Genomic DNA, 57671 nt, shown 5'->3' on the forward strand with positions numbered 1-57671 from the left:
GCGGTTTCCTCTCCCCAGCCCATCAGGATGGTATTGGGAATAAGACCCGAGAACCCGTAGGTCTGGGCCGCTCCCAGAATGCCGTCGTAAATATCCGGCGTAACCAGTACGCGCGCCATCACATCGGAAGACAGCTGCCGCACGGCTTCTTTTACCTGTTGTTCGATAAAACGCGCCCGGGCCGATTCAGCGACGATCTCGCCCGACCCCAGTTCTGCCGAATCCCGTCTTTAAAGACCCATCAACAGGTTTCTTCAACCAATATTGACACATAAGCCTGACCTTGCTATAGGTAAATGGCCAAAAAAGCAGTTCCTTTTATTTAACAACAAAACAAGGAGGGGGACGATGAGGAGATCATTCAGGTTGTTGCGGTATTTGTTCATTATGGTTTGCTGTATGGCTGTAGTAGTGCCAGTCGCTTTTGGTGCTTACAAAGACATCCTTTATCCAGGAGCCGAGAATACTTTTGTGATGGGGATTTCACCGAACGATGAATATGTCGTCGGAACCACTGATACTGACATGTATGCGACCGATGCCAAACATTTTTTATATGATAACAAAAGCGATTCCTTTACCCTTTTAGAGCACAGCAGTGGCAATACGGTTCCATATGACATCAATAATTCCGGTGTCATTGTCGGAAGTGTCAATGACCTCGGTTGTTTCAGGTTTGATGGCACGAACTGGACCTTTTTTAGACAGGATATTGTCGCTGGAGGTGTGGAATGGGCCTATGGCATTAATGATGCAGGGATTATTGTTGGCACTAACCGTTCTAATCATCTCAGTCCTGAAACCGCACGCGGTTTTGTGTATGATGGCTCAACCTTTAATCAAATAATTTACGAGAAGAGTGGGGCCTCCGCGGATGTAACATATGCTTATGGTATTGATAATAGAGGAAGAATATGTGGGGCTCACTTCTCTTATTCTGATCCTATTTTTCACGGCTATATCTATTATCCTGATACCCAACAATTTGAAAGTATTGATTACCCCGGTGAAAACATAACGGCAACAATTCTGAGGGGGATCAATAATGAAGGGCAGATTGCGGGGTGGTATTCCAAGAAACCTCATTCAGGCGGTAATAGCATAGGGTTATTTTGGCTGTATGCTGAGGGTGGTTTTACTTATGACATTGAAACCGGTGTCTTTAAGGATGTTCCAATTACGGACCCGACTGTTAATTATCTGATGGCTACTGACATCGATGACCACGGGAAAGTGGTAGGTAATTATGGTTATGCAGACCCTGCAACGGGCACCATTAATACGGTAATCGGGTTTATTACTGATGAGGATGAAACTGATTGCGAAGAGGAGGATAACGGAGCGCTTGACGTGGTGGGTCAGTCGCTCTGTACTGCAGGTGTAACCATAGATGTTCCGATTCGTATTCAAAACGAATACAAACCGACTTCACCACCACCGCCGGCTGAAATCCTCGACAACAGCGTTTCAAATTTTCTTTTTACAATAACCTATGATCCCTCAGTGCTTGAATTTATAGCAGTCGTTCCCAACGCGGAACTGCTTCAGGGTTTTGAGGGTGATTTCAATGAGTACGAACCTGGTAAAATAATTGTCGGGGGATATTCGATAACCAACAAGATTGCGGCGGACGTTTCGGACGTATTATGCCATGTCAGGTTTACTGTCCTGACAGCACTTGAAACAAGAATAGACCTTATAGATCTAGATGATGATTTTCGTGGCTGGTCAACCTCACATGCCTGCCTGAGTGCGCCGGTATTACCTGAGTGGGAGTTGCCCGGGGACTTGGATTTTAGTGGAAAAGTATCACCCCTTGACGCCGGTTGCGCGGCAGAAGAAGGCACAGGTAACTGCCAGACCGTGGAGTGCGGGAGCTGCAATGATTTCGAGTGTGATGTGAACCTAGACTGTGACTGTTCAGCAAGTGATGCTTTGTGCATTTTAAACAGGTCTATTAAAAAACCGTCCTGCATAGACATTGAAATTGCTGGCACCTGGTCAGGAACACTTCCCCCCGACAATAGTGTCGTGTTGAATATAAATACGGATGGTTTTGGTGTTTTTTCTGGGGGAGCACCGATGACCAAGGGGGATTTTGTCAATTACAGCAATCACTATGATCATGCTATTGTACGAATCACCCATGATCCTGATCCAGCCAACATTGGTCTATATCTAAAACTTGAATGGGTGCTGTCTGGCGGATCCCTGACATTAGTCCCTTATGAAACTAACAGCACGGTGAAGGGCGCGATCGAAGAGCAGGCAGCGGGTACTCCCTTTATTTTAACTGCAACGCCATAAGATTATTTAATTCTTCCTTACCTTAACTCTCCCGGATGCTCCGGGAGAGTTAAGGATGGAAAAATATATGTTGCGATTCGTTCTTATTAGAGCCCTTGTTGTTTTCTTTTTGATATGCGCTTATGCTAATGCTGCCGGCCTTTCAATAAGCGATAAAAAAGGTGCCATTGGCGAACTGGTCACATTTAACGTATCGGCAAATGACGCCCCCACACCTGTTAAAGCGTTCACTTTTTTTCTTGCCTATGATCCCAACGTATTAAGATATCAAGGTTATCAACAAAATGAATTGACAGATAATTGTGATATTTTCTTGGTCAATGACAATTCATCTGGGGTGGTAAAAGTGCTGGGTGTTGCCTCGGAGGGTATGATCAAGGAGGGCGATTCCGGTGGGATGCTTCAACTTGATTTTCAGGTGGTAGGTAGCGGAGATATTGAAATCGGGTTTACAGCCGTTAAAGACGATATGAAAACATGGGATACGAAAAACGGCAGGTTCATCGGTGAAGCAGGGCAGGTGCAAGATGGCGAAAACAATGAAAATGACAGTGAGGATCATAGTATAAATGAGAATGTTAATGCTGAAGAGGCAACAAACGTAGAAGCTGAGATTGAAAACATACAAGATGAGTCTGAAGAAGAATTGAATCAAGACCTTTTGGAAGATTCTTATTCTTCATCTACTGAAACATTGTCGAACTCTGTAACAACTTCTGCAGAGACGATTGAAGAAAAAGAAAAAATATTAAAACGGACACAATCGGATTCAAACACATCAAGCTCAACGCTTGGGCGAATAAAAAAAAAGGGGGCTTTTAGCTTACCCAATAAAAAAGATTGTTTGACGATCACCGATAAACCAATAACGGCAAATCAGAAGAAAAATACCATTAAAACAGATGTTCAAGCAGTACAGGCACCGCAAAAGAAAAGATCAGAAAAAAGTGTTAAAGAATTATGTTGCCCCGACAAAACAACTGAAACAATTTACCCCATTCTTCTGGTATTGCTTTTTTGTGTTTTAGGCTTACAAATTATTGTATTGATTAAGCTGAGCGTTTTGGGGAAAAAGCTAAAATAATTATATTGGAAATATTCTCATTCGATTTTGGAGGGCGAGCCTTTGAGAAAAAGAACGGTAATTATCGGCCTGTTTCAGCTAGTTTTATGCCTACCTTTTATTTTAAGTTGCCAGAACGTAGCCAATAAATCAAAAAAAGATAAGGTTTTAAAACCGGAAATAAAAGAATATACGATATCGATTAACTCGGCACCGAATCCTGTCCGGGCTTTCCTTTTTGACGTATTGTTTGATCACAGGGTGTATAAATTCAATAAATTTGTTCGCACAGGGTTTACTGTGGATGGTTTCAAACTTTTTGATATGAATGAATTCGAACCCGGGAGACTGCGAATAGGAGGAGTCTCGACAGGCCCCCCCCCGATTGGGAAGGGCGCCTCCGGAGACATTGTCGTTCTCTACTTTGAAGTTACTGCAAAGGGGCCACCGAAATTCGAGATTACGGAACTGGAAGATCATTTTAAGGGATGGGGAGCGAAGCATTTAACCATCAAAATTAAAAATTGACCCAATTACTTTTAAGCCTCCCAACCGGGCCGTGCCCGGAACCAAACCGATAACTAACAATGACTTACGGTCTTGTCAGTTAGAAGTGCTGAATAAACGTTACAAGGCGCTTGGTGCTGAAGGGAAAAGAACTGTTGGTGGCGCTGATCTCGCAGGCAGTTCATGGATTGGGAGGCTTATTTGACCGGCTTACCGCTGACTTTGACTGGGGTGGCAAATTCCGGATAGGCGTCGCCGCCATGTTTCTTGATATTATGGCCTTTATTTTTTTCTTTTCACTTCTGTTCTGTTTACTTCCGTAATCCCGGTTGGTATTGCCGGATGAAGCCATGTATGCGACAACAGCCTCATCTATCAGCTCTGATCGGGGACTGTCCTCCGGAGGAGTATATATGCCAAGAAAACCGACGGCCAGGCATTATCAAAATCGTCTGAGAGACCCTTAACTTTTATAAATGAAAACTAAAATTTCGATAGCAGGTATTGTTATAGTCATTTGTATAGCAACAATACTGACATATATTGCTACAAGAAATGGTCTTTGCCTTGCAATAGATGGTTATTGGTATTTATATATGGCTCGTTTTATAAAGCGTTTTTGGAGGATTAGCTCTTTAAGTACGTTTGATAAAACGCTATTCAATAATCTGCTCCTGTTTTATGGCGACGCGATAAAAAGCTGGCCACCTTTTTATTCAATATTACTCGCGATTACGGGCTGGACTTCAGATCCCTATAAAGCTGGTCGTTTACTGCACCTCATTTTTCCGGGGAGTATAGGCTTTATGATCTGCCTCCTTTTTCGGCAACATCAAAAATCTTATGCCCGTTCTTTTTTTGCGATATCTTTAATTTTAGTTTCTCCGCCCATAGTTTACTTCAACTGCTTTGTACTTTCCGAGTCCCTTTTCATTTTCTTGCAATTATTGATCATGATAACGATATCTCATTACTTAAATTCTCAGAACAATTTATTTCTTTTTCTGTCTGCTTTTTTTGTTTGCATAGCCTGCATGACTAAATATTTTGGAATAGCTGTTGTTCCGGCATTGGCTATTATGACATGGTATGCTAATCGCAAAAGTTCATTTTTCAGATGTTTTTCCCTATGCATTTTATGCGTACTGGTTAGTGCCCTGCCAGTAATCGTTTTTATGGTTCTCCCTATTGGTGATAATACTTTTGAATTGGTTGGTGGAAGGCCTCTTTTTTTAAAAACTCCAAATTTGCTTCTATTTACTGGGGTTACCCTTCAATCGATTATACAATACCTCTCACCGTTGAAGGGCCCTTTTCTCCTAAAGATTATATTCGCTTCCGGTGTGGCTTCTCTGTCTATTATGTTGGTCATATGGGAATTACGCCACCAGTTACGATATCCACCATCCCAGGGAATTATTCAACTCCAACTTTTTATTGGGTTATGTATTATTGGGTATTTTTTTATGGTTTTATTGCTTTCCTTTCTATACCACGACAACGTTTTTAATGGCCTGAATACTAGATATCTTGCCCCACTGTTTATGTGGGCTGTCATATTGATAGGGGTTATGGGAGCAGATGAAAGTTGTCTAACGCTCAACCGTTCGTTCAAAAGATTCTTCTTCAGTTTTATTTTTTTTATATTAATTGCAGTTTATCTTTATGATGCTAGTTGGATGGCTTGTAAAATTAATAAACAAAACGAATACTCAACAAAATTATGGAAGGGAGACACCGTTTGGCATTATATCCATAATACTTCTAATACAAGCTACATTCTTTCGAATGAACCCAGCAAAGTATCCCATTATGCTGGGATACCTGCTTTTTTAATTCCAAATCGCTATTTTCTTTCAATAAGCCGTTCTTTTAATACTTACGAAGAACACATGTATCATTTAAAACAAATGTTAAAACAAAATAGTGGTGTTGTCCTCTATTTCAATCCATACTTGAATGAACAGCCAGAAATATCCATAATACTGGGTTCTCCTTCTGTTGAAGAATGTATCCAATTGCTTGATCTTGAGATTGTGGCGAGGACAGAGAATTGTTTAATCCTTCGCCCCAAATCGTAATAGTTCGGGGCAGCTGCCGCCTGAAGCAATCTTACCATTAGCCCCGCAGAAAATATGACTGTTGATAATTTCTGCCCAAGCCTGATTGGCTTTTTGATTCGGGTGGGAGTAAGGATCTCCTTCCAACAACAAATCCTGTCTTAATCCGATGTCAGCATCGATGTATTCAATTCTATTAAGCTCTAAAAAATTTTTATAAAAATTTTTTTCGCTGCTATGATCTATGTTTAGAATTATCACCACCAGCCGGCAACCGTGATTGGCGCAGAGGTCTCTCATATCGGTCATCAAAAATTGCCAGGCCGGATCCATTTTTATAAAATATTGAGGGTCCTGAAAGGTTTGTAAATATAGAATTTCAGCCGTCTTAACAATTGCCAAAGATTGACTTAAAGGCCAATGTTTGACTGGAACGGGTGGATAACGGATCAATTTGTTGTTTTCAATATCAACATATGGCAAAATAATTTTTTTCTGGCGAGTCGGGTTCTGCAACGCCCACCAAAGTGGCGTCGCCACGTTTCGGATCAGGTGATGCTCTATAAACCCGTATAGGACAATTTTTGGCGAAGACAACGTCGACAAGACCTGCTCCAACATCAACAAACAATGGTATGTCCCATACCCGGGAGTACCATAATTTAAGACCTTAAGACACGGCAACTTTTGTTGGAGAAGCCAAGGCCAGGTCTCTTCATCCGATAAACCATAGCCATAGGTCATAGAGCAACCTACTACTACCAGTTGATCGCGATGATCCGACTTTGCTAATTTCTCAGCAGATGAAATCCTTCTTCCGTCTGCAGTATGTGTAACAGTGATCGTTTTCCCGTTGGGAGATAGACAGAGGAGTTTATCAGTGTTTTTATTGTTGGTCCAACCTATTACGGGATCCTCTTGGCAGGGTGGATGCACCTTTTGGTTGGCATAATCATAATATGGCAGTTTATAACGGAGATAAAACTCTCCACCTGCTATCATTATGATAAACGTCAGAAGGAAAACAGTGATCAGTAGAGTGGCCTGTTTCATCATATGTTTCTCTATTATACTGACATCCCTATGCTTTTTTATGTTTCGTCGGGAAACAGCGTCGAGGAGTCAAAACGGCTGGAAGCCCTAACCAGCAGTACCGAACCCAGACCGGTCATGAATGAGCCGACGCGGGTAATGTAATCAGCGGAGCCGTCGGGCGGGGGCTGCTGAAGACCCAGAAAAACGATGTCGGTCTGGCCCGAATTTTCGCGGATGACCTCCGCCGTGCTTTTACCGCCGCGTAAAATGATATTCGGGGCCGCGTTCAGACGGGCCGCGGCGATGACTTCTTTCAGACGGGCTGCCACCTTCTCCGCCGTGATATGGTGATCCACGACCACGTTAACTCTTACCCGTGCTCCCTTCCATGCTTCGGAAGCCTGGAGGAGGTGCGCCATCAGCAGCATCAGTTCGGCGTTCCGGTCCCGGCCCCGCCACCAGATGTCTATGGTCCGGCGGGGTCCGAATGACCGGTCATCATCATGCCGCAGCAGCATCAGGTTGCGGTCCAGCGCCAGCAGGCCCCGGATCATGGCGGTGAACCGATCCGGTTGAGCGGTTTCCTCTCCCCAGCCCATCAGGATGGTATTGGGAATAAGACCCGAGAACCCGTAGGTCTGGGCCGCTCCCAGAATGCCGTCGTAAATATCCGGCGTAACCAGTACGCGCGCCATCACATCGGGAGATAGGCGCCGGACCGTGTCCTTGACGTTGCTTTCCAGAAGACGCGCCCGTATGGATTCGTTGACGATATCGCCCGGCAGCAGGCTGAAATAAGTGATCAGTCCCCGGTTGTGGAACATCCAGCCGGCCATATCCAGGAGATGCCGCCGCTCTATCGGGTCGCCGCCGAAAACGATGACGTTGGGGCGCCAGTTCTGCCCGTCAGAGACTTTCCGGTTTAGGTAGAGAAGCCCTCGGTGCACCACGGCCGTCCAGAAGCCCCGCCAGTTGTCGATGGATTTGGTTCTGGAGGCTCGTTTCTGCAGGAAAAGAAAAATGGCGATCATGGCGGCAGTGGCCCCGGCCATGGCCGGGGCATCGAGTTTGAACATGATCCCGAAGCAGATCGCGGCTCCGAAAAAGCTGACCCAGGCGGGGGTGCGGAAGGTGGGGCGAAAGGAAGTAATTCCGGACCAGGACTGGATGCCGCAGGCCAGGCAGGCAAACCCGTAGCTGGTCAGGAAAAACATGGTAATGATGCGGGCGATCAGGTTGAGTTCGCCCAGGAGGATGCCCGCTTCGGCGATCAGGAAGGTGATGACGGTCCCGAGACGGGGTTCGTTCAGGGGTCCCGAACCTCTACCCAGAAAACGGGGCACTACGCCGTCGCGGGCAAGGGCCTGGAGATATCTCGGCGCGCCCAGCACGCTGCCCAGCGCCGAAGAAAGCGTGGCGGCGAATACGCCGGCGATGATCAGCCAGGGTACCCGGGCGACCGTCAACCAGATCATGGGATCGTTGCGCAGGGTGTCCGTGCCGACCTTGAACCCCAGAAACAGGGGAATGGCAAGATAGATAATGAATCCGACCATGATCGCGGACATGGTCCCCAGCGGGATGGCGCGGGCGGGATTTTTCAGGTCTCCGGACATGGCCACTCCGGCGGTGAATCCCGTGACCGCCGGGAAGAACACGGCAAACACGACTTCAAAGGTTTCCGAGCCTTCCGGAAACCACAGCGCCGGCTGCGCCAGGGTCGGGTGGAGGGGACTGCCCGCGAACAGCGATACCAGCGACAGTCCGATGGTCATCAGGACCAGATACTGGATCCGCAGGGCCAGGGAAGTGCTCAGAAAACTGATTCCGGTCAGGATAAAACAGGCCGCTGAACCGGTGACGCGATTGTCCAGCAGGCTGTCCGGCATGCCGCAGTAGTCGAGGACGGATTTGGTAAACCCGGTTTTCGTCAGCACGGTGTGGAGTGACTCGGTGAAGCCGATGACATAGAGGCTGGTGCTGAACGTCAGGGCGAAAAAAAGGGACAGACCGATGGCGCCTCCCATGGGCAGCCCCAGGCTACGGGAAATCATGTAATAGTCGCCCCCGGTCCGGACCTGGCGGTTGGTGGCAATGGAACTGATGCTCATGCCCGTTGTAACAGAAATGACATGGGCCAGCAGGACAATGACCACGGCGCCGGCGATGCCCGCGTTCCCGACCACCCACCCGAATCGCAGGTACATGATCACGCCGAGAATGGTGAGCAGGGAAGGGGTGAAAACGCCCTTGAAGGTTCCAAACTTTCGGGGATGAGCGGTCTTTTCGGTTTCCTCCGGATTGCTCATTTGTATATTTCCGTGGGATATTTCAGGTTGAATTCACCGGTGTAAATCGCCCGGGGCCTGAAGATCCGGTTGTTTTCAATATACTCGACCACCCGGGCGGTCCAGCCCGCCACCCGGCTGGCCGCGAAAAGCGGCGTGAACAGGGCAAAATCGATGCCCAGGCAGCTGTAAACGATGCCGGAATAGAAGTCGACGTTGGGGAAGATCTTCTTCTCCGCAGCCCATTTTGAAAGCAGGGTTTTTTCCAGAGCCGTTGCGGTTTGATACGTCTTTTCCATGCCTGGATTGCCTTTCACCAAAAATTCAGCCAGGGGCCCCAGTATTCTCGCCCGCGGGTCATAGGCTTTGTATACCCGGTGGCCGAAACCGGGTATTTTTTCCTTTTTCGTCAGCTTTTGATGGACCCAGGGCGCGACGTTTTCAACCTTGCCGATTTCGTGCAGCATCCGGATGGCCGCCTCGTTGGCGCCGCCATGGAGCGGCCCGCTTAAGGCGCTGATGCCGGCGCCTACTGAAAAATAGATATCCGAAAGTGTCGAGGCGACCACCATGGCGGCAAAGGTGCTGGCGTTCATGCCGTGATCAGCGTGAAGGATCAGGCAGATATCCATGATCCGTTCTTCGACCGGGGACGGTTTGCGGCCGGAGATCATATACAGCAGGTTGGCCGCGAAACTCAGCTCCGGGTCCGGCTGAAGGGGAAGCCGGCTGTTATGGATTCTGGCGATGGCGGCCGTGATGGTGGATACCCCGGCGATCAGGTGATAACACGCCTCAAGGCCGATGGCTTCGTTGCCGTAGCGGATGCCGTTGGCGTATTCCTTTGCGGATCCTTCCCGACAAGTGTTTTTGTTCATGGAAAATTCATAGGTGGCGCGGTCGGAACCGGATGCCGCCGTCTCCATGGCGATGGAGTCTTCATCGCAGGAAATGGCGTCGTCGATATCCGGCGCGGCTTCTTTTCTGTCAAGACTCGTAAACTCATGGCGCATCAGATTGGTCCCCAGTCGCAAGGCGCCCATGACATGCATTTCCTCGATCGGAAAACCCATGAGCAGCCGCAGGGTCTTGTTCAGATGGCCGTAGGCCAGCAGCTTTTTCCGGTAGAGGTCGCGTTCGTTCCGATCCGGCAGGCGGCCGTGCAGCAGCAGGTAGCTGACCTCTTCAAAGTTTGAAAAGGCGCACAAGTCAAAGATATCGTAACCTCTGTAGACCAGCCATCCCTTGCTGCCGTTTACGTACCCCACTTTGCTTTCGCAGGCGATGGCGCCTTCCAGACCGGGCCCGACCTTGCAGTCGACCGGCCAGGCGGGTGGACTGGTTAACTCCGGTTCCGGCTCGGCGCTGGTTTCTTCTCTGGCCTGCCGGGCCGACTGCATGATGATGTCCTGAATACGAGCAAGTTCCTTGTTCATTTCATACCCCCTTGTTTGCATGGATATTGTCCGCAGATGGTCTAAATGAAACCCGTATGCAAAAGAAGTTTCGCGGGGCTGACTTGTTTATCATGGGAACCGATTGATGTACGCAAAGCAAAAAGTCCCGCCAGGCACAGAAGGATGAGGCTTTATGCTCTTTTTGATTTGATTTTAGGCAGGGCCTGCTTTACATGTCAATCATTTAAATGAGGTATGATCGGTGCCGCGCACCTGCCGGTGAGGCCGTTCTCGCGGGTGTGGTGCCGCGGGTCGGGGAAAGAACGGGAGCAGAGTATAAAAAGGAGAAACAGGGCCTGGAGATTTTCTTCGGGCCCTGTTTCTCACGGGATTAACTCCGCCTGTTTAAAACAACACGGAAACAAAACAGGTATGGCTACCGCCATGGGAGCCGGATCCGGAGGCGGTCGATGAGCCCAATCCCGGCGCCGATCCTTTACCGACGCCGTCGCTGGTCTTGTATGAGAAGTTCATCCACACTTCTCCGGTCTGGAAACCTTCGGCATAAGTCCGGATAGGCATATAGACGGTCGATGTATTGCCGTCGGCCGGCTTGTGTCTCATGTTGAGGAGATACTGGGAGAGGTCCTGATGGAGCCGGGCGCCGGACAGCTCCAGGTCCATCTTTATCTGTTTCCGGTCGGGGGAAAACGCCATCCGGAGCGTGGACGGGTTGGCATTCATGGAGAAAAGAAGGGACTGCCCTTTTTTAACGGACGAATCGAACTGCTCGGAACTGATGATGTAATTTCCGAAGGATACAGCATAAAGCGCGTCCTCGGCCAGGGTGAAGTCCGACGGCGCCTCCAGATCGAGAACCAGCCGGACGGAGTCCGTGGCGGTCTCCGGGTCCGCATCCCTGGTCGTCAGTTCAAAATTCCGAATGGATGTTATCTCCATCAGGTCGGCGTGCTCCATGGAGCCGATATCCGGCTGCTCCTGGCGGAAAATTCCGGCCATATCAAAGGTTTCATTGGCCGCAATCGTTCCCGCGTTCACGCAGGGGCTGTCCGCCAGGATGCCGGTCAGTTCACCGTCTTCGATCACATACCCGGAACTCGTGTTCAGCAGGCAATCTCTCTGGTCGCCGATGACGACCGATTCCGGAAGCATCTCCACCAGGCAGTTCAGCAGCCGGGATATCCGGGAGTCCGGGGCGATGTAGCCGAAGACGATGTTGGTCGCCGCCGTCAGCGCCGTTGCACCGGAGGAGAAGTCGGCTTCACCGTTCTGCAGCAGGACGCAATGTTCAAGGATGAGCGTGCCGGCCTCGTTATGAAGGCCTCTTCCCCCATTACCCGTCAGGGCGCAGTTGACCAGAGTCGCCTGGCCCGCGTCAATCCTGAGTCCGTCGTCGCCGACGCCCGACAGGCGCGATTTTTCCATGGAAAGCGTTCCGTTGTTCTGCACAATTCCGTCCCCGCTTTCATCCCCCAGGATCCGGCAGTTTTTGATGGAAAGATCGCCGCTGCTGGTAATAACGGGGGCGATGCTCCCCGCCTGAACAATGAGGTTTTCAAGGTGAAGCGAGGCCCCTTCCTGGACGGTTATCCCCAGGCCGGTGACGGTGACGGTCGGGTTTCCTTTGCCGTCGAGCGTGCCGGGCGCGCCCTTGATCATAACCGACTTCCCCGCGCCCAGGACGATTCCTTCGGTTTCGGTGATGGAATTGTTGACCTGGATTTCCGTATTCATGCCCGGGGCGGCCTGAAGCGCCGCCGCCACCGTCTGGTGCGGCTGTGAATCACCGACCTCGACCGTGTACATGCCCATGTTCTTATAGGTCAGCACATCCCAGGTGAGACACCAGGGATAATGCTGGCGGGACTGGGTTTTGGCACCCTCCGGTATCCAGAAGGCGTTCTGGGTTTTGGCGTTGAGCAGGTACATGTTCATGTTCATGTATGTCAGATAACGGTCATAGTCGTCCGGAGGCGGTTCCTGCTCCTCGAAACCGGGCACACCGTAATGGACGGTGATGTTCTGGCCCAGGCTGGTCTTGTTCGATGAAGAGATGCTCAGCGACCCTTCCATTTCGGTTTCAAAGCCGAACATGCCGCCGCTGAAGCCGACTGTGTTGGTGTCCTTCTGTTCGTTCTCCACGCTCATGGTCTGGCTGAATTCAAAGTCCGAGGAACAGTTGTTGCAAAGGATCTGCTTGGACAGCAGGGTGGTGTAATCCGCGGTCCCGGTGCTGACGATGGCCGGGCCGTTGTCCTGCCATACCTCGTAATCCAGGCTGTTGGGCAGGACCGGGAACCCGTGGAAGAAGGGATCGTTGACGGGGTTGTCCGGGTTGGTCATGTCAAAGATCTGGGACACGATGGTGGAGTTGTCCCCGATGTAGGTATAGTAAAGGGTCAGGCCGAAATTGGTCGATCTGTCGGGGGCGTAAAGCTGATAACGGTCGCTGGTGATGTACGGGGCCAGGAAAATACCCCAGGCCTGGGCCCCTTTTTCTATTCCCGGCGTGATGAACGAGGGATCGAACTCCAGGGTCTGTTTGGCCGTGGTTGTCTTGGTATTGCTGGTGGTGTCCTCCACCGCGTAGGAATAGCTGAAGCCCATGGATGCTTTGCCCTTGAACAGTTCCTTTTCGTAACCCATGCTGACCGATTTCTCGCTGGTCACCGAGGTGCTGACCTCTACCTCGAATTCGTTCCCGTAGGACACCTTATAGTAATCGCCCAGCCACTCCTGTTCGATGGCGTTGGGGTAATAGGGCGGAAGACCCGTGAGGATCCCCAGCAGAACCCAGCCGTCGTTGACATAATTGACCTTGGGGTCCGGTCCTTCTCCCGTGGTCTGGTCCCCGTCGGGGCCGATATTCTTCATGTAGTCGGCCTTGTACTTGTAGGAATGGCCGTAAGCGTTGGCCGAGGACGTCCCCCCCCACCACCAGACCCAGTCGTAGGACTGAAGGGAGACCTGGCCGCCGTCGGCGACCTGCTCGGGGGCGCTGCACGCCGCGATGTAGCTTCGAAACTCGTTGTCCACATGATCGGAGCAGTCGTGGCCCGTATCCACATAGCCGCTGGCGTTGAACGATCCCGTTTTTCCGTCCGCGTTGAAAGTGAACTGCATGTGATAGAGATCGTCGTGGTCCCACCGGAACCCCCATATCTGGAGGGCGTGCAGGCTGTACGGGGTGCTGTTGTAAACGTTCCCCTGGACCACGGCCAGGTCTTTCCATTTGTCGGGAAAAGTCGCCACATAGGTGACGCTCCGGTCGGCCGGATCAAACACATACAGCTTGGCCACACCGGTGGCCTTGCTGCCTCCCAGGGCGTCGTCCTTGGTGACAAAGGCCATCATCGGCTGAAGGTCGGTGCCCCTCATGATCACGTCGCCGTTGAGGAGACAGTCGTTCCCGGTCAGGGTGGCGATCTTCTGGGGAGAGCTGAAATTGACGCCGTCGGAAGAGGTGATCAGGTATAAATCGTGGGTGTTTTTGGCCTGGATGAAAAGATACAGTACGTCGTTCATGACTTTGGCCACCAGCCCCTGGATGGTGATGGGATGGTCGTCATCATTGGGGCGGTTTTCCCACAGGTTTTTGCCGTCATCGGGCCAGACGGCCCCGTCACTGGAGAATTTTCCCCAGAGGATATAGCCGGTATTGCCGTCGTAGGTCTTGGCATAAAACAGATAAAGCCTGTCCTTGAAGACCGCAAACCGCACGGCCGAATGCCGTCTGTCCGTAGTGGCGTATGTCTGGGTGCCTTCCGGCACCGAGATGTGGTCCGGGCAGCCCTCGGCCTCGCTGGTGACCGGCCGGCGGTAGATCCTCAGGGCGATGGTCTGGTTGGGATCTTCATGGTTGTAGGGCTTGTAAAATACGTTGTAGATGTTTTCCCGAAAATAGATCGTCTCCAGGCCGCGCCAGGCGTCCTGGGGATTGCCGATGCTGAACCCCTTGCTGCAGTCGTTGTCGTCATCATAGGAAGCGGAGCTGACGCTGGTATCTCCGGCCAACAGGACCGAAGGCATGATAAATAGAAGCGCGAATAAAACGGCGCCCATTGCCACCGACTTTTTGGGAAGAAGCCTTGCTGACATGGTGTGTTTCCTTATTGATAAGAGTTAATGGAATCAGTTTTGTTCTGTATAGCAGGACTGTTTGAGTGTCAACGGTTATGTATAAAGGGGTCGGCGCATATGGCCCCCTTCTTTCCCGCCTGAAAGACCGGGGGCAAACCCCATCCTGGTCGCCGATTTTCCATGGTGTAAAAATTTTCAGCGCCGCTTCCGCCGATTCTTCGTGCCGCATCGTCTGGAAACTGGGTTCAAGAAAATTTTCGCTAAAATTATTAAATTAAAACAAATTGTTATAATCTTAAAACCGATTTATGCCCTGACGGCTGAAGTGGCATTATATTTGCACAATCAACGATATGATACCACGTGGGGCGGGGGAATTGTCCTGGTTTCAGTCACGTTAAATACTGTGTCCGTAAACGGTTTGTTGAAGGTCACGTCTTTTTAAAATAAGGAGGTCGTTATGAAAAGAACCGGTTTACTGATTCTGGCGGGTCTTTTGCTGGTATCGACACCGGCCCTGGCGACGATGCTGGAAGTAGGCGTCGGGGCCTGGGACCAGAATGTCAAGGGGGATCTTTACTACAATCTATATTCGAAGCCCGACCGGGCGGACATGGAGGATGATCTGGATCTTGAAGACGATACCCGTGGGATCGGTTACTTGAAATTAGATCTGCCGTTGTTGCCGAGCCTGTATCTGGGCATGACACCTATGGCGTTCGATGGCACCGGGATGATGGATGATCCTTATGTCTTTGGCGACAAGACCTTTCTGGCCGATCAACCCCTGTATACCGATATCGTTTTGAACCATTTTGATGTCGGCCTCTATTACAGTCTCACCATTCCGGACTTCGGCCTGATCAAGAAAGTCAAGATGGATCTGGGGGTGAATTTCCGGAATGCCGATCTTGACGTGAAGGTTGCCGGCACAATCGCCACCGACGAAGGGGAGGTGCGGGCAAGGGAGTCGGAAAACTACACCCTGGTGCTTCCCATGCTGTACGGCGCGATTCAGATCACGCCCGTGGAGAAAATTTCCCTGGAATTCGAGGCCCGGGGCGTTACGCTGTCGAGCGATTCTCTGGTCAGTCTGATGGGCAGGGCCAAATACCGCGTTCATGGACCGCTTTTTGTTACCGCCGGATACCGCTATGACTATATCCGGCTGGATGAAGACGACCTGAACGTGGACTGCACCGTCAGCGGTGTTTTCTGCGAAACCGGTGTGGAGTTTTAGGCCGGAAAAAGAGAAAAACAAGGCTTCCCGGATGATCGAGTTTCAGTCATCCGGCCAGTGTTGATGGCCGCCCCGGCTCCGTCTCTTGCGTTCCCGCTTCCAGTCCGTTTCCTTTCTTGCCTTTCCGCTGCGGATGTTTTCACGGCCGGTGTCGGCCGGGGGGCTGATCAGGAAAGTGCCGGCCCGGTTGCGGGTGCCTTCCGCCGGTTTGGCATCCGGTTCGGCCGGCCGGGGTTTAGCCGGTTTCTTTTCCTTTTCCCGAAGGACCGGGCCGCTGAAACATCCGGCCGGGATATAATCCGCCAGAACCATGCCTTCCCCGGAGGGGTGAAACACGACTCCCTGTTCTTCCGCCATTTCCGTGTGGACGGTCAGCGTGATTGGATCGGGCCCTTTCCGGCCGCCGATTCGTTCCGCCAGTTCCCGGTCACCGCACAATATCACCCGGTCATGGGCGGTCGGCGAAATCCCCTTCCTGATAACATGGGGATAGGCTCTTTCCCTGACGCAGGTATAAAGGCATCGCGGCAGTGGCGGGGATTCGGCGGCGGGTGCCGGCGCGTTCCTCTCCCGGGAACGGATGCGGTTGTCGTCCATTTCAAAGGCCACATCGGGCAGGGTCATGACCAGTTCTTTCAGGGTCGCCGGCCGGACATGTCCCCAGCCTTCTTCCTCGTGCAATGCCTTCAGCAGTTCCTTGATTTTTACATATCCTTCATTATCCGGCACCAGTCCGAACTCCTCCGGAGCGGTGCCGAGCATGTAGCCGATGACTTTTGAAAGTTTCCGGTTCTGTTTCTGATCCGTCATATCCGCCTGCCATGTAGAAATGATGCCTCATCGGGCTTGACCGTCAGCCCTTTTTTCTGCTATCTGTAAGGCTCATTCATCAATCATGTCAAGTCGTAAAAGGAAAAACAGTCATGAAATCAACGCAATCGGAATTACTTTTTGAAAAAGCGTTACAACGGATACCGGGCGGCGTGAACAGCCCCGTCCGTTCCTGCAAATCGGTCGGCGGACGGCCGTTGTTCATCGACCGGGCCAGGGGGGCCGAAATTATCGACGCCGACGGGAATGTCTACATCGATTATATCGGCTCCTGGGGTCCGATGATCGTCGGCCATAACCACCCGGAGGTGATCGCGGCGGTGGTCAAAACCCTGGAGCGGGGTATGAGCTTCGGCGCGCCCACCGATCTGGAGGTGGAACTGGCGCAAATGATCATCGACGCCGTTCCGTCCATCGAGATGGTGCGCATGGTCAACTCCGGCACCGAGGCGGCCATGAGCGCGGTCCGGCTGGCCCGGGCCGTGACCGGCCGCGACGTGATCGTCAAGTTCGACGGCTGCTATCACGGTCATGCCGATACCCTGCTGGTCAGCGCCGGATCCGGCGTGGCCACCCAGGGCATTCCGGGGAGCCCGGGGATCCCTCAGGATGTCACCCGCAACACGCTGTCGCTTCCCTACAACGATTCCGAAGCCGTGCGCCGGCTTTTTGCCGAACAAGGCCGCAGCATTGCCGCCGTGATCGTGGAGCCCGTGGCCGGCAATATGGGGCTGGTGCTGCCCGCCCCCGGTTTTCTGGAAACCCTGCGCCGGGAGACAACGGTCAGCGGCAGTTTATTGATTTTCGATGAAGTCATGTCCGGGTTCCGGGTGGCTCTGGGCGGGGCCCAGGAAAAATACGGGATCATGCCGGACATCACCTGCCTGGGCAAGATCATCGGCGGCGGCATGCCGGTGGGCGCCTACGGCGGGAGCCGGGAGATCATGCGCCACATCGCGCCGGAAGGAAACGTCTACCAGGCCGGAACCCTGTCGGGTAACCCCGTGGCCATGACGGCCGGAATCGCTACCCTGAACCTGCTGCGGCAAACCGGTGTGTATGAAGGGCTGGGGAAAACGGCGGCGGCCCTGGCCGAAGGTTTGAAAACAGTGGCCCGGGAGGCGGGTATTCCGGTCCAGGCCGATTACTGCGGCGCCATGCTGGGGCTGTTTTTTGCCGATCGGCCGGTGACGGATTTTGAAAGCGCTAAAAAAAGCGACCTGGACCGGTTCGCCGCATACTACCGGGGCATGCGGGATGGCGGGGTCTTCCTCGCGCCCTCCCAGTTCGAGGCATTCTTTATTTCCACGGCCCATACCGCGGCCCAGGTGGAGAAAACCCTCACGGCCGCCCGGCAGGTCATGACCGGGTTGCGGCTATCCTGATTCGAGGGATATCACTCGTAATAACCAAACAAAGGAGATGGGACAATGAATGAAAACACGTTGGAAGTCGGAGACCAGGCGCCGGACTTTACCCTGAAGAATCAGCGCGGGCAGGACGTCACCCTGTCGGCCCTCAAGGGCAAAAAGGTCCTGCTGTCGTTTCACCCCCTGGCCTGGACCCCGGTCTGTGAAATCCAGATGCGGAGCCTGGAGGCCAAGTTCAACGATTTTGCGAAACTCAATACCTTGGCCCTGGGCATCAGCGTGGACAGCGGTGCGTCAAAGAAGAAATGGGCCGAATCCCTCGGGATGGAGAAAACCGACATCCTGGCCGATTTCTGGCCCCACGGCGACATTGCCCGGAAGTACAAACTTTTCATCGGTAAGGCGGGCATCGCCGCCCGTGCCAATATCCTGGTCGATGAGGCGGGCAACATCGAATGGATGCGGATCTACGATATCCCCGAGATCCCGGACATCGAGGAGATCCTGCGGCTTCTCCGCAAACCCAAGCAGGGGAACTAAAAGGGTTTAAGGTTTAAGGGACATGGTCCAAGGGAGGGGGTGGGGATATTTGTCGTTGAGAAACCTCCTGTGGTTGATTCGGATACTGTTTGTTTATCTCCATGTGTTCGTGGCGGCCGGTTTTTGCGGGGATAAGCCGGACGTAAAACCGGGCGCCCTGGACTATCTTGCCGCTGTTCAGGATAAATACCACCGGTTTTTTTATGTCTATTCCGATGCCGAGGCGGCGGGCAATCATTTTACCATTCCCGGGCGAACCGGCAACGTAGTCAGCGGCGCGCCGTTTCCCTCCATGGAGACGGCTTGCCTTGAGCATCCCTTTTCCGGCGTCACTTGCATCAGGGCCGAATCCGGCCTCCGGGGGAGAGACTGGGGCGGCTGGTATTTTTTAAACGGCGTTCTGACCGGCGACGGGACCGGTCCAAAAGAGAACTGGGGGGATCATTCGAAAGCGGGCTTTGATCTGACGGGCGCCACGGCCCTGACCTTCCAGGCCAGGGGCGCCCGCGGCGGTGAACGGGTCGAGTTTTTCGCGTTCGGCGTCGGGCGCAATGACGGCAAGCCCTTTCCCGATTCGTCGCCAACGGTCTCCACCGGATTTATCCGTCTCACCAGCCAGTGGAAGCCATACCGCATCGATCTTGCCGGCAAACCGCTGAATTACGTTATCGGCGGTTTCGGCTGGATTACCAATGCCATTGAAAACCAGGACCGTTCCGTTGTTTTTTTCCTTGATGATATCCGCTACGACAAGTCCCGGAACGGCCAGCCGCGTTTTCTGGTGAGTTACGCGGCCTCGGCGGCCAATGATTCCGATGCAAGAAACCGCGACGTCGCCTTTGTCTATGACAACGCCCTTGCGGCCATCGCCTTTACGGCCGCCGGACAGAAAGACCGGGCCGGTCTGATCGTTGACGCCTTTCTTTACGCCCTGGAGAATGACCGTTATTACCGGGATGGAAGACTCCGGAATGCCTATCAGGGCGGCGACCTGGCTCCGCCGCCCGGATGGCGGCCCGCCGGAGAACCCGGCGCCGCGCGGATGCCGTACCGGCTCGATGAATCAGGCGCCTACCGGGAGGACGGCTACGAGGTCAGCACCCATACCGGCAACATGGCCTGGGCCGTTCTGGCGCTGGTCGCTTATTATGACGCCTTCGGCGGGACGCCATATCTGGCCGCCGCGGAACAGATGGGCCAATGGATCGAGGAAAACTGCCGGGATTCAATAAACGGGGGGTATGCCGGCGGTTTCGACGGATGGGAACCGTCACCGGTCCGGCTGACCTTCAAGTCCACCGAACATAACATCGATCTTGTCGCCGCCTTTGACCGTCTGCACCGGACCACCGGACGCCCGGAATGGCGCGAACGGGCCGAGCATGCGAGGCGGTTTATTCTGTCCATGTGGGACCCGGTCGAAGGCAAGTTCTGGACCGGCACGCGGAGTGACGGCCGGACCGTCAATACCGATGTGGTCCCGCTGGATGTCCAGACCTGGGCGGCGCTGGTTTTAAATGATCCCGATAAAACCGGCCGAGCCCTGCGTTATATGGAGACTCATCATAAAGTCGGAGACGGTTTTGATTACAACACCGATCTTGACGGCATCTGGTACGAGGGAACGGCCCAGGCGGCGGTGGCCTGCGCCGTCAGCGGCGATGCCCGACAGGCGGCCCGGGCTCTTGAAGCCGTTAAAGCGGGCCGGTTGCCGGACGGAGGCGTACCGGCCGCCAGCCGGGACGGTCTGACCACCGGATTTTACCTTTCCGACGGGAAGCCCTGCCTTTATGATCACCGGGCCCATGTCGGCGCCACGGCCTGGCTTTATTTTGCCGAAAACGGCATCAATCCATTTTCCTCTTCCCGCGGTGTGCGGTAGTTCCATCCATCAATGGTTTTTTCCCGCGACCTTGGTGTCAATTTCAATACCCGCCTTCGAGGCGCACGGAAAATTGCAGCCACTCAATAATCGGGCAACCGGTTTCTGTGCCGGGCCGGAGATTGAATTGTTCTATGGTTAACGTCCCCCGGCCGAAGAGTTCAATGCGTTGAACCTCTTCCGGCGTTACCCATCGGCCGGCGTCGGGGCCGTCGATTTGCCGGCCGACTTCCGGTGAATAGATGAATTGCCGGGGATTGGCCGGTCCGGCTTCGGCTTCATAGGGTCGGGAAGCGCAATCCGCGGGGCGGTCGGAAAGCTGCCAGCCTTCGATTTCTCTTGGATTGGCCGCCGCATGGAGCGGCGCGGTCAGGCGTGACAGGTTTTCCTCGCGGCCATATTCCCGGATAATGATTTCCCATCCCGCGGGCGCCGGTTCGAGGATAAACTCAAAACGCCCGCCAAAGGCGCGGCGCCATTGCTGGCCGGCCGTTATTTTTCCTGAAAATTGCTGGTCGAATTTCGGATACAGAAACCTGTCTTTAAATTCGTCCAGAGGTATCTGCTTGACCTGCTTTTCATCCCCGTCAATGCTGCCAATCACCTGGCCGCTTTCGACCCGCAGCCAGTATTCGCCGCAATGGGACAGCGCCCATCCATTGGCGGGCTTTGCGCCTGCGCCGTTTAAAGCCAGGATCCACTCGCTGCCCGGCGGAAATCCGTCCATTGAAGGCCGGCAGTGCATGCCGTCACCCATCTGGATCCTCATCCCCGAATCAAGCAGCCCGCCGGAAAGGGTTTCCAGCACATGAACATCCATGGCCGGCGCTGGTCCGGGATGATGGCGGATAATTGTGCCCCTGATGACCAACGGGGCTTGTCTGGCGACCTTCAGGAAAGGCCCCTGCCAGAAGCAGGAACAGGCGCCGGCCGCGGCCGGCATCAAAGCGGATATGATCCACGGTATCAGAAGCATCGGCAGAAAAGAGGATCGCAGAAATGTCATCATGACCAGTCGTTTCCGTCGTTAGGAGGCTTCATATTTTCCGGGCCACCAGCACCTCCACCGGCAGAAAGTCGGACGGTCCGGGGTAGATCCTGACCTGCTCCATGCCGGCCGGCTCCAGGAACTTCATCCACACGGCGGCGGACACGTTTCGCCAGTAGCCCTGGTCGTTCATTTTCCCGGCCATTTTGGCCCAGCGGATCTGCCAGGGGATGAAATCCAGGGCCACCGGCCAGGCCAGGGGCGTGGTCAGGGCCAGCTTCAGCTTTCCCCAATGGCTGCGGGCTTTGTGAAAGTCGATCTTGTCGGTCATGGCCGAGGCGACCAGATGGCCGCCGATTTTTACGCAGCGGGCGATCTCCCGCAGGATCAGGGGCTGCTCCTCGATGGTGGCGTAGTTGCCGGTCAGGGAAAAGATGATGACATCCTGTGAGCCCGTAGCCAGGGGCGCGGCCTGGCGGAAGTCCCACTTGCGGATGGCCGTCATTTCCGGGGTGAGGATCCCGTCGCTCACCAGGGTGGCCACGGTCCGGCGCAGGCTGGCCAGACTGTTTTCGTCAAATTCGGTCATCATGATCCGGGCGTCCGGCCTGGCCAGGCGCAGATATTGTTTATCGATTTCCCGCCAGGTGCCCCTTATTTTTGCGGGCGCCGTTGACGCAAACACGCCCGTAGCCAGTCCGACCTTGATCAGGTCCCGGCCGCTGCCGGCCGACAGGATGCTGATGACGCGGGTCTGCTCCGGTTCCAGCAGGCCCAGGGCTTTTTCGATGTTGCCCCAGAAGCCCCGCCGTTTGAGGCCTTCGTACCACTCATAGCGGAACATCTCCTGGTACATCTGGCTCTTTTTGTCCCGGCGCCGGGTGGTGGACAGGTAACTTCCCCAGACCTCGTCCTCGATCCGCCGCACTTCCGGATTTTGAGGCGGACATATGGGAAAATCCCCGGCCAGTTCATTATATATATCTTCCGGTATAAAGCCGTTCTCATCCGCCAGTGACTCCACTTCCTGCCAGGTTTTCATCGTTAGTCAATCCTTACGGAACATTGTCGATATTAAACAAGGGTTGCGGCCGGAATAACCATTTTTTAGCCGCTGCTGATTAGTGGGTGTCGATATTATCATGAACTATTAAGAAATCAAATAGTTGTTGCCCAGTTTTACCCGGTCCGTGGCAGCGCCGCCGAGCGAGGGCGGTTTTTTCGGACAAAGCGGGCCGACTGTTTGAGTCCCGCAAAGCGGGACGAGTTTCTGCCCGCGCCGAAAAAACGCCTGAGCGAGGGGCGTCACGCCCCGGGCGTGACCGGCGGTGCCGGGTCATGTTTCTTTTGGTACTTTTCTTTGCGTCAAAGGAAAGTACACACCACTCCAAAGAAAAGTACAAACCAAAGAACACATAAAAACAAATACTTATAAAGAAACCAGAAACGAACCCAAAACAACAAAAAATTCTAAAAAAAATATAAAAAATATTCTTGACAGCCGGGCCAGCCCGGCGTAATAATCTCTCCATCAATCGATGGAAACATGCATTTGGATACATCGTATGGAAGCAAACGCTGTGATTTCCCCTGACTATTCTCAATATGCGGTCCTCGCGGACGACAATCGGAGATAACCGTACATGCCCACCACGCTTCAGAAAGCCCTCTCCAATCCCGATTCCATGAAAGCCCGCATCTTTTCCTCGGCTCAGAAGCTTTTTGCCGAATACGGATACGACGGCACCACCACCCGCATGATCGCCAAGGATGTGGGTATCGATATTTCCACTTTGTATTACCACTGGGGGGAGAAAAAAGAACTCTACCAGGCGGTGCTGGAGCATTTCAACAACGACATCGACAAGAAATTGAAATCCGTGGAAGGCGTGGTCCGGGGCAAGTCCATGAACACCCGGCTGCAGGTGGCCATCGACGAGATGTGCGACTATCTTTTTGCCAATATCGACGTCACCCGCCTGATCCTGTTCAGTTCCTTCATGCGCTCCAAGGAAACCGAGGAACTGGGCGTGGCCATATCGGACTATATTTCCAATATCGCCGTGTCCATGGGGCTGGCCATGGACAAGAGCAGCATCACGCCCATTGCCAAGGCCAGGGTCATGGCCATGGTTCTGTCCCTGTTCAGCTTCACCTCCGGAGAGAAGTTTCTGCGCCCCATTCTCGGGGTGGAACAGGCCCAGTACGTTGAGATCATCAAGGACACGTTGCGGTTTATTCTGATCCCGGCCTTTACTCAGGAAGGGCAGAAAAATAATAAAGCGGCAAGTTGAGGCAATCATCATCATTATAAAAAGGAGGTAGGTTATGGCGTTAAAGCTGGATGCCGTAGGGAAAAAGCTGGACCCGGTAACCAGGGATTACACCTGGAAGGACGTGGTGCTTTACGCGCTGGGTGTGGGAGCGGGCTTTTCAAACCTGGAATACTGCTACGAAAAGGATTTGAAGGTCATTCCCAGCTTTTCTATTGCGGCGATTTTCGACTTTCTGACCCAGATCGCGATCCACACGGATCTCAATCTGGCCGGGCTGCTCCATGCCGAGCAGGAACTGATTTTTCATAACCCCATTCCCAGAGAAGGGAAGCTGAAAACAGAGGGCAAGGTATCGCACATTTACGACAAGGGCGACAAGGGCGCCATTATCGTTGGTGAGAGTGATACCTGGCATTCCAGCGGCGAGAAGCTGTTCACCAGCATCATCACCCTGTTTGCCCGTTTTGACGGCGGATTCGGCGGCGAGAACGCCCCCAAGAACCCGGTGGTCATTCCCGACCGCAAGCACGACCTGGAAGCCGACGCCCAGCCCGGACCGGACCAGCCCCTGCTGTACCGCCTGTCCGGCGACATCAACCCCCTGCACGTGGACAAGGATTTCGCCAAAATGGCCGGCTTCAAGCAGCCGATCCTGCACGGCCTGTGCACCCACGGGTTCGCCTGCCGCCTGCTCATCGAAAAACTCATCCCGGGACAGCCGGAAAAGGCCCGCCGCATGGCCTGCCGCTTCTCCAAGACACTGCTGCCGGGCGATCCCATCAAGCTCCTCATCTGGAAGGAGAAAGAGGGCCTGGCTTACTGGCGCGTGATCAACACCAAGACCGGTGACACCGTCATCGATCTGGGCGTATTTGAATACGGCGATGTTCCCAAGGACGAAATCCGCTTTGACGGCCGCGTGGCCATTGTCACCGGCGCCGGCGGCGGCCTGGGCCGTACCTATGCCCTGGAACTGGGCAAGCGCGGGGCCAAGGTGGTGGTCAACGACCTGGGCGGATCCCGCGACGGCTCCGGCAAAGGCTCATCATCGGCCGCCGACAAGGTGGTCGAAGAGATCAAGGCGGCCGGCGGCGAAGCGGTGGCCAATTACGACAACGTGGCCACGGCCGAAGGCGGCGCCAACATCGTCAAGACGGCCGTGGACGCGTTCGGCACGGTCGACATCGTCATCAACAACGCCGGTATTCTGCGGGACAAGAGCTTCCTGAAAATGGAACCGGAAAACTGGGACGCGGTCATGAACGTTCACTTAAACGGCGCTTACAACGTCACCCGGCCGGCCTTCCAGATCATGAAGGAAAAGGGTTACGGCCGCATCATCATGACCACCTCGGCCGCCGGCCTGTACGGCAACTTCGGCCAGACCAACTACTCATCGGCCAAGATGGCCCTGGTCGGCTTCATGAATACCCTTAAGCTTGAGGGCGGCAAATACAACGTCAAGGTCAACACCATTGCCCCCATCGCGGCCTCCCGCCTGACCGAAGACATCATGCCGCCGGACGTGTTCGCCAAGATGGATCCGGAATACGTCAGCGCCATGACCCTGTACCTGTGCAGCGACCGGTGCGACGTCAACGGCAACATCTATAACGCCGGCATGGGCTTCTTTAACCGGGCGGCCATGGTCACCGGCCCCGGCGCGGTGCTCAAGCCCAAAACGGGCGAGTTTCCCACAGCCGAAGACATTCGCGACAACATGCGTCAGATCGCTTCCTTAAAGAACGGTAAAGCCTATTATCAGCTCAACGATCAGGTCGGCGATGCCATGACGTACCTGATGTCGCCGCCCAAGGCGGAGGTTGAGGCCCCGGCGGCGGCTGCCGCGGCGGCTCCGGCGGCCGCGGGTTCGGTCAAGGATTATTTTGCCACCATGACCGACCATTTCGTCAAGGAAGCGGCCAAGGGCGTGGATGTCATCTTCAACTTCATCATCTCCGGCGGCGGCGGCGGGGACTGGCATTGCGTCATCAAGGACCAGACCTGTACCGTCAACAGCGGCGCGGCCGGCAAGGCCACCTGCACCATCAAGATGGCCGACGGGGATTTCCTGGATATGATGTCCGGCAAGCTGGCTCCCATGAAGGCTTATTCCTCCGGCAAGCTGGTGATCGAAGGCGACGTCATGAAATCGCAGCTGATCGAGAAGGTGTTCAAAAAATAATGAGCCGGTAAGTTGAGAAGAGCGGAAACGCTGAATCATCAACCGGAAATTTAACAAGGAGACATATAAAATGATCGGTATTACTTCTTATGGCGCGTTTGTTCCGCGTTACCGGCTGAGCCGCAGCTCCATTTTCCAGACCATGGGCTGGTTCGCTCCGGCGATCATGATGGTCGCCCAGGGCGAGCGTTCCATGTGCAACTGGGATGAGGACACCATCACCATGGCGGTCGGCGCGGCGCGGGATTGTCTGAAAGGATACGACAAAAAGCAGCTGGACGGCCTGTACCTGGCCTCCACCAGCCTGCCGTTTTTCGACCGGCAGAACGCCGGCATCATCACCACGGCCCTGAATCTGAGCGAGCACATCGCCACCGCGGACTTTACTTCTTCCCAGCGGGCCGGGACGTCGGCATTGATTCACGCCGTCGAATCGGTCAAGAGCGGGGAAAAGAAAAACGTCATGGTCGTGGGCAGCGACGCCCGGGAAACCAAGCCCGGCTATTTTTACGAAATGTGGTATGGCGACGGCGCCGCCGCCGTGGCCGTCGGCTCGACGGACGTGATCGCCGAGTACAAGGGGTCTTTCTCCCTGACCCGGGATTTCGTGGACCATTACAAGGGCAAGGGCCGGCGTTTTGATTATTACTGGGAAGAACGCTGGCTGCGGGATGAAGGCTTTTCCAAGATTATTCCCGAGGCGGTCAAGGGGCTGTTCGACAAGACCGGCCTCACCGGCAAGGACGTTGACAAGTTTGTCTTCCCCTGCGTGTTCACCAAGGACCGGAAAAGCATCGCCAAGAAGTGCGGCATCGATCCCGCCGCGGTCACCGACGGCCTGCATGAGGTCTGCGGCGAAACCGGCACGGCCCACGCCCTGCTGATGCTGGCCGCGGCCCTGGATGATGCCAAGCCGGGCCAGACCATTGTGGTGGCCGGATTCGGCCAGGGCTGCGACGTCCTGTGCTTCAAGACCACCGACAATATCGCCAAGGCTTCCACCCGGGACGGCGCCAAAGGCGCCCTGGAGAAGAAACTCTCCATTGACAATTACGCCAAGTTCCTGGTTTTCCGCCAGTTGATCGAACCGGATATGGGCATCCGCGCCGAAGCGCCTCTGCAGACGGCCCTGACGGCCCTCTACCGCAACCGCAAGATGCTCCTCGGACTGGTGGGCGGCAAGTGCGCCAAGTGCGGCACGGCCCAGTTCCCCAAAACCAAGGTCTGCGTCAATCCGGGCTGCGGCGCCACCAACACCCAGGAGGAGCATGAGTTCGCCGACCAGCCGGCCCGGATCAAGACCTTTACCGGCGACATGCTGTCGGTCAGCGTCGATCCGCCCAACATCTACGGCATGGTCGAGTTCGTCAACGGCGGCCGCATGATGGCCGATTTCACCGACTGCACCATCGACGACGTCAAGGTCGGCCTGCCGGTGGAAATGGTCTTCCGCCGCCGGGTAGTGGATCCGGAACGCAAGTTCTCCTCTTACTTCTGGAAAGCCAAACCCGTGGTCGGGGCCATGTCCGATCTGGACAAAATCAGCCTGGCCGGCCGGGTGGCGGTCATCACCGGCGCCGGCGGCGGTCTGGGCCGGGCCTATGCCCTGGAGTTCGCCAGACGCGGGGCCAAGGTGGTGGTGAATGACCTGGGCGGCTCCCGTGACGGGTCCGGCAAGGGTTCCGCCACGCCCGCCGAAGCGGTCGTCAAGGAGATCAAGGACCTGGGCGGCGAAGCCGTCGCCAACTACGATAACGTGGCCACGGCCGAGGGCGGCGAGAACATCATCAAGGCCGCCGTGGCGGCTTTCGGCACCGTCGATATCGTCATCAACAACGCCGGCATCCTGCGCGACAAGAGCTTCCTCAAGATGGAACCGGAGAACTGGGACGCGGTCCTGGCGGTCCATCTCAAGGGCGCTTACAACGTCACCCGTCCGGCCTTCGCCATCATGAAGGAAAAGGGCTACGGCCGCATCGTCATGACCACCTCCGGGGCGGGTCTGTACGGCAACTTCGGCCAGACCAACTACTCCTCGGCCAAGATGGGCCTGGTCGGCTTCATGAACACCCTCAAGCTGGAAGGGGGCAAGTACAACATCAAGATCAACACCATCGCGCCCCTGGCTGCCTCCCGGCTGACCGAAGACATCATGCCGCCGGAGATCTTCGCCAAGATGAAACCGGAATTCGTGGTGCCGCTGGTGACCTACCTGTCCAGCGAGGAGTGCGAGTCCAACGGCAGCATCTTCAACGCCGGTATGGGCTACTTCAACCGGGCCGCCGTCATGACCGGCAACACCGTCCAGATCGGCAGCAAGGACAAACTGCCCACGCCCGAGGACATCCACAAGAACTGGGACGCCATCAACAGCCTGGAAGGGGCCAAGGAACTGTCCGACCTCAATTCCGCCATGATGGACCTGCTGACCGGTCCCAAGCCGGCCGGCGCAGCCGCCGAGGCCAAACCGGCCGCCGGCGGAGCGCCCGCGGGCGGCGACGTCACCCCCCAGGCGGTCTTTGACATGATGCCCAGCGTCTTTAAGAAGGACGCCGCGGCCGGCGTGGACGTGGTCTTCCAGTACTGCATCGCCGGTCCCACCGGCGGCGACTGGAACGTCACCGTCAAGGACCAGGCCTGCACCGTGGCCCAGGGCAAGGCGGGCAAGGCGACCTGCACCATCAAGATGAAGGACGACGATTTCGTCAAGATGGTCACCGGCCAGCTCAACCCCATGAAGGCCTATTCGTCCGGCGCCCTGGTCATCGAGGGCGATATCATGAAATCTCAGCTTCTTGAAAAGCTGTTTTCCTTAAAATAGGGAGGATGAACACATGGCTACAGGTATCAGAGATAAAGTAGCGATTATCGGTATGGGCTGCACCAAGTTCGGAGAACGCTGGGATGCCAACGGCGAAGACCTGATCGTGGAGGCCTTTGAAGAGTGCCTGGCCGATTCCGGCCTGGAGAAAAAAGATATTCAGGCGGCCTGGTTCGGCACCTGCCTGGAAGAAATTAACGTCGGCAAAACCGGCATGCCCCTGTCGACCACCCTGCGGCTGCCCATGATCCCGGTCACCCGGGTGGAAAACTACTGCGCCACCGGCACCGAGGCCTTCCGCGGGGCGGTTTACGCGGTGGCTTCCGGCGCCTATGACATCTGTCTGGCCCAGGGCCTGGAAAAGCTGAAAGACACCGGCTACGGCGGACTGCCCAGCCCCGGGTCCGGCGCCGGCTCCCTGACCTGGCAGTGGTGGCCGAACATTTCCGCGCCGGGCTGCTTCGCGCAGCTGGCCAGCGCCTATTGCGCCAAGTACAAGGTTTCGGACAAGGACCTGAAGCAGGCCATCGCTCATGTTTCCTTCAAGAGCCACGCCAACGGCGCCTTGAACCCCAAGGCCCACCTGCAGAAGGCCGTCACCATGGACCAGATCCTGGGGTCGCCGATCATCGCCCACCCCCTGGGACTGTTCGACTGCTGCGGGGTGAGCGACGGTTCGGCCTGCGCCATCGTGACCACGCCGGAAATCGCCAAGAAGCTGGGGAAAAAGGAAATCATCAGCGTCAAGGCCCTGCAGGTGGCCCTGAGCAGCGGCGAGGAAGTCGGCTACAACGAGTGGGCCGGCGATCATTTCATGACCACCTCCGTGGCCAGCACCCGGGCATACGCGGAAGCCGGCATCAAGGACCCGAAGAAGGAAATCAGCATGATGGAAGTCCATGACTGCTTCTCCATCACCGAGCTGGTCACCTACGAGGACCTGCACATTTCCGAGCGCGGCCAGGCCTGGAAGGACGCCTTGAACGGCATGTACGACCGGGACGGCCAGGTTCCCTGCCAGGTTGACGGCGGGCTGAAGTGCTTCGGCCATCCCATCGGCGCCTCGGGCCTGCGGATGCTGTATGAAATGTACCTGCAGCTCCTGGGCCGGGCGGACAAACGTCAGCTCAAAGATCCGAAATTCGGACTGACCCATAACCTCGGCGGGTTCCCGTTCCAGAACATCTGCGCCATTTCCATCATCGGCAAGTACGGCGCCTAAGGGACCGGACCGGCGAAAACGGTCATTAACGGAAAAGACAGGGGAGGCGGTTTTCCGTCTCCCCTGTTTCTCCAATAATAAAAGCCATAATTCGGATGGCAAAGTAAAAAGTTCAAGATCAAGGCGCCGCAAAGCTCGATGAGTGCAGCGTACTAACCGTACGTGAAACTCGAAAGAGATGCAGCGCAACGCAGAGATTGAGCTTTTTACGAAGCCATCGCGTGGGGGACCAATGAATTTCGACTTAGACAAATCACAGAAGGAGATCCAGAAGGCCGTCCGGGATTTCACCAAGGGGGAATTCGACAAGGACCTGGGCCTGGACCTGGAAAAAGAAGGCAGGTACCCCGCCGATGTCCTGGCGGCAGCCTGCGAACTCGGGTTTATCGGTATCCATTTTCCGGAAAAATATGCCGGCGCCGGCATGGGCCTGTTTGAAAACTGCCTGATCGCCGAGGAATTGTGCCGCAAGGATTCCACCCTGGGGCTGGCGCTGATTCTGTCCGGTTACGGCGCGGAGTGCGTCCTGCGCTTCGGCGGTGATACCCAGAAAGCAAAATACCTGGCGCCCGTGGCCGAGGGCAAGATGCTTTCCGGAGCGGCTTTTCTGGAAGCGGGGCAGGGATTTGACCTGCGCAATCCCCAGACCACGGCCAAAAAAGACGGCGACGGCTGGATCATCAACGGCGGCAAGTCCCTGGTGTTAAACGGCGGCACGGCCGGGTTCTACATTGTGCTGTGCCGGACCGACGACGCCGCGGCTACGCCGGACAAACGCCTGAGCATGTTTATCGTGGACGCCAAACTGCCGGGGATATCCTGTCAGAACGTGGGCCGCCGCATGAGCTGCAACATGCTCTCGGCCGCTGACGTCACCTTTACCAACGTCAAGATCGGCGCTGACGGCTTGCTCGGAAAGGAAGGCGCCGGTTTTGCCCAGGTCAACGCCTATCTGAGCGAACTGCGGGTTCTGCTGGCGGCCATGGCCGTGGGCATTGCCCAGGGCGCCTATGAAAAGGCCCTGGACTACATCAAGCAGCGGGAGCAGTTCGGCAAGAAGCTGGCCATGTTCCATATCACCTGGCACAAGGTGGCCGACATGGTCGCCCGTATTGAATATGCCAGAACCCTGACCTACCGGGCCGCCTGGACCTTTGATCAGGGCAAGCTGGATGCGGGCCTGGCCGCCATGACCAAGATGACGGCCGCCAAGGCGGCCATGGCGGTAACCTATGAGGCGATCCAGCTCTACGGCGGTTACGGATTCATGACCGAATACGAAGTGGAGCATTTTTACCGGGACGCCAAGTTCATCGACCTGTTCGCCGGCGCCGTTGGTGTCCAGAAGGACATTATCGCGGAAGCCATTGTCGGAAAAATCAAATAACGCATGGGTTACGCCTGAAGGAGGATGGGTATGGATATACTGCATTATACGGAAGCGCACGAAGATTTCCGCAAGCGGCTCCGCGAATTCTGTCAGAAGGAGATCGTCCCCAACGTGGACCAGTGGGAAAAGGATCACATCGTGCCCAAGAGCGCCTGGAAGAAAATGGGCCAGGCAGGGTTTCTTTGCACCAACGCCCCCAAGCAGTACGGCGGGCATGGACTTGACTTTCTTTATTCGGTGATCGTGGCCGAGGAACTGGCCCGGACCAACCACACCGGTCTGGCCGCTCCCCTGCACAGTGATATCGTGGTGCCTTACATCGTTTCCTACGGTTCGGAGGAGATCAAGAAAAAATACATCCCCGGCTGCGCCACCGGCGACATCATCACGGCCGTGGCCATGACCGAACCGGACGCCGGCAGCGACGTGGCCGCCATGACCACCACGGCGACCGATGACGGCGATATGGTCGAGATCAACGGTTCCAAGACTTTCATCACCAACGGTATCAACTGCGACCTGGTGGTGGTGGCGGCCAAGGACCCCAAGGCCGATAACCCCCATCAGGCGGTTTCGCTTTACATCGTCGAGGACGGCACGCCCGGCTTCACCCGCGGCCGGCACCTGGAAAAGATGGGTTTCCACAGCCAGGACACGGCCGAACTCTTTTTCACCAACTGCCGCATCCCCAAGACCAACATCCTGGGGCAGAAAAACATGGGCTTTATCATGCTCATGGAAAAGCTCCAGCAGGAGCGGCTGGTCTGCGCCGTCATGGCCCAGTTCGCGGTGGAGATCATGGTCGAGGCCGTGATCGGGTACTGCCAGTCCACCAAGGACGCCGCCGGAAAGCCCTACTCCAAGCACCAGGCCATCAACTTCCAGCTGGTGGAGATGATGACCGAGGCCCACATCGGCCGGATCTTCATGGAAAAACTGGTGGCCGACCACATGGAAGGCAAGAACGTGGTCCGGGAAACCTGCATGGCCAAGTACTGGCACACGGACCTGACCCAGAAGGTCTCCAACCAGGTGCTGGACCTGATCGGCGAAGAAGGCACGGCCGAGCGCAGCATGATCCTGCGCGGCTGGCGGGACCTGCGGGTGCTGCCCATTTTCGCCGGCACCAACGAAATTATGAAACTGGTCGTAGGCAAAATGTCGGGACTTTAAAAAATAAGTGATTAAGTTTTAAGTTTTAAGTGGTTAAGTGTTAAGTTTTAAGTGGTTAAGTGTTAAGTTTTAAGTGGTTAAGTTTTAAGGGCTAAGTGATTAAGTGGTTAGGGCGGTTAGGTGCTATGTGATTGGATGTCCGGGTGTTTTTGTGTTTAGGTGATTAGATGATTAGGTGGTTGAACGGAATACTATTCACGACAATCTTTTCATCACTTAAAACTTAACACTTAACACTTAAAACTTAAAACTTAACCACTTAATCACAGATAAAAACGGAGAAGATAATTATGTTGAAAAATGGCGCCCTGACCGGAATTAAAGTGATCGATCTCTCCCGGCTCCTGCCCGGGCCGTATTGTTCCATGATCCTGGCGGATCACGGGGCGCGGGTGATCGCCGTTGAAGACAAGCGGTTCCTGGCGGACGGTCTGTTTTTAAACATCGTCAACCGGAACAAGCAGCACATCGCGCTGGATTTGAAGTCACCGAAGGGACAGGAAATTTTTTCCAAACTGGTGGCCGATGCCGACGTGGTGCTGGAAGGGTTCCGGCCCGGGGTGGTCGAAAAACTCGGCGTGGATTACAAGACGCTGGCCAAAAAGAATCCCCGCATCATTTACTGCTCCATCTCCGGCTACGGCCAGAGCGGCGCCTGCCGCGACCGCAGCGGCCATGACGTCAATTATCTGGCCATGTGCGGCGTGCTGGACCAGATCGGGCATGGGGATCAGCCGCCCTGCATCCCGGGCGTGCAGTTCGCCGACATCGCCGGCGGCGGCATGAACGCGGCCATCGGTATCCTCATGGCCCTTGTCGCCCGGGAAAAAACCGGCCGGGGCCAGTACATCGACATTTCCATGACCGACTCCATGCTGGCTTTCATGCCCGCGGCCCTGTTCATGTACCAGATGGCCGGCATCTGGCCGGACCGGGGCAGCGCCGTGCTGTCCCACCGTTACGCTTTTTACAACACTTACCGGACCAAAGACGGCCGGGATATCTCCATCGGCGCCCTGGAGCACCGCTTCTGGAAAAACCTCTGCCAGCACCTGGGCGTGGCCGAATTCATCCCCCTGCAATATGACGAAATCCGGCGCCAGGAGATCATCGACCGGGTGCGGTCGATTTTCGCATCCAAGACCCTGGCCGAATGGAAAGAGAGCCTGGACGGCGTGGACTGCTGCTGGGCCCCGGTCCAGACGTTCGCCGAAGTGCTGGATGACCCCTTCTTTGCCGAGCGGGAGATGGTGGTCGCGACCGGCGATCCCGACCCCAAGCGGGCCAAGACCATGGGCGTGGCGGTGAAATTGAGCGATACCCCCGGCGCTGTCCGCACCCTGCCCGACAATTTCGGTGAAAGCACGACTGCGGTGCTGCGTGAGCTGGGCTACAGCGACGAAGAAATCAAGCAACTTTCTGAAAGCGGAGTGACCATATGAACCCCCTGTTGACGGTTTTTACCTCTTCCATCGGCAAGAAACTGCTGATGGCCGTGACCGGCTTCTGTTTCTGCGGATTTCTGGTGGTGCACCTGATCGGCAACCTGACCGTATACGGCGGCAGCGAGACTTTCAGCGCCTATGTCGAGCATCTGCACTCCCTGGGCGTGCTCATCAACGTGGCCGAACTGGGACTGGTGCTGCTGGCGCTGGTACACGTCACCACCGGGACAGTCCTCTTTTACCAGAACTGGCGTTCCCGGCCGGTGCGGTACGCTGTCCGGAAAAGCTCCGGGGGCCGCACCATCGGGTCGGCCACCATGCCCTATACCGGGTTTTTCATTCTGGTGTTCCTGGTGATCCATCTCATCGGGTTCCGCCTGGAAGTGAACTCGGGCCGGTCGGTTTACGAGATCATGACCGGCGCCTTCACCTCGCCGCTGACGGTCGCTGTCTATGTGATGGCCGTGCTGGTGGTGGCAATCCATATCAGCCACGGCTTCTGGAGCCTGTTTCAGACCGTAGGCTTCAACCACGCCAAGTATTCGCCCCTGATCGCCAGGGCCGGCCTGGCGTTCGCGGCGGTGGTGGCGGCGGGTTTCGGCCTGATACCGGTTTATCTGATAATGATATAATGTGAGGACAACAACATGAAACTTGATGCCCATATTCCCGGTGGGCCCCTGGCGGAAAAGTGGGACCGGCACCGGTTTGAACTGAAACTGGTCAACCCGGCCAACAAGCGGAAATTCACCATCATCGTGGTGGGCACCGGCCTGGCCGGCGGCTCGGCCGCCGCCAGCCTGGCGGAGCTGGGTTATAACATCAAGTGCTTCTGCATCCAGGACAGCCCCCGCCGGGCCCACAGCATCGCGGCCCAGGGCGGCATCAACGCCGCCAAGAACTACCAGAACGACGGCGACAGCATCCGGCGGCTCTTCTACGATACCATCAAGGGCGGCGACTTCCGGGCCCGGGAAGCTAACGTTTTCCGCCTGGCCCAGCTCAGCACCAGCATCATCGACCAGTGCGTGGCCCAGGGCGTGCCCTTTGCCCGGGAATACGGCGGCCTGCTGGCCAACCGCTCCTTTGGCGGGGCCCAGGTTTCCCGCACCTTTTACGCCCGGGGCCAGACCGGCCAGCAGCTCCTGCTGGGCGCCTACGGGGCTCTGTCCCGGCAGATCCAGACCGGCAAGGTGGAGATGTTTCCCCGCCGGGAAATGCTGGACCTGGTGCTGGTCGACGGTAAGGCCCGGGGCATCACCGTCCGCAACATGATCACCGGCGATATCGAATCCCACGCCGCACACGCCGTGGTGCTGTGCACCGGCGGGTACGCCAATGTGTTTTATCTGTCCACCAACGCCATGGCCAGCAATGTCACCGCCGCCTTCCGGGCTTATAAGAAAGGAGCGGGGTTCGCCAATCCCTGCTTTACCCAGATCCACCCCACCTGTATCCCGGTCCACGGCGATTACCAGTCCAAGCTGACCCTGATGAGCGAGAGTCTGAGAAACGACGGCCGGGTCTGGGTGCCGAAAAAGCCCGGCGACAAGCGGCCGCCCCATCAGATACCGGAGGACGAGCGCGATTACTACCTGGAGAAGAAGTATCCCAGCTTCGGCAACCTGGTGCCCCGGGACGTGGCCTCCCGTAACGCCAAGGAACAGTGCGACAAAGGCAAGGGCGTGGGTGACACCGGCCTGGCGGTTTACCTGGATTTTGCCGACGCCATCAAGCGCGACGGCCGGGACGTCATCGCCCGCAAGTACGGCAACCTCTTTGCCATGTATGAGAAGATTACCGACGACAACCCTTATGAAACGCCCATGATGATCTATCCGGCGGTCCATTACACCATGGGCGGCCTGTGGGTGGATTACAACCTCATGAGCAACCTGGAAGGACTGTTCGTGCTGGGCGAAGCCAATTTCTCCGACCACGGGGCCAACCGCCTGGGCGCCAGCGCCCTGATGCAGGGCCTGGCCGACGGCTACTTCGTCATTCCCTATACCATCGGCGGATACCTGGCCGGCACGGCCCTGCCGGCGGTTACGGCCGATCATCCGGCGTTTAAGGAATCCGCGTCCGCGACCCGGTCCTTTACCGACAGGCTGCTGGCCATAAAAGGCAAGCGCACGGTGGACGATTTCCACCGGGAGCTGGGCCGGATCATGTGGGACCACTGCGGCATGGCCCGCAACGACGCCGGCCTGACCAGGGCCGTCGGCCTGATCCGGGACCTGCGCCAATCCTTCTGGAAAGACGTGCTGGTGCCCGGCGCGGCGGCCGATCTGAACCAGTCCCTGGAGAAAGCCGGCCGGGTTGCCGATTTCCTGGAGTTTGCCGAGATCATGGTCGAGGACGCCCTGGCCCGGCGGGAATCCTGCGGCTGTCACTTCAACGAGGCTTACCAGACGGAGGAGAACGAGGCCCGGCGGGACGACGAAAACTTCACTCACGCGGCGGTCTGGGAATACGCCGGGGAAGGGAAGAAGCCGATTTTTCACAAGGAGCCGCTGGCATTTGAAAACGTGAAACTGTCGCAAAGGAGCTATAAATAATGAAGACCATCAATCTGACCTTGCGGGTGTGGCGTCAGGGCACCAGGGAAAGTAAAGGCAGGTTTGAAACATACCCGGCCAGGAACATCTCCACGGACATGTCCTTTCTGGAAATGATCGACGTGGTCAACGAGGAACTTACCCGCACGGGCCAGGAGCCCATCGCCTTCGACCATGACTGCCGCGAAGGCATCTGCGGCATGTGCGGCGCCATGGTCAACGGGTACGCCCACGGTCACCAGAAGGGCACCACCCTCTGCCAGCTTCACATGCGCCATTTTGACGACGGCGACACCCTGGTCATCGAGCCCTGGCGGTCCCGGGCTTTTAAGGTAATCAAAGACCTGATCGTCGACCGCAGCGCCTTTGACAAGATCATCCAGGCCGGCGGCTATGTCTCGGTCAACACCGGCGGGGTGCCGGACGGTAACGCCATTCCCGTTCCCCAGGAGATCGCGGAAAAAGCCATGGATGCCGCCGCCTGCATCGGCTGCGGCGCCTGCGTCGCCTCCTGTCCCAACGCCGCGGCCATGCTCTTTACCGGGGCCAAGATTTCCCAGCTGGCCCTGCTGCCCCAGGGCCGGCCCGAGGCCGCCCGGCGGGTGGCCGCCATGCTCAAAGTCCACGACGCCCTGGGCTTCGGCAACTGCACCAATGAGCGGGAATGCGAGGCGCGCTGCCCCAAGGAGATCTCCATCGTCAACATCGCCCGCATGAACCGGGAATTCCTGAAATCCGGGTTCCTGGCGGAATAGCCCCTACGATATTAAAGACGATGACCCCGAAAAAAGCTGCATGCCCGTGTCATTTCGAGCGTAGCGAGAAATCCCTGAAATATAACCTTTTGGAAAAAGATTTCTCCCTTCGGTCGAAATGACATAGCGATCATTCGTGACTTGTTAAGAAGTCATCAAGGTTATCTAAGCGAACAATGACCAATCAGGTAGACACGCTCTACCTGGTTATGCTAATTGGAATATATGGATAACCCCAGTGACAAGCGATCAATGGCCGTCGATCAAAACCATGAGACCTCCGCCCGGGTCGGCATCATGGCCGACAGCCACGGCCAGGTTCGCGCCCTGTCGGCCGGCATTTCTCTTCTCCAGCGCCAGGGATGCGATGTCCTCTATCACCTGGGCGATATCTGCGACTCGGCCTACCCGGACACCACCCGGGACTGCCTGGCCCTGATCGCCGAACATCACGTGCTGGCCGTCAAGGGCAATAACGAACACGCCATCGCCGTCAATCTTCAGGATTATGAAGATGATCCCGAGGCCATTCTGCTGGGATCTTTTCTGGAACGGTTGCCTCTGGTCCGGTCTGATGCCGGGGCGCTGTTCGCCCACTCCCTGCCGTTTGAAAACGAACTCGGCCTGTCGGCCATGGTGCGGGTCATGGAACCGCTGGCGGCCAACCTGTTTTTCAAAATGTACCCCGGCGAGGTGCTGTTCCGGGGCCACAGTCACTCTCCTGAAATCATTTATCCCCGTGACGGCCGGGCGGCCACCCGCTCCCTCCCCGTGGATGAGACCATTTCTTTGGCCGACCTGCGGCCCTGCGTGGTCACCTGCGGCGCCCTGATGGACGGCCTCTGCCTGGTCTGGGACCCGGCCGGCGACTGGATCCGTTCGTTGGCCTGTCAGGTTTAATTGGAGTTTAATGTGTTAAACAGCGTGCCTCATTTTCCCTGACAGATCCCGACACACAGGTCATGAGCCGGAAAAGTTCGGTTTGCGTTTCTGGAAGAAGGCCTCGACGCCTTCCTTAAAGTCCTGCGAGAGCAGGGTCAGGACGAACTGATCGGCATCCATATGCGCGATGGACCGGTCCAGCGCGTTGGTAACGGCGTTGACGGTCTGCTTGGTCATGGCCGCGGGCATGGGGGGCAGGGCCAGGACCTTTGCCGCGATTTTCCCGGCTTCCTCCATGGCCGCGTTGTCGGGACATACCCGCTGGGCAAAGCCCCAGTCGCAGGCGGTCCGCGCGTAAACTCTTTCGCCGAACAAAACAATTTCCTTGGTCCTGGCCGGCCCGACCAGGTGAACCAGCCGGGGTATGGTGGCCCAGCTCATATTCATGGCCAGCCCGATTTCCGGCACCCGGATAAAGGCCGATTCCGCCATCACCCTGAAGTCGCAGGCACAGGCCAGGGACACGCCTCCGCCCACGCAAAATCCTTCGATGGCGCAAATGGTGATCTGATCCAGGGCCTCCCAGGCGCCGCACATTCTGGGGCCGTATTCCATCAATTTCCGTTTTTGAGCCAGGGGAGCGGTCATTACCTCGGCCATTTTCGGGTCGGAAAGATCCACCCCGGCGCTGAAAACACCGTCCGCTCCGGTCAGGATAATCGCGGTCACATCGGACCGTTTTTCAAAACTTCTGGCGATCTCATAAAGCCCGTCCAGAACATCCAGGGACATGGCGTTCTTCTTCTCCGGGCGGTTGATGGTCACCGTCGCCAGCGCGCCGTCATAATTTACCGTTAGGATGTCGTTCCGGTTCATATCATCTCCGATGTCTCATGTTACGTTCGTTATTCAGAGAATCATTCTGTCAACCGTGATTTTTCAGCTACTACTCTTGCCATCCTTGCCATAGAAGAACGATATCGTTACTTAACAATCACTGTCAACAGAGAAGAAATAGCTATACTGTCCCCCGAATTAGCTCTTTACAATCGCGTACTCATACATTTATAGTTCCCACAATTTTTATGATTTTTTTATTTTTTAAGGAGATTTCATGAGCAGCATCTGGAACACCAAACGGTTTTCGTTTCTATTTGTTTTTGTGGTGATGGGGTTATTTGCGTTGGTTGGGGGATGGACGCCGCCGGCCGTGGCCGAGGATGTCCATGCCAATCCGGGGGACACGGACCCCATGGATGATACCATGCTGTTTCAGGATGATGAGCTTGTCCTCGGGCATTACCAGGGAGGACCTTCGGTAAATCCTGATAGAGCGCTGATGATTCCAACCGATGATGCATTAACATCATGGGATGACATGTATGAAGGCGGCTATGGGACAGGCATTTATGACGACGAACCAGTGGGAGAAATGGCCGCCGGCAGGATCGCGTATCCGGATCGTGATATCCTTGTTTATGCGCTTTTAAATCCCGACGACGCCACGACATATGTGGAATTGTATGACATGAAAATATATCCATATACGATCCGCCGCCTGACCTTGCGGGGACCCAAAAACGTTACGAATCCCCCCGACCAGCGCTACATCTCCCTGGCGGTGGGGGATCTCGACCGCATGGTTGACGAAAACGGCGCGTATCATGATGAAATCATCGTGGTGCGTTCGGCGCTGTATGCCAATAATGGCGAAGGGGTCATGGTGGATGTGCTGGACTATAACTTCAAGATACTGGCCTCCTGTGATTTTGCCGGCTCCTACCGGAATGTTGATGTGATTCTGGGAGATTTCAACGGGGATCTCGCTAAGGAAATCGCCATTGCCATGGTAAAGCCGGAATCAGCCGGGGACAATTTTATTGTGAAAACCGGAAGGCTCAACTATGACGATCAATCCAGAACATACGCACTCGCCTTTAATTCCACCTCCTCCGATTTATACTGGAGCGGTTATGCCGTGGACCTGGCCTGCGGCGATTTCAGAGGCAAGGGCACCCAGCAGATCATCGCCTCCGGGGGTCGCAAATTCTATGTATTTGAAACGGACGCAAACCTCGCCCTGACCTTAAAAACCACCAGTGATCTCGATGATTATTACGGGTCGTCCGGGGATACGAAAACCAAGGTGCGGCTGGCCGCCGGCCTGTTCCACTTCGACCCTTCAAACGGCTATGATTTTAACCGGCGTCAGCTTGCCGCCGTGGGCCTTAAACGGGACAAAGATGATCTGTGGATCAAAATCACCACTTTCGACATGGATGCAAATTATAACCTTGTCATGAAGGCGGAGAAGAATGAAACCATCGATGACAACAAGCGGGATTTTAAACAATTCGACCTGTCATTATCCGCCGGTAATTTCGTGGGGCACGGCACGAGTGGTGAGGAAAACAATCCGGCCATGCAGCTCGCCATGGCCGGCAGTGCCTTTAAAACGCTTGACGACGATAAAAACCATTATTTCTGGAGAGTCTATACCGTATCGTCGGATCTCAAAACCGTGACCAAAACGGCCGGTGAAAAACTCAGCGACATCGCCCGGTATCGAATTTATTTTGCCATGCCCTATGATTTTGACGGCGACACCTGGCGCCTGGGGCCCCCGATGCAGGTGGTGATGGATAAAATCATCAAGCTGGAGGGGATGATCGAGGAGCCGCCGAAGCACGTGGACTGGCTGCCGAAAGACCCGCAGCATCCCGAAGGGGAATGGGAAGCGGTGAACATCGGCGGATATGACGAATTCAATGTCGAAACAACCTTCTCCGACGGTTCGTCCCTTGAAAGCACGACTAAAAACACCTCTTCCTATGAAATCGCCGGAGCGGCCAGCCTGGACGCCAAGGCCAGTATTACCAGCAAGGTTCCTTTTATCTGCAAAACAACCATTGGGATGGGGGGAGAGCTGGGACTCGGTTATCAGTATGACCAATCCACCGCGGATACCAATTCGGAGTATGTGGAGGTGGAGGCCAAGGTGGAACGGGCGACGAACCGCGACGACAATATCGGCGGCCGCATTCAGCATGTTGATGTGTGGTTATATCCCATTTATGGCTTGATGACCGGCAACAGCGAAGCGCCCTATGGATACTATCAGGTGATCGTTCCCGGGACGCCGGACCCCCATGTCCCCGACACGTTTCAGACCACCGGGTTCACCGAATTTGATGAGTACCAGCCCATTCATGAAAACCACAATATCTTCTCCTACCCTGATTACACGGCCTACCAGGCACGAAAGATTCCCTGGCCAACGGATGTGGGCGAGTTCACCGTAACCGATATCTACGGAGAGGAGTATAAATATCAGGAAGTGTTCAATCTCGGCAATATGGGACCTTTCCCTTACGCAGCCAACGGGCAGAAAGTTGAATTGACGTTTTCCGACACCAGAAGCGAAGAAAATGAAAGGGAGTACAACAACACCTTCACCGAAAACGCCGCGCTGACCTTCACCCTCTCCGGCAAGATCAAGCTCCCGGAGCATACAAAAGTAGAGTATGAATCCGACGTCAAGCTCAGTTTTGATGCCAACCAGAGCTGGGGCGGCAGCACCATCGGAAAACAGGAAAGTAAGAAGGCCGGCGGGCTGACCATCCAGCTCCCGGTCAACCCGGAGGACAATCGGTCCTACAAATTCATGACCGCGGTTTACACCAGCGCAAACGGCGGCACCTTCAGGGTGGCCCATGCGGTGGACCCGCTTGGGGTGGATGTTTCCCATGATTTCTGGACCCGGTATTACGGCGGGGGCAAGACCGATCCGGCCCTGAACCTCCCCCGGCGAATGAAATGGCGGGACAAGGATGTGAACCATTTTTATGAATGGTGGGAGCCCAACGAGGATTTTGATAAAAACTACATGCGGGGTTTCTTCTTGAGGGAAGGCGAACTTAACCCGGTGAGCAAGGATTATGAATACCTCTCCGGGTCCATCTATGACGGGGACAAGGTGCTGCTTTGCGCCAGGGTTTACAATTACGCCCTGTATGGGGATACCGGGGCGTTCAACGTCCGGTTCTATTATTGCCTGTTTGACAACAGCAGCGGCAATATGGCGCCGGGATGGACATGGCGGACCCAGCCGGATATGACGTATCGGATCGGCGACACCTCAACAGACCCGCAGAACCTGCCCCTTGTCGGCACCAAGGAACCCAATGGAGAATCCATGCGGGAAGTCCGTGTGCCCTGGGACACCACTGGCCTGAGCCAGGTGGCCAAATCCTGTTACGGTTACCGGTTCATGGTGTGTCTGGATGAAGAAAACGAAGTGGATGAAATCCATGAAGGCTGGAAAGACGACAAACGCACGGAACAGATGCCCGGCGGGAATAATGTGGGCACCTACCCGGTCAGCAATATAATCCATGTGTTGGCCAAGGATGAAGCCCAGACGGCCGCCGTGTCGTCAATGAACTTACCCGAATGGGCCGAGTCCTGGGTCAGCCAGAACGCCAACGGCCCCCTCTCTGTCGCCACCTCGGGCGATCATGACGCGGATGTGAGCCTGTCGGATGAGGCGCTGAGCATCAAGACATCAGGCGGGCTTAAATCCGATGGTTCTATCTCGGTTAAAAAGGGGAAAAAAGTGCAGCTGCGGGCGCACATTCAGACCCAGGCCCAGCATCCTCACAGCTTTTTCACCCTGTTTTATGACGGGGACCCCAAAGCCGGGGGCAAGCTGATCGCCATGAAAATTGCCAGGGACTTGCCCCGGGGCGATTCGTACATATGGGCGACCTGGGTGCCGGAGGCCACGGGCAGCCACCAAATATACGCTCATATCCTCGGCGATATGCGGTACGCGGACAATGAAAACAAATGGGAAACCATTAATGTTACCGTAACCGATGATAAAGACGGGGATCACAGTGATGATGGCGGTTGTTTTATCAGAACAGCCGGCTCCGGAAGATAAATTAAGATGCCTGTGGCGCTTAACCCGTGGTGGCCAGTCCGCAGCCCAGAGAAGGCTTTCCCCCGATAAGCAGGCGTGCGGTTGCCCCCCGAATTACGTGTCACCCATCTCAGATGGGGTTGAGCTTCGTATTGTTCCCTTTAAATAAATAACGGCTGATCATATCAGCTGTTTCTGAAATGAATTCATCTTCGCTCATTTCATTCTGAAAATGCAGCAGGTAGCGATGGGTCAATCGTTCCATGACTTCATAAATCATTCGGGCACCGGTACGATTATCTGGAATTCGAATATTCGCGCTGTGATCCAGAATAGCGGTATAAAGCGCGATTACAATTGACTCTTTTTCCTTTAACCGCTCTTGAATGAAATCAGGTTGCGGTATTTCTTCAAAGAACAAATGCGGTTTTACGCAATCCTTATGAATATCAAGGCATGCGGTTACAATTGATTTCATCTTTTCGGGATTCAGCCCGCCTTCCCATTTAATGGCATTGATAAAAAGATCCCGCCCCTTATCCGCGGTTTGCATGTTTCGATCCCAAATGCCGATCAGAATCGCTTTCTTATTCGGGAAATATTGATAAAGGGTTCCAATGGAAACACCTGCCCGTTCGGCGATCAAATCAGTGGTCGAACCGGCATATCCATTTTCCGTAAAAATCTGAATAGCGGCCTCGAAAATGGCTTCAACCGTAAATTTTGACCGTTCCTGGATCGGCTGTTTACGCGGGTTTACGTCTTTTTCAGTTGCCATGACAATCACCGAATAAATGCGAGGTGACAAGCAGGAGACTACCTAATAAATTAATTATAACAAAATGACCCCGGGAAAGAAAAATGAAAATATCGAAGAGCCTTCACCTGAAAAACAGAAAGGGATAACGATGGCAGATAAACGTATTGTCCGATCCGCCTGCCAGATGTGTCACGGGGGTTGTCAGGTACTGGTGCACCTGGAAGGGGATAAAGTCGTCAAGGTCACGGGTGATCCGCAGAGCCCCGTCAGCAAGGGGTTCATCTGCCCCAAAGGCGCCGCTTCGCCGGAACTGCTCTACCATCCTGACCGGATTCTGCAACCCTTGAGACGCCGGGGCGGAAAAGGTGAGAATAAATGGGAACGCATCACCTGGGATGAGGCGCTGGATGAAATGGCCGGCAAACTGGATGGCATCCGGAAACAATTCGGCCCCTGGTATTTCGGAATGATGCACGGAACAGGGCGACCGTATGAAAATCTGGGGATTCGCTTCGCCAATGCCTTTGGTACGCCCAACATGACTGGTGTAGCTCATCTGTGCTTCTGGCCGCGCATACATGCCAATCTGGCCACCCAGGGGATGAGCGAGATGCCGGTATGCGATGTCTACGCCAGCAGCGGTGTTAAGCCGGAATGCTTAGTGATCTGGGGCTGCAACATTACCGGCCCTATCGGGCATCATTCGGCTGACGGCATGTGCGGCGGTATCTTGACCAGGGCCATGAAAAGCGCGCGTAAAGTGATCGTCATCGATCCGCGGCGGGTCGTAAATGATGCCGATCTCTGGCTGGGGCTCAGGCCGGGGACGGACGGCGCCCTGGCCCTTGCCATGATTCATGTGATTATCCGCGAAGACCTGGTTGATCATGAATTTGTCCGGAAATATACGGTCGGATTTGAAGAATTGAGGGAACATGTCAAATCCTGTACGCCGGAATGGGCGGCAGCGATTACCCGCCTTAGCCCCGAACTCATCAGCGAGGCGGCCCGAACCTATGCCACGGTCAAGCCGGCCTGCATGCAATGGGGCAACGGGATTGACCACAGCCGCTGCAATTTTCACACCGCCCGGTCGCTGCTCATTCTCAGGGCCATAACCGGCAACCTGCACCGGCCGGGAGGCGATATCATCTATGCCCGGCCCGAGGGCTTCAGGATCAGATCCGCCTATCATGATCATCGCTTTGCCGGCATACAATTCCTGCCGCTGGAAAATATGGCCTATGCGCTGGACAGTGAAAAGCAGGCCATGCGCCTGCCGGCCTGGCATCGATTCCTGAGACAACAGGCCTTAAAACCCGCAAGCTACCTTGCGAGCAAATTTTATGACCGGGTGGGACCATGGATTGAAAACAGGATCGGCATGGTCAACATGATGGCCAACCTACACAATTTAAGAGGATCGCGATATCCCATGATGCCGATTGTCCATCCGCCGGCCTTCTGGGAATCCATCGTCAGCGGCGACCCATATCGTCTGAAGGCGTTCTGGATAATAGGATCGAACCCGCTGGTCAGCATGTCGAACTCGCTGATGATCGAAAAGGCCCTCCAATTGCTGGAATATGTGGTCGTCACGGATTTTTTTCTTACCCCCACGGCTCAGTTCGCCGACCTGTTTCTGCCGGCCTGCACCTGGATGGAATATAATGATATTCATACCTCAGGCGGGCATACCTACAGCCTGATGGCCCGTAAAGCGCTCACCAAGGTCGGGGATACCATGGAACCTCAGGAATGCATGCTCCGGCTGGCCCAGCGACTCGGCCTGAAGAAGGCTTTCCCCTGGAAAAACTTGCGTGAGATTGGCGAATGGATGCTGGCCGGTACCGGTTGCGGGTATGAAGAATTTTTTGAAAAAGGCATCCTGGTCAATAAACCCCGGGTTTTCGGATATCAGACGGAAAAGCATTTTTTCAAAACCCCTTCGGGCAAATTCGAAATTTATGCCAAAGATTTGATGAAAATGGGAATCGAGCCTCTGCCCGTATACCGTGAACCGGCCTTGTCGCCGGTTTCAACCCCGGAAACAGCTAAAAATTATCCGCTGATTCTTATCGGGGGGGTAAAAATTCCGCAGTTCTTTATCAGTGAAGGCCGTCAGATATCATCGCTGCGTCGGCGTATGCCTGATCCGATGGTTCAGATTTATCCGGCCACGGCCCAAAGCCTGGGCATTAATGACAATGACTGGGTCTGGGTAGAAACTACGGATAAACGGGTTAAAATGCGGGCTGCCTTCTTTGACGGCATGGCGGAAGATACGGTTTGCGCCCAGTTCGCCTGGTGGTTCCCGGAAGAAGACCCACCGGAGCATGGCTGGAAAAGATCCAGTCTCAACCAGCTTTTCGGTAAAATGTCCTATGATCCGGAAACCGGCTCTGAATCATTGAAATGCAGTCTCTGCCGGATCTACCCGGACAAAGAGAAATAGAAAAAGGAAGGAAATTAACGATGAGATTTGATTTTCATAGTCGCAAGCATATTAAAACAGAATTCATCAAACTAAACCCCAAAAAATGTGAGGCTTGCGGGGAATGCATAAAAGCTTGCCCCAATAATGTCATTGGCATGGTTGATATTAAAATTCATAAACATGCGCATATTGATAGCGCCGATTTATGCGAAGGGTGCAGGAAATGTATTAAAGCCTGCGTATACGGTGCTATTAATTAAATGGTAAGGTGGGAGAGCAGTCTTATCCTGGGGTTCCCTTTTTGCGTTTTTTGCGCTGGGGCAACAGCCGTTCCATGGTCAGGTCGGTAATAAAATCCATGATGTTTTCCAGGTTGTATTTGTTATCCAGGGAAAGCCGCAGGGACATGATTTCAATCAGGCCGGTCAGCCCGTAGGCCGCCAGATCCGGGTCGATGTCGCGGATGATTCCGTCCTTGATGGCGGTTTCGATCTCCTGAATAACGGGCTTTGTCAGGCCGTGGTAGATTTTTTTGATTTTCTCCGCCGGCCACTGCTCTTCGCTGGCCAGCTCGGCCCTCAACTGGTTCAGAATTTCACTGTATTTGGTGTAGTTCTCATAGAAAACCCGGCCCCTGATCTTCAGGCGTTTGACAAAATCAGCCTCCTCCTTGATGGCTGCGGCGGCCTCTCCGACAATATTACGGAAGATGCTGTCGATCACCTCGATAAACAGTTCCCGCTTGTTCTGATAATAAAGATAGAAGGTGCCGGTGGAGATTTTCAGGGAACCGGTGATGTCGGCGATTTTGGTTTGATGGTATCCCTTCCGGCTGAATACGCGTATGGCTTCCCTGATGATCTCCTGGCGTTTGCGCTCTTTTTCTTTTGTGGTGGTGACGGTTTTCCGCGCGTCAAAGGGCTCAGGTGCCCCCGGCGACATCATGTCGGCGGAACCCAGATGCTCTTTAAGGAGTGCGAGGGGAACCCGGGACCCCTGTTTGAGCCGGCTGATTTCCTTGAGCCGCTGTACATGGCTGTCATCATAATAAGCCATGGTGCGACCGGTTTTCCGGGGCGGGTGCAGAAGCCCCTGGCGCAGATAAAAATGAATGGAGGTGCGGGGCACGCCCGATTTTTCTTCCAGATCCTTGATCCTCATACGGTATCCTCTTGGGCATTGACTATAGACTATAACTCTATAGATTTAGAAATGTTTTGTTCCCTAAAAACCGCCGTCGGCGACTGAAACCGATTTCTACTATAATTTATAATATATAAATTCAATATATTATGTCAATTCATCCTGTTTTGCCTCAACAAACTATTTAGTGTTGACGGCCGATTTTCTATAGACTAAATAAAAACGTAACGTTCGTTTTCTGTAGATTTAGCAGGCTGAAAATGACCTGTCAAGTTTCAAATGATCACTTTATGAACAGGAGGTGTAAATGAGCAATTCAAACATCGCAATCATCGGCATCGGTGAAGTCCCCACCCGGATCATGCCGGAGCGGACCCGCTGGGACATTATCTACGACATCTGCATGGAGGCGATCAAAGACTCCGGGCTGGACAAGAATGACATTGAAGCGGTCATCAATGTCGCTCCCCAGGCCCAGCCCAAACTGGCCGCCGAGCTTTCCTTCGGCAAACTGCCGGAGGAACTGGGGTTGAAAGGCTGCAAGGACACGTGTGTTTGCAATGCCGGCGGCGCCAGCACCAGCAACTGCATCCGACTGGCGGAGCATTATATCGCTTCCGGGATCGCCAGAGCGGTGCTGATCCCGCACGTGACCGTCCACTCCACCATCCCCCTGGAAGAGCAGATCAATTTTTTTGCCAAGGCCGGAGTCGACATGCAATGGGAATACCCTTTCGGCACCACCTACAACATTCTCATGGGCATGATGGCCAACCGGTACATGCATGAAACCGGCGCCAGGGCAGAGGACATGGCCTCGGTAGTCACCGCGCTGAGAAGCTGGGCCACCAGAGACCCCAATTCATTCTTTTACCAGAAGAAGGTCCCCACCCCGCAAATGGTGATGGAATCCTCCCTGCTGAACACGCCGCTCCATAAAAGGGAGAGCAACATCCTCTGCGACGGCGGCAGCGCCATGGTGATTGTTTCCGCGGATGACGCCGGCAAAATGAACAGACCCGCGGCTTACAAGCTGGGGGAATCGGTCCGCTATTTCAGCGGCACCCCGGTTCTGCGGGATTTCTACAAGGTGGCCGAAGGCCTGGCCGTGACCGCCCGGGAAGCCATGAAGGAAGCCGGGGTCACCAAGGACGATATCAGCCTCTGGAACATCTACATGGCCTATCCCATGAACCATCCCATCATGGCCGAAGCCCTGGGCGTGGCTCCCATCGGAGAAGGCGCCCGGTATTTCGCTCAAGGGCGGATGTCCTTCGGCGGGGATATCCCCTGGTCCACCATCGGCGACGCGCCGGGGCGGGGGCATACCGGTTCCGGCGTCAGCACGGCCATGTACGTGGAAACCGCCCGCCAGATCATGGGCAAGGCCGGCGAAAGACAGGTGAAGGATTGCCGCTACGTGTTTCAGAACACGGCCGGCGGTTCCGGATTCAACAACATCGCAACCGTTTGGGGAAAGGAAATATAGCCATGGATATTCAGTTTGACATGAACCGGCCGCTGCCGGAAACGCAACCCTGGTCAAAACCGTTCTGGGAAGGAACCAAACAGGGCAAGCTCCTGATTCAACATTGTAAGGACTGCAACGCCAATATCTTTTACCCGCGCAAGGTCTGCCCGGAGTGCTGGTCGAAAAACATGGATTGGATTACGGCCAGCGGCAAAGCCAAAGTCTATATGTTTTCCACGGCCTACGACATGGTGGAACCGAAGTTCATGGCCGACCTGCCTTATACGGTGGCCTATGTGAACCTGGAAGAAGGCATCCGCATGATGACCCGGATCGTGGAATGCGAACCCGCGGCCATTCATATCGATATGGAAGTGGAAGTGGTCTTTCACAAATTGAGCGACGATTTTTATCTGCCGTATTTCAAGCCGTTGAAAAAATAGGGAGGACGCATGGCTGATTATAAAACCATTTTATATCGCGTGGACGGCTCCGTCTGCCGCATCACCATGAACCGGCCGGACAAGCGCAACGCCATCAACCGGGAGATGGCCGCGGAACTGACCCGGGCTTTTACCGAAGTCCGCCAGGAAGCCGGCGTCGGGGTGGTGGTCCTGGCCGGGGAGGGCAAATCCTTCTGTACCGGCGGGGATCTGGAAATATTTCCTTCTCTGGGCACCCATGACAACTGCCTCAACTGGCTGGCCCACGAGGGTATGGACCTGCAGCGGGCCATGGCCAACTGCAACAAGGTCATCGTGGGCAAGCTGCACGGCCATTGCCTGGCCGGCGGCTTGGAACTGGCCCTGTGCTGCGACCTGCTCTATGCCTGTGAATCCACCAAATTCGGGACCACCGAAATCGACCTGGGCATCCTGCCGGGGTGGGGCGGCACCGTGCGGCTGCCCCGCAGCATGCCCGTGTTTCGCGCCCGGGAAATCATCTACAGCGGCCGCAAGGATTACACCGCCCGGGACATGTACGACATGGGACTGCTGACCCGGGTTTTTTCCGACGATGCCTTTGAGGCTGAATTCGGCAAGATCATCGACAACTTGAGCCGGAAAAAACCCATTGCCCTGAGAATGGCCAAGGAAATTATGGACAAGGCAACGGACGGCACCAGCCTGGAGGCCGCCCTGGCCGTGGAAAGAAACGGCATCACCTGGCTGGTTTACGCCCCGGATATTCAGGCTCTGTTAAATCCGCCTAAATCATAAAGGAGACATATATGGATTTCGGATTGTCAAAGGAGCAGGAAATGCTCAAGAAGGAGGCGCAGCGCTTCTGCAAAAAAGAGCTGTCCCTGGAGTACGTGCAATGGATGGATGAAAACGTCGATTTTCCTCCGGATGAGTTGTGGCAAAAGTTTATCGATATCGGGGCGTTCCGGATGAACGTTCCGCAGGAATACGGCGGTGACAGCGTCGGCATGGTGGACGGCATGCTGCTTTACGAGGAAATATGCAAGGCCTCCGCTTCGGTGGCCCTGGCCATCGGCACTACCATTGGTTTCGGTACCCGGTTTATCGCCGAACTCGGTTCCAAGGCACAGAAAGAAGAGTTGCTGCCGAAGACATGCGAAGGAAAACTAAAATTCTGTATGGCCCTGACCGAGCCTGGCGGCGGCACGGACATCCTCGGCGCCATTCAGACCCAGGCCGAGGAAAAGGACGGCCGCTGGGTGATCAACGGCGAAAAGGTCTTTATCACCGGCGCCCACGTGGCCGATTACTTCATCACCATCTGCCGCACGGACCCGGACAAAAAGCCCAGCAAATCATTAAGCATCTTCCTGGTGCCGTCCGGGACCAAGGGGATTTCCATCACCCGCATCCCCAAGATCAGCTGTCACCATTGCGATTCGGTGGGCATTTCATTTAACAACGTGGAAATCCCCAAAGAGAACATCCTGGGCACCCGCGGCAACGGCTGGTTTGAAATGCTGACCGTGCTCAACCCGGAACGCATCGGCGTGGCCATGATGGGGGTGGGCCTGATCGCCGCCGCCTATGAATACGCCTTTGCCTATGCCCAGAAGCGGCAGGCCTTCGGCGGCCCCATCAGCCGGTTCCAGAGCCTGCAACACTATCTGGCCGACATGTACATGAACCTGGAAAACTCCCGGAACATCACCTACAAGGCGGCCTGGCTGTGCGATAAAGGACTTCCTTATCATATGGAAGCCACCATGGCCAAGGTCATCGCCGCGGACGGCGCTCTGCACGCCACCATCAAGGGCGCGGAAATCCTGGGCGGTTACGGCATCTGCAACGAGTATCCCATGCAGCGCTATCTCCGGGACGCCTTCCAGATCCAGTTCTCGCCCATTTCCAATGAAATGAGCCGCAACATGATCATGCAGTTTCAGGGGTTCCCGAAGTCGTGGCCATAAGAAAAGGAGGAATGATGTACACTTTAGGCGACATCCCAATTAACGGCGCCAACCATTTCCCGGACTGGGAGGCGATTGTCTTTGAAGAGACCCGCATGACCTTTCGGCAACTCAACGCCCGGGTCAACCGCCTGGCCAATGCCCTGATCGGGCTGGGGTGTAAAAAAGGCCATCACCTGGCGGTCCTGGCGGAAAATTGCAGCCAGTACGTGGAAATCTATTTTGCCGCCGCCAAGATCGGGGTCTGCGTCTGCCCGCAGAACCACCGCCTGGCTGATGAAGAGCTGACCTACGTCATCAATCACGGCGAATCGACCCTGTTTCTGGTGGGGCAGGGATTTGAAGACCGGGCTCGTTCTATCCAGGGCTCACTGAAAAATATCAGGCATTGGATCTCCATTGAGAATTTTATCGACGGGTATCTGTCCTACGAAGAGCTGATCAAGACGAATCCGGACAGAGAGCCGGTACCTGATGCGCCAGTAGACGAACAGGATCTGGCCATTCTCATGTACACCGGCGGCACCACCGGTCTTCCAAAGGGGGTCATGCTGACCCACCGGAACCTCATGACCACGGTCGGCAATGCCGTGCTCACGGCGGCCACGGAACTGGCCAACCTGGGGCCGGGCCGGCGCTTTTCCACCTGTATGGTCCTGCCCATGTTTCATGTTTCCCTGTGGCCGGTGCTGCTGACCCTGTCCATTGGCGGCAAGGCCGTCATCAACCGCAAGATGGACCTGGGCGAAATTCTGCGGCTGATCCAGGATGAACAGTGCGCCCATATCAACATGGTGCCGACCATTTACGGCTGGCTGGTCGATTATCCGGACGCCGGCAAATACGATATTTCCAGCCTCATTTACATGACCTATGCCGGCAGTCCCTTCCCCACGGAAGTCCTAAAAAAATGCATCCGGCGGTTCGGCAATATTTTCTCTCAAGGGTATGGGGCCACCGAAACCGCCGGCGGCGCGGCCACGGTGTTAAGTTTCCGGGACCACGACATTGAAGGACCGCGTTCACGCCTGCTGGCCAGTGCCGGTAAAGCCGCCCCCTGCTCCCGGATAAAGATCGCCGATGACCAGGGCCGGGAGTTACCGCGCGGGCAAAGCGGCGAAATATGCGTCACCGGCAAACACATCATGGCCGGCTACTGGAAAGACCCGTTGAAAACCGCCGAGGTCTTGCGGGACGGATGGTACCATACCGGCGACATGGGCTTTATGGATGAAGACGGCTATGTGTTTTTGACAGACCGCAAGGCGGACATGATTATTTCCGGCGGAGAAAACGTCTATCCCAAGGAGACTGAGGATGTTCTCTATCAGCATGAAGCCGTGGCGGAATGTGCCGTGGTCTCGGCGCCGGATCCCCGGTGGGGTGAAATCGTAAAAGCGGTGGTGGTTCTGCAACCCGGCCGGACAGCTACCGAAGAAGAGTTGATCGCTTTCTGTAAAAAACGACTGGCCGGGTATAAATGCCCCAAGGCGGTTGTGTTCTGGGACAGGTTGCCCACATCCATCATCGGAAAGGTTTTAAAAAAGGAAATCAAGGCGACGTTCTGGCAGGGCCATGACAGAAGTATCGGATAGAAATTGATGCAACCAGCGTAAAGTTAAAGCGACCGTTTCTTAAAAAAGGAGAATTATTATGAGTTACAAATCATTATTTGAACCCATCCAGATCGGCAACGTAGAAGTAAAAAACAGAATCGCCATGTCCCCGATGAATATGGGCTATACGGGACCGAACGGTTACCACAGCGATCAGGGAACAGCCTGGTATGCGATGCGGGCCAGAGGAGGCTTCGGACTGATCATCACCGAATGCGTGGTGATGAATCCCCATCGCTGGGGGGGGCAGGAGTGCCTGAACCCAAGCCTTATGACCGATGAACGGTACTACCGTTTTCACAGCGAACTGACGGAGATGATCCATCATTTTTCAGGCTGTAAAATATGCATCCAGCTCAGCCCGGGATGGGGAAGACAAGGGCATCCCCATGTGGAATCGAGAGATTGCCCGGCAGGCGCGCCTTCAGCCATCCCCATGAGAACCGATTTAAGAAATATAAACAAAGGATGGGAAAAACAGGTCAAAAGACTCGCGCGGGAGTTCGGTGGCGAAGAGATCGAAAAGATCGTTCCCGACTTTAGCCAGGTAAGTAAAATGAATGACGAAGAATACGAAGGCTTCAGGACCTGGGCGTTGGAAACGATCGGCACTGTGTCTCCTGAACTGTTACACGTGGTCGATGGCGACACGCCACGCGAACTTACACGCGAGGAAATCATTGATCTGGAAGACCGGTTTGCCGTGCAGGCAAGCGCTGCCTACAAACTGGGCTACGATGCGCTTGAAATTCATGCCCCGCACGGATATCTGCTGCATCAGTTTCTGTCTCCCCGTTCCAATCACCGTCATGATGAATATGGCGGAAGCCTCGAAAACAGAAGCCGGTTTCTCACAAACATCATTGTAAAAACGCGCGAGAAAATCGGTCCGGAAAAGGCGTTGGGCGTAAGGCTTTCAGGGGATGAGCTGATGCCGGGCGGCATCACCCATGAAGAGGTGAAGAAAGTGATCGCCCTGTGCAAGGACGCGGGCGTCAATTTTCTGAACGTTTCCCAGGGATCATATGAAAATCCCGCGGCCGCCTTCGCTCCTGACGGCGAGGATGAATTCACGAAATGGGCGCCCGGCTTTAAGGAGGCGTCCGGCGGACTTCCGGTTATCACCCCAAACTTTATCAATCCTGAAACCGCTGAAAAGGCGATTTCATCAGGAAAAACCGATATGATTTCCCTTGGCCGCCAGGCCATCGCGGATCCGTTCTGGCCGGTAAAAGTAAAAGAGGGCCGCACCGGTGATATCGTAAAATGCATAAGGTGTCAGCGGTGTTACATGGATTTAATGACTGCCAACTGGGCCCGATGCTCGGTGAATCCGGCTGTCGGCATGGAGAAATATTACCCCGAGTTGTTTCTTGATACCCCGAAGCTTTTAAAGAAGATGAACCTGTTCAAATCAAAAATAAAAGACCTTCCCCAGATATAACGGCCGCATAAATAAGAAATGAAAAGGAGAACCGATATGACCGAACCCAGGGATGATTATTTCAAGATCGACCCCGAGCCTCATTTGATCGGCGACATGGAGCACATCAACCATTTCCCCGGGGTCCGGATGTGGTGGCGGGCCATTGACAATATTGCCCGGCCAATGGTCACGGGCATGCCGCCGGAAGCCTTTGCCGGTCTGGAAGAATGGGAGATGATGAAAACGGCCGACCCGCAGAAGCTCCTGGCCGCCATGGACAAATACGGCGTGGATATCGCCTGTCTTCTGCCGGAATCCATGATGGACACCACCGGCTATACCAGCCGCTGGGTGTCCAACGGTGAAATGGCCAAAGTAGTGGAATCCAACCCGAACCGTTTCATGTATCAACCCAATATCAGCCCCATCAAACACAAGGGCGTCAATAACACCATCTGGGAGCTGGAATACTGGGTCAAGGAAAAAGGCGCCCGCATCTTCAAGTTCTATCCGCCGGAAGACACCTATATCAATGATCCGGATTTGTGGCCGTTCTACAAGAAAGCCGAAGAACTGGGTATCGTACTGGATATCCACACCGGATTCTGCTGGGTGCCGCCGGGAAAGTCCAAACACTCCCTGCCCATTCAACTGGACGATGTGGCCCGGGATTTCCCCGGCCTTAAAATCGTGGCCTTTCACATGGGCTATCCTTACTGCGATGATTTGAACATGGTGGCCATGGGACACCCCAACGTTTATGTCTGCCTGTCGCTGCTGGTCCCCTGGGCTATTTGCGCCCCCCGGAAGTTTGCGACCATCATCGGTGAAGCCCTTCGCTGGGTGGGACCCGATAAAATCATCTGGGGAACCGATTACGCCGGATTCGCCTTTCAGATGGCCCAGGCCGTACGGGGCATGAGAACCTTTCAGATACCAGAAGACATGCAGAAGGGGTATGGATACCCGGCGATCACCGATGACGACCGCCGGAAGATATTCGGCGGCAACCTGGCCGGGCTTCTTGGTATCGACACCAGGCGGCGGGTTTAGAAGGAAAACATAATGACTTTATCCGGTAAAACAGCACTGGTGACCGGCGCCTCAAGAGGTCTGGGCAGGGCCGTTGCTCTGGCTTTAGGCGCGGCCGGGGCCAATGTCGCGGTCACGGATTTGCTGATGGAATCAGAGCGCCCCGACAAAGAGCAACTGGGCCAATACAGTATTCTGGCCGCCCATTTTGCCGGCAGTGAAAATGTCCGGACGGTTTCAACAGCCGAAGAAATAGCGGCAATGGGTCAAAAAAGCCTGGCCCTGAAAATGGATGTGACCCATCCGGATCAGATTCAAAAAGCCGTCGCGCAAGTTTCCGAACAACTGGGTGAGGTGGATATCCTGGTGAATAACGCCGGTGTCATGGACAATATGGCCACCTTGGAACACCAGAACTTGCAGATGTTTGAACGGGACCTGAAGGTCAATCTGACCGGCGCGTTTAACTGTATTCAGGCAGTCTGGCCATATATGAAAAAAAACGGGTGGGGCCGGATCATCAATATGTCATCTTTTGTCGCCTTGAGCGGCGCCTTTGCCCAGCCGGGTTATGGCGCTTCAAAGGCCGGCCTGATCGGTCTGACCCGATCCCTGGCACTGGAAGGGGCCGGGCATGGAATCACCGTTAACGCGGTTCTCCCCGGTTTTATCGAAACAGAAGCGGTCCAACTGCATGATCCCAAAATGCTTGACCGGATCAGGGCGCGGACGCCCATGAAGCGACTGGGCAGACCAGGAGAGGTTTCTTCCCTGGCTGTTTTTCTGGCGGGTGAAGACGCCGGCTTCATCACCGGCGCCACCATACCGGTCACCGGTGGCGCGGATCTGTTCGTATTCTAACCCGGAGCATTGAGGAATGAAGAATGAACTTTTCCCGTGGTGCTTTTATCCTCCTGGTCATAATGACCCTGTATTTTACCATGAACTCCTGCCCAGAGAACAGTTATTCTTGAGTACACACAGCGGCTCCCCCTAGGAAAAACTTGAAATCCGGCTGCCGGAATGAGATATAATCATTCTGCGGGTACCCATTACGGATTCGTCCGGCGGTAAAACGCACAACCGTCCGGATGTTATGGGAAGATAGATGATACCCGGAAACCGCCATTCCCCTGGAGGCGCATGATGCAATACAGAATTCATCCGATCGTCATGGGGACCAAGGTGTTCGACAAGGGCATGATGACGTATCAGCACGGGTACGGCAAACCGTATACCATTCCTATTTACTGCTGGTACATCGAGGGCGGGGACAGGAAGGTCCTGGTGGATACCGGAGAGATGAAGCCGATCCAGTCGCCGGCCCGGGAACAGGCCATCGGCGGCAGAATTTATACCTTTGAGGAGGGGCTGGCCCGATATAATCTGACGCCGGAAAGCATCGACGTTATCATTCACACCCATCTGCACAATGACCACTGCGAGAACGATTACAAATGCGTGAATGCGACGATATATTGCCACGAAAAGGAACTGGAACAGATCCGCCACCCTCATCCCCTGGATTTTCGCTATATGGAGGACTTTATTGATGAGGTGGCGGAAAACGGCCAGATCCGGACCGTGACCGGGGACGGTGAAATCCTGCCGGGCATTTCCGTCACCCATACCCCGGCCCACACGCCGGGCGGGCTGACGGTCTGGATTGAAACCGCCAAGGGGAGGGCGGCCATTACCGGGTTCTGCGTGATAGAGGAAAACTTTTTTCCGCCGCCGGAAATCACCGGCATGGAAATGGAGGTCATACCGCCGGGTACCCCGGTGAATCCCTGCGAAGCCTATGATATCATGCTGGACGTCAAATCCAGGGCGGACATCCTGATTCCTTTACATGAGCCGAAGTTCGCCGCCGTGGAGACGATTCCGTAAAGCCCCAAGATGAGGAACCCTTGATGAAATTCCGATCTGTCTTCAGAACGCTTAAAATTTTCTTTGTGCTGTTTTTGATTGGCTGGATGACCGGGTGCGCCGGTCATGTTGCCAAGCCGGACCCGGCGGCGCCGATTCCCCTGACGGTTCTTTTTTTTAACGATCTCCACGGCCATTTAAAGCCGTTTGAGGTTAAAGACGAACAGGGGGGTATCATTGAAACCGGCGGCATCGCCCGCATGGCTTATCTGGTTCGGG

43 protein-coding genes (1 of these 43 running past the window's edge) are annotated in these 57671 nt (G+C 55.0%); 33 read left to right on the forward strand and 10 right to left on the reverse strand.

From position 1 onward, the window contains the following. Nucleotides 1-399: 399 nt before the first annotated feature. The 5 genes from AB1724_16665 to AB1724_16685 all read left to right on the forward strand — a co-directional run bounded on the left by AB1724_16665 (nucleotide 400) and on the right by AB1724_16685 (nucleotide 5958). The gene (locus tag AB1724_16665) at nucleotides 400-2307 is read left to right on the forward strand and encodes a cohesin domain-containing protein (protein MEW6079441.1); all 1908 of its coding nucleotides are present in this window, start codon (nucleotides 400-402) and stop codon (nucleotides 2305-2307) included. Nucleotides 2308-2362: 55 nt separating this feature from the next. After that, nucleotides 2363-3391 (forward strand): cohesin domain-containing protein, encoded by a 1029-nt coding sequence (locus AB1724_16670; GenBank protein MEW6079442.1) that lies wholly within the window; start codon nucleotides 2363-2365, stop codon nucleotides 3389-3391. Between the two features lie 42 nt (nucleotides 3392-3433). Beyond that, nucleotides 3434-3898 (forward strand): cohesin domain-containing protein, encoded by a 465-nt coding sequence (locus tag AB1724_16675; protein ID MEW6079443.1) that lies wholly within the window; start codon nucleotides 3434-3436, stop codon nucleotides 3896-3898. Nucleotides 3899-4032: 134 nt separating this feature from the next. Further along, nucleotides 4033-4200: a hypothetical protein gene (locus AB1724_16680; GenBank protein MEW6079444.1), complete on the forward strand. Its 168-nt coding sequence runs from the start codon at nucleotides 4033-4035 to the stop codon at nucleotides 4198-4200. Nucleotides 4201-4353: 153 nt separating this feature from the next. Further along, complete coding sequence (locus tag AB1724_16685; protein MEW6079445.1) at nucleotides 4354-5958, forward strand: hypothetical protein; 1605 nt, start codon at nucleotides 4354-4356, stop codon at nucleotides 5956-5958. On the opposite strand, the gene AB1724_16690 is transcribed toward AB1724_16685, so the two are convergent. From AB1724_16690 to AB1724_16705, 4 genes are all read right to left on the reverse strand, one after another. Continuing rightward, nucleotides 5935-6993 (reverse strand): hypothetical protein, encoded by a 1059-nt coding sequence (locus AB1724_16690; protein ID MEW6079446.1) that lies wholly within the window; start codon nucleotides 6991-6993, stop codon nucleotides 5935-5937. The two genes, AB1724_16685 and AB1724_16690, sit on opposite strands and share 24 nt — an antisense overlap. 35 nt (nucleotides 6994-7028) lie before the next feature. After that, nucleotides 7029-9281 carry an amino acid permease gene (locus tag AB1724_16695; GenBank protein MEW6079447.1) on the reverse strand — a complete coding sequence of 751 codons (2253 nt, stop codon included), beginning with the start codon at nucleotides 9279-9281 and terminating at the stop codon, nucleotides 7029-7031. Next, a complete protein-coding gene (locus AB1724_16700; GenBank protein ID MEW6079448.1) occupies nucleotides 9278-10696 on the reverse strand; it encodes a citrate/2-methylcitrate synthase in 1419 nt (472 codons plus the stop codon). The genes AB1724_16695 and AB1724_16700 overlap by 4 nt, the downstream gene beginning before the upstream one ends. A gap of 366 nt (nucleotides 10697-11062) precedes the next feature. Continuing rightward, nucleotides 11063-14776, reverse strand: coding sequence for a right-handed parallel beta-helix repeat-containing protein (locus AB1724_16705; protein ID MEW6079449.1), 3714 nt, complete (start codon nucleotides 14774-14776; stop codon nucleotides 11063-11065). Between the two features lie 442 nt (nucleotides 14777-15218). Between AB1724_16705 and AB1724_16710 the strand changes: the two genes are divergently transcribed. After that, complete coding sequence (locus AB1724_16710; GenBank protein MEW6079450.1) at nucleotides 15219-15998, forward strand: TIGR04219 family outer membrane beta-barrel protein; 780 nt, start codon at nucleotides 15219-15221, stop codon at nucleotides 15996-15998. A 42-nt stretch (nucleotides 15999-16040) separates the two neighbouring features. Here the strand turns inward: AB1724_16710 and AB1724_16715 are convergent, their stop codons facing one another. Beyond that, nucleotides 16041-16808, reverse strand: a complete 768-nt coding sequence (locus AB1724_16715; protein ID MEW6079451.1) for an RNA 2'-phosphotransferase — start codon at nucleotides 16806-16808, stop codon at nucleotides 16041-16043. Nucleotides 16809-16921: 113 nt separating this feature from the next. On the opposite strand from AB1724_16715, the gene hemL reads away from it, so the two are divergent. Genes hemL through AB1724_16730 form a run of 3 tightly spaced genes read left to right on the forward strand, consistent with a single transcriptional unit; the run spans nucleotide 16922 to nucleotide 20621 of the window. Next, entirely contained in the window at nucleotides 16922-18214 is a 1293-nt protein-coding gene (hemL, locus tag AB1724_16720) for a glutamate-1-semialdehyde 2,1-aminomutase (GenBank protein ID MEW6079452.1), read from the forward strand. A 45-nt stretch (nucleotides 18215-18259) separates the two neighbouring features. Then, the gene (locus AB1724_16725) at nucleotides 18260-18739 is read left to right on the forward strand and encodes a redoxin domain-containing protein (GenBank protein ID MEW6079453.1); all 480 of its coding nucleotides are present in this window, start codon (nucleotides 18260-18262) and stop codon (nucleotides 18737-18739) included. 49 nt (nucleotides 18740-18788) lie between these two features. Continuing rightward, on the forward strand, nucleotides 18789-20621 hold the full coding sequence (locus AB1724_16730; GenBank protein ID MEW6079454.1) for a hypothetical protein: 1833 nt from the start codon (nucleotides 18789-18791) through the stop codon (nucleotides 20619-20621). Between the two features lie 43 nt (nucleotides 20622-20664). Here the strand turns inward: AB1724_16730 and AB1724_16735 are convergent, their stop codons facing one another. Together AB1724_16735 and AB1724_16740 are read right to left on the reverse strand one after the other, a co-directional pair. After that, complete coding sequence (locus AB1724_16735; protein ID MEW6079455.1) at nucleotides 20665-21630, reverse strand: hypothetical protein; 966 nt, start codon at nucleotides 21628-21630, stop codon at nucleotides 20665-20667. Nucleotides 21631-21658: 28 nt separating this feature from the next. Then, nucleotides 21659-22651 (reverse strand): class I SAM-dependent methyltransferase, encoded by a 993-nt coding sequence (locus AB1724_16740; protein ID MEW6079456.1) that lies wholly within the window; start codon nucleotides 22649-22651, stop codon nucleotides 21659-21661. 601 nt (nucleotides 22652-23252) lie between these two features. On the opposite strand from AB1724_16740, the gene AB1724_16745 reads away from it, so the two are divergent. From AB1724_16745 to AB1724_16795, 11 genes are all read left to right on the forward strand, one after another. Beyond that, a complete protein-coding gene (locus AB1724_16745; GenBank protein MEW6079457.1) occupies nucleotides 23253-23903 on the forward strand; it encodes a TetR/AcrR family transcriptional regulator in 651 nt (216 codons plus the stop codon). A 34-nt stretch (nucleotides 23904-23937) separates the two neighbouring features. Then, nucleotides 23938-26070, forward strand: coding sequence for an SDR family NAD(P)-dependent oxidoreductase (locus AB1724_16750; protein MEW6079458.1), 2133 nt, complete (start codon nucleotides 23938-23940; stop codon nucleotides 26068-26070). A gap of 70 nt (nucleotides 26071-26140) precedes the next feature. After that, the gene (locus AB1724_16755) at nucleotides 26141-28891 is read left to right on the forward strand and encodes an SDR family NAD(P)-dependent oxidoreductase (protein MEW6079459.1); all 2751 of its coding nucleotides are present in this window, start codon (nucleotides 26141-26143) and stop codon (nucleotides 28889-28891) included. Between the two features lie 13 nt (nucleotides 28892-28904). Beyond that, nucleotides 28905-30113 carry an acetyl-CoA acetyltransferase gene (locus AB1724_16760; GenBank protein MEW6079460.1) on the forward strand — a complete coding sequence of 403 codons (1209 nt, stop codon included), beginning with the start codon at nucleotides 28905-28907 and terminating at the stop codon, nucleotides 30111-30113. Between the two features lie 232 nt (nucleotides 30114-30345). After that, nucleotides 30346-31500, forward strand: coding sequence for an acyl-CoA dehydrogenase family protein (locus AB1724_16765; protein ID MEW6079461.1), 1155 nt, complete (start codon nucleotides 30346-30348; stop codon nucleotides 31498-31500). 30 nt (nucleotides 31501-31530) lie between these two features. After that, entirely contained in the window at nucleotides 31531-32676 is a 1146-nt protein-coding gene (locus AB1724_16770) for an acyl-CoA dehydrogenase family protein (protein MEW6079462.1), read from the forward strand. Between the two features lie 290 nt (nucleotides 32677-32966). Next, nucleotides 32967-34118, forward strand: a complete 1152-nt coding sequence (locus AB1724_16775; protein MEW6079463.1) for a CaiB/BaiF CoA-transferase family protein — start codon at nucleotides 32967-32969, stop codon at nucleotides 34116-34118. Next, complete coding sequence (locus AB1724_16780) at nucleotides 34115-34753, forward strand: succinate dehydrogenase cytochrome b subunit (GenBank protein ID MEW6079464.1); 639 nt, start codon at nucleotides 34115-34117, stop codon at nucleotides 34751-34753. The genes AB1724_16775 and AB1724_16780 overlap by 4 nt, the downstream gene beginning before the upstream one ends. Nucleotides 34754-34768: 15 nt before the next feature. Continuing rightward, complete coding sequence (locus AB1724_16785; protein MEW6079465.1) at nucleotides 34769-36682, forward strand: fumarate reductase/succinate dehydrogenase flavoprotein subunit; 1914 nt, start codon at nucleotides 34769-34771, stop codon at nucleotides 36680-36682. Further along, nucleotides 36682-37437: a succinate dehydrogenase/fumarate reductase iron-sulfur subunit gene (locus AB1724_16790; GenBank protein ID MEW6079466.1), complete on the forward strand. Its 756-nt coding sequence runs from the start codon at nucleotides 36682-36684 to the stop codon at nucleotides 37435-37437. The genes AB1724_16785 and AB1724_16790 overlap by 1 nt, the downstream gene beginning before the upstream one ends. A 225-nt stretch (nucleotides 37438-37662) precedes the next feature. Beyond that, nucleotides 37663-38337, forward strand: a complete 675-nt coding sequence (locus tag AB1724_16795; GenBank protein MEW6079467.1) for a metallophosphoesterase family protein — start codon at nucleotides 37663-37665, stop codon at nucleotides 38335-38337. Nucleotides 38338-38397: 60 nt separating this feature from the next. On the opposite strand, the gene AB1724_16800 is transcribed toward AB1724_16795, so the two are convergent. Continuing rightward, nucleotides 38398-39195 (reverse strand): enoyl-CoA hydratase/isomerase family protein, encoded by a 798-nt coding sequence (locus AB1724_16800; protein MEW6079468.1) that lies wholly within the window; start codon nucleotides 39193-39195, stop codon nucleotides 38398-38400. Between the two features lie 238 nt (nucleotides 39196-39433). Between AB1724_16800 and AB1724_16805 the strand changes: the two genes are divergently transcribed. Beyond that, the gene (locus AB1724_16805) at nucleotides 39434-43264 is read left to right on the forward strand and encodes a hypothetical protein (protein MEW6079469.1); all 3831 of its coding nucleotides are present in this window, start codon (nucleotides 39434-39436) and stop codon (nucleotides 43262-43264) included. Between the two features lie 109 nt (nucleotides 43265-43373). Here the strand turns inward: AB1724_16805 and AB1724_16810 are convergent, their stop codons facing one another. After that, nucleotides 43374-44021: a TetR/AcrR family transcriptional regulator gene (locus AB1724_16810; GenBank protein ID MEW6079470.1), complete on the reverse strand. Its 648-nt coding sequence runs from the start codon at nucleotides 44019-44021 to the stop codon at nucleotides 43374-43376. Nucleotides 44022-44151: 130 nt separating this feature from the next. Between AB1724_16810 and AB1724_16815 the strand changes: the two genes are divergently transcribed. Continuing rightward, the gene (locus AB1724_16815; GenBank protein MEW6079471.1) at nucleotides 44152-46458 is read left to right on the forward strand and encodes a molybdopterin-dependent oxidoreductase; all 2307 of its coding nucleotides are present in this window, start codon (nucleotides 44152-44154) and stop codon (nucleotides 46456-46458) included. Between the two features lie 20 nt (nucleotides 46459-46478). Beyond that, the gene (locus tag AB1724_16820) at nucleotides 46479-46700 is read left to right on the forward strand and encodes a 4Fe-4S dicluster domain-containing protein (protein ID MEW6079472.1); all 222 of its coding nucleotides are present in this window, start codon (nucleotides 46479-46481) and stop codon (nucleotides 46698-46700) included. 22 nt (nucleotides 46701-46722) lie between these two features. On the opposite strand, the gene AB1724_16825 is transcribed toward AB1724_16820, so the two are convergent. Continuing rightward, nucleotides 46723-47601 carry a MerR family transcriptional regulator gene (locus tag AB1724_16825; GenBank protein MEW6079473.1) on the reverse strand — a complete coding sequence of 293 codons (879 nt, stop codon included), beginning with the start codon at nucleotides 47599-47601 and terminating at the stop codon, nucleotides 46723-46725. Between the two features lie 289 nt (nucleotides 47602-47890). Here AB1724_16825 and AB1724_16830 point away from each other — a divergent pair, with 289 nt between their 5' ends. The 10 genes from AB1724_16830 to AB1724_16875 form a co-directional block, all read left to right on the forward strand. Further along, nucleotides 47891-49072, forward strand: a complete 1182-nt coding sequence (locus AB1724_16830) for a thiolase family protein (GenBank protein ID MEW6079474.1) — start codon at nucleotides 47891-47893, stop codon at nucleotides 49070-49072. Nucleotides 49073-49074: 2 nt separating this feature from the next. Next, complete coding sequence (locus tag AB1724_16835) at nucleotides 49075-49497, forward strand: OB-fold domain-containing protein (GenBank protein ID MEW6079475.1); 423 nt, start codon at nucleotides 49075-49077, stop codon at nucleotides 49495-49497. Between the two features lie 9 nt (nucleotides 49498-49506). Next, entirely contained in the window at nucleotides 49507-50274 is a 768-nt protein-coding gene (locus AB1724_16840) for an enoyl-CoA hydratase/isomerase family protein (protein ID MEW6079476.1), read from the forward strand. Nucleotides 50275-50285: 11 nt separating this feature from the next. Next, a complete protein-coding gene (locus AB1724_16845; GenBank protein ID MEW6079477.1) occupies nucleotides 50286-51449 on the forward strand; it encodes an acyl-CoA dehydrogenase family protein in 1164 nt (387 codons plus the stop codon). 11 nt (nucleotides 51450-51460) lie between these two features. Then, nucleotides 51461-53044 carry a long-chain-fatty-acid--CoA ligase gene (locus tag AB1724_16850; GenBank protein MEW6079478.1) on the forward strand — a complete coding sequence of 528 codons (1584 nt, stop codon included), beginning with the start codon at nucleotides 51461-51463 and terminating at the stop codon, nucleotides 53042-53044. A 58-nt stretch (nucleotides 53045-53102) separates the two neighbouring features. After that, nucleotides 53103-54509 (forward strand): NADH:flavin oxidoreductase, encoded by a 1407-nt coding sequence (locus tag AB1724_16855; protein ID MEW6079479.1) that lies wholly within the window; start codon nucleotides 53103-53105, stop codon nucleotides 54507-54509. 36 nt (nucleotides 54510-54545) lie between these two features. Next, nucleotides 54546-55544: an amidohydrolase family protein gene (locus AB1724_16860; GenBank protein ID MEW6079480.1), complete on the forward strand. Its 999-nt coding sequence runs from the start codon at nucleotides 54546-54548 to the stop codon at nucleotides 55542-55544. A gap of 12 nt (nucleotides 55545-55556) precedes the next feature. Continuing rightward, a complete protein-coding gene (locus AB1724_16865; GenBank protein ID MEW6079481.1) occupies nucleotides 55557-56384 on the forward strand; it encodes a 3-oxoacyl-ACP reductase family protein in 828 nt (275 codons plus the stop codon). Between the two features lie 285 nt (nucleotides 56385-56669). Beyond that, nucleotides 56670-57413: an N-acyl homoserine lactonase family protein gene (locus AB1724_16870; protein MEW6079482.1), complete on the forward strand. Its 744-nt coding sequence runs from the start codon at nucleotides 56670-56672 to the stop codon at nucleotides 57411-57413. 23 nt (nucleotides 57414-57436) lie between these two features. Beyond that, nucleotides 57437-57671, forward strand: the 5' portion of a protein-coding gene (locus AB1724_16875) for a 5'-nucleotidase C-terminal domain-containing protein (protein ID MEW6079483.1). Its footprint extends 1322 nt past the window's final position; only the first 235 of its 1557 coding nucleotides appear in the window; the start codon lies at nucleotides 57437-57439; its stop codon lies off the right edge, out of view.

The sequence above is a fragment of the Thermodesulfobacteriota bacterium genome (assembly GCA_040753795.1).
Classification (GTDB): domain Bacteria; phylum Desulfobacterota; class Desulfobacteria; order Desulfobacterales; family Desulfosudaceae; genus JBFMDX01.

Bases quoted from the DNA above. Each gene is read 5' to 3' on its own strand.
- AB1724_16665 (MEW6079441.1), top strand. From the start codon at position 400: ATGGCTGTAGTAGTGCCAGTCGCTTTTGGTGCTTACAAAGACATCCTT.
- AB1724_16670 (MEW6079442.1), top strand. From the start codon at position 2,363: ATGGAAAAATATATGTTGCGATTCGTTCTTATTAGAGCCCTTGTTGTT.
- AB1724_16685 (MEW6079445.1), top strand. From the start codon at position 4,354: ATGAAAACTAAAATTTCGATAGCAGGTATTGTTATAGTCATTTGTATA.
- AB1724_16690 (MEW6079446.1), bottom strand. From the start codon at position 6,993: ATGATGAAACAGGCCACTCTACTGATCACTGTTTTCCTTCTGACGTTT.
- AB1724_16695 (MEW6079447.1), bottom strand. From the start codon at position 9,281: ATGAGCAATCCGGAGGAAACCGAAAAGACCGCTCATCCCCGAAAGTTT.
- AB1724_16700 (MEW6079448.1), bottom strand. From the start codon at position 10,696: ATGAACAAGGAACTTGCTCGTATTCAGGACATCATCATGCAGTCGGCC.
- AB1724_16705 (MEW6079449.1), bottom strand. From the start codon at position 14,776: ATGTCAGCAAGGCTTCTTCCCAAAAAGTCGGTGGCAATGGGCGCCGTT.
- AB1724_16710 (MEW6079450.1), top strand. From the start codon at position 15,219: ATGAAAAGAACCGGTTTACTGATTCTGGCGGGTCTTTTGCTGGTATCG.
- AB1724_16715 (MEW6079451.1), bottom strand. From the start codon at position 16,808: ATGACGGATCAGAAACAGAACCGGAAACTTTCAAAAGTCATCGGCTAC.
- hemL (MEW6079452.1), top strand. From the start codon at position 16,922: ATGAAATCAACGCAATCGGAATTACTTTTTGAAAAAGCGTTACAACGG.
- AB1724_16725 (MEW6079453.1), top strand. From the start codon at position 18,260: ATGAATGAAAACACGTTGGAAGTCGGAGACCAGGCGCCGGACTTTACC.
- AB1724_16735 (MEW6079455.1), bottom strand. From the start codon at position 21,630: ATGATGACATTTCTGCGATCCTCTTTTCTGCCGATGCTTCTGATACCG.
- AB1724_16740 (MEW6079456.1), bottom strand. From the start codon at position 22,651: ATGAAAACCTGGCAGGAAGTGGAGTCACTGGCGGATGAGAACGGCTTT.
- AB1724_16745 (MEW6079457.1), top strand. From the start codon at position 23,253: ATGCCCACCACGCTTCAGAAAGCCCTCTCCAATCCCGATTCCATGAAA.
- AB1724_16750 (MEW6079458.1), top strand. From the start codon at position 23,938: ATGGCGTTAAAGCTGGATGCCGTAGGGAAAAAGCTGGACCCGGTAACC.
- AB1724_16755 (MEW6079459.1), top strand. From the start codon at position 26,141: ATGATCGGTATTACTTCTTATGGCGCGTTTGTTCCGCGTTACCGGCTG.
- AB1724_16760 (MEW6079460.1), top strand. From the start codon at position 28,905: ATGGCTACAGGTATCAGAGATAAAGTAGCGATTATCGGTATGGGCTGC.
- AB1724_16765 (MEW6079461.1), top strand. From the start codon at position 30,346: ATGAATTTCGACTTAGACAAATCACAGAAGGAGATCCAGAAGGCCGTC.
- AB1724_16770 (MEW6079462.1), top strand. From the start codon at position 31,531: ATGGATATACTGCATTATACGGAAGCGCACGAAGATTTCCGCAAGCGG.
- AB1724_16775 (MEW6079463.1), top strand. From the start codon at position 32,967: ATGTTGAAAAATGGCGCCCTGACCGGAATTAAAGTGATCGATCTCTCC.
- AB1724_16780 (MEW6079464.1), top strand. From the start codon at position 34,115: ATGAACCCCCTGTTGACGGTTTTTACCTCTTCCATCGGCAAGAAACTG.
- AB1724_16785 (MEW6079465.1), top strand. From the start codon at position 34,769: ATGAAACTTGATGCCCATATTCCCGGTGGGCCCCTGGCGGAAAAGTGG.
- AB1724_16790 (MEW6079466.1), top strand. From the start codon at position 36,682: ATGAAGACCATCAATCTGACCTTGCGGGTGTGGCGTCAGGGCACCAGG.
- AB1724_16795 (MEW6079467.1), top strand. From the start codon at position 37,663: ATGGATAACCCCAGTGACAAGCGATCAATGGCCGTCGATCAAAACCAT.
- AB1724_16800 (MEW6079468.1), bottom strand. From the start codon at position 39,195: ATGAACCGGAACGACATCCTAACGGTAAATTATGACGGCGCGCTGGCG.
- AB1724_16805 (MEW6079469.1), top strand. From the start codon at position 39,434: ATGAGCAGCATCTGGAACACCAAACGGTTTTCGTTTCTATTTGTTTTT.
- AB1724_16810 (MEW6079470.1), bottom strand. From the start codon at position 44,021: ATGGCAACTGAAAAAGACGTAAACCCGCGTAAACAGCCGATCCAGGAA.
- AB1724_16815 (MEW6079471.1), top strand. From the start codon at position 44,152: ATGGCAGATAAACGTATTGTCCGATCCGCCTGCCAGATGTGTCACGGG.
- AB1724_16820 (MEW6079472.1), top strand. From the start codon at position 46,479: ATGAGATTTGATTTTCATAGTCGCAAGCATATTAAAACAGAATTCATC.
- AB1724_16825 (MEW6079473.1), bottom strand. From the start codon at position 47,601: ATGAGGATCAAGGATCTGGAAGAAAAATCGGGCGTGCCCCGCACCTCC.
- AB1724_16830 (MEW6079474.1), top strand. From the start codon at position 47,891: ATGAGCAATTCAAACATCGCAATCATCGGCATCGGTGAAGTCCCCACC.
- AB1724_16835 (MEW6079475.1), top strand. From the start codon at position 49,075: ATGGATATTCAGTTTGACATGAACCGGCCGCTGCCGGAAACGCAACCC.
- AB1724_16840 (MEW6079476.1), top strand. From the start codon at position 49,507: ATGGCTGATTATAAAACCATTTTATATCGCGTGGACGGCTCCGTCTGC.
- AB1724_16845 (MEW6079477.1), top strand. From the start codon at position 50,286: ATGGATTTCGGATTGTCAAAGGAGCAGGAAATGCTCAAGAAGGAGGCG.
- AB1724_16850 (MEW6079478.1), top strand. From the start codon at position 51,461: ATGATGTACACTTTAGGCGACATCCCAATTAACGGCGCCAACCATTTC.
- AB1724_16855 (MEW6079479.1), top strand. From the start codon at position 53,103: ATGAGTTACAAATCATTATTTGAACCCATCCAGATCGGCAACGTAGAA.
- AB1724_16860 (MEW6079480.1), top strand. From the start codon at position 54,546: ATGACCGAACCCAGGGATGATTATTTCAAGATCGACCCCGAGCCTCAT.
- AB1724_16865 (MEW6079481.1), top strand. From the start codon at position 55,557: ATGACTTTATCCGGTAAAACAGCACTGGTGACCGGCGCCTCAAGAGGT.
- AB1724_16870 (MEW6079482.1), top strand. From the start codon at position 56,670: ATGCAATACAGAATTCATCCGATCGTCATGGGGACCAAGGTGTTCGAC.